This is a genomic window from Streptomyces sp. NRRL F-525 (assembly GCF_000716605.1).
Lineage (GTDB): Bacteria > Actinomycetota > Actinomycetes > Streptomycetales > Streptomycetaceae > Streptomyces.
This window is the reverse complement of sequence record NZ_JNXE01000017.1, coordinates 55580-111474: the sequence shown is the minus strand read 5'-3', so window position 1 is coordinate 111474 and position 55895 is coordinate 55580. Positions and strand designations below refer to the sequence as shown.

The following is a 55895-nucleotide window of genomic DNA, read 5'->3' as shown; positions in this document are numbered from 1 at the left end:
GCTGGCGGTCCGTGGGAAGTCCTCGACGATGTGCAGTTCCTCCGGCCACTTCTGACGGGCCAGACCCGCCCCGGCGAAGTGGGCGCGCAGGTCGTCGAGGGTGGGTTCGGGGTGGCCGGGCCGCAGTCGCAGGACGGCTGCCGCGCGCTCGCCGAGGCGGGCGTCCGGGGCGGCCACGACCGCGGCCTCGGCGACGGCCGGCAGGGCGAGGAGAACCTCCTCCACCTCCAGCGCGCCGATGTTCTCGCCGCCGCGGATGATGATGTCCGCCTTGCGGTCGGTGATGGTCAGGTAGCCGTCCTCGTCGAACTCACCGATGTCGCCGGTGCGGTACCAGCCGTCCGCGTCGAAGGCCCGCTCGGTCAGGGCCTCGTCGGTGTAGCCGAGGCACAGGTCCGGGCCGCGGCTGAGGATCTCGCCGTCCTCGGCGAGCCGGATCTCCACCCCGTCGAGCGCGTCCCCGTCGGTGTAGAGCCGCTTGTCCTCGGGCGCGGTGTGGGCGGAGGCCGTGATCGAGGGGTGCTCGGTGCTGCCGTAGGCGCGGAAGACCGTGATGCCGAGGTCGGCGAGGCGTCTGGTCACCGCGTTCGGTACAGCCGCGCCGCCGAGGCCCGCGTACTTCATGCTCGTGAGGTGGCCGGGCGTGAAGTCGGGGTGGTCGAGGAGGCTCGTCATGTAGTAGGCGGCGCCGCCTCCGACGGTGAGTCCGTCGCGGGCCATCAACTCCAGAGCCAGGCCCGGGTCCCAGGTGTCGGCGAGGTTCACCGGGCTGCCGTCGAGGACCGGGATCAGGAAAGCGTTGACCATGCCGATGAAGTGGCCGACGGGCGCGGAGGTGAGCTGGTCGCCGCGGTCGGGCGGGTAACGGCCGGCCAGTTGGCGGGTCTCGAAGCCCAGGGTGCGGTGGCTGTGCACAACTCCCTTGGGGTCTCGGGTCGTTCCGGAGGTGAAGGCGATCAGCGCGGGTCCGGACGGGTCCGTCGGCAGGACGCCGGGCAGCGGTTCGGCGGCGAGCAGGTCGTCGAAGTCCCGTCCTACGACGCCGACCACGGGGATCTTCACGCTCAGCTCCGGGTCGTAGCGCAGATGCCCGAACCGTTCGGCGGTGACGAAGACCTTGGGCTGGACGGTGTCCAGGATGTAGCCGACTTCCTTGCGGCCGTAGAAGTGGACGATCGGCACCACGACCGCGCCGAGGAAGGCCGACGCCCAGAAGACCGCTGCCGCCTCCATCCAGTTGGGCAGCTGGAGGGCCACGACGTCACCGGGGCCGATGCCCCGCTCGCGCAGTCCCGCGGCCAGTCGGCGCGCGGTCGACTCGACCTCGCCGAAGGTCCCTTCCCAGGGCCGGACCGCAGAGTGGACCCGGAACACGGTCTCCGGGGCGGACGCCAGTCCCCGCGTCAGCAGGTCACCGATCGTCTCACTGGTCCACCAGCCCTCCGCCTCATAGCGGTTGACGAGTTCAGCGGGGATCGTTCGCACGACAGGAACTTCCTCTCGTCATTGAGAATTGCACTCTCTCAGAGCGAGAAGGTAAATTCCATACATGGGACGAGACCACGGGTTCCACCCGGTGCGGATCACACGGATCATCCAGGAGACGCCCGACACACGGACGTACGTACTCGACGCGCCCTTCCCGTACCGGGCGGGCCAGTTCGTGACGATCAAGGCCTGTGGCACGCTGCGCAGTTACTCCATGTCCAGTTCGCCGGAGACGGACACCGAGCTGATGACGACGGTGAAGCGGGTTCCGGGCGGTCTGGTGTCCAACTGGATGCACGACCATCTCGCCCCCGGCGACGTCGTCGAAACCACGCTGCCCGCAGGGGTGTTCTGTCTGCGGGAGGACCAAGAGGCGGGCGGAGCAACGGAGTTCGCCGCTCCGGTGGTGGCGTTCTGCGGGGGCAGCGGGATCACGCCGATCCTGTCGCTCGCCAAGTCCGCGCTGGCCGGCACCGGGCGCCCGGTGCGGGTGCTGGCCGCCGACCGGGACGCCGGTTCCGTCATCTTCGCCAACGCGCTGGGCGAGTTGGCCGAGCGGTACCCGGACCGGTTCGAGGTCCGGCACCATCTCGACGACCGGCAGGGGTTCGTCACGGCGGACCAGGTACGGGAGTTCGCGGGCGACACTCCGGACGCGGACTTCTACCTCTGCGGGCCCGCGCCCTTCATGGAGCTGGTGGAGAACGCGCTTCTCGCCCACGGAGTCGCCCCCGAGCGGATCTTCGTCGAGCGGTTCGCGCAGACCGCCGCCGACCGTCCGCTCCAGGAGAGCGCAGAGCGGGAACCCGAGGAACCCGCCGCACAGGACGGCACCCTCACGCTCGTGCTCTCCGGCAAGCGGCACACGCTCGCGCAGCGCTCCGGCGAGACGTTTCTGGAGAGCGCGCGTCGGGCGGGTCTGGCCCCGCCGTTCTCCTGCGAGGCGGGCAACTGCGCCACCTGTATCGCCCAAGTCACCGAGGGCGAGGCCAAGATGCGCGTCAACAACGCGCTCGACGACGACGAGATCGCCGACGGCTGGGTCCTGACCTGCCAGGGCGAGCCGACCACACCGCACGTCACTGTCGAATACGAGGACTGAGGCCATGGACGTAGATCTCGAACTCGACGAGGGCCTGGCGGTCGTCACCATCGACCGGCCGCACGCCCGCAACGCCATCGCCCCGACCACGATGGACGAACTCGACAAGGCGCTCGACGCGGCCGCGGGCGCCAAGGCCCTGGTCATCACGGGGGCCGGCGACCGGGCGTTCGTCTCCGGCGGGGACCTGAAACAGCTGAGTGCGATCCGGACCGAGGAGGACGCGATGGCCATGGCCCTGCGGATGAGGGGGATCTGCGACCGCATCGCGGCCTTCCCCGGACCGGTGATCGCCGCGTTGAACGGGCACGCGTTCGGCGGCGGCGCCGAGGTCGCGGTGGCCGCCGACATCCGGGTCGCCGCCGACGACATCCGGATCGGCTTCAACCAGGTGGCCCTGGCCATCATGCCCGCGTGGGGCGGCGCCGAGCGGCTGGCCCAACTCGTGGGCAAGGGAAGGGCGTTGATGCTAGCCGGTGCCGGGACGGTCCTCGACGCGGCCGAGGCCCAGCGCGTCGGACTGCTCGAACTGGCGCTGCCGCGCGCCGAGTTCACCGAGGGCTGGCGCACCCTGGCCAGATCCCTCGCGACCAATCCGGCGCGGGAGATCAAGCGCGTGATGAGCGGAGCCGTCCCGGAGGAGGAGGCGGCCCGCGCCTTCGCCCGCCTCTGGGTGTCCGACGAGCACTGGCAGGCAGCGGAGAGGGTGATGTCCCGTGGGTGACACACGAGTTGGGACGAACGGAGCGGGCGCCGACCTGACGGACGTACGGGCGGACACGGACCGTGCGGCGGCCGGCGACGGGCGGGTGCGGGTCGAGTCGAGCCCGGTGGGGCCGATCGTACGGCCGCCGGACGCGAGCGAACTGGTCATCCTTTACCTGCACGGGGACCGGCAGTTGTCGGCTTCGCCGGAGTCGGCGGTGGACCTGGCCGAGCGACTCGCCCTGCGGACGGGGGCAGTTGTGGTGTGCCCGCGCTATCGGGCGTCGTTCCCGGGGGCGTTGGACGACGTGCACGCCGTATACAGCTCGTGCCAGGCGCGTGGTCCGGTGGCGCTGGCCGGTGAGCGGTTGGGGGCCGGGCTCGCGGCCTCGCTGCTGGTGCGGCTGCGGGACATGGGGGCGCCGGAGCCGGACTGCGCGGTGCTGATGTCGGCGCTGCTCGATCTGACGCTGGACGCGCCGAGTCTGCTGTTCAACGCGGCCGCCGATCCGGGCTTCGACATCGACGAACTCCGGTTGCACGCGGCCCGGTTCGCGGGCGGCGCCGACCGGACCAACCCGCTGCTGAGCCCGCTGCACGCCAACCTGCACGGGCTGCCGCCGATCCAGCTCCTGGTCGCCGGGACCGATCCACTGCTGGACGACTCCCTGTCGTTCGCGGCCCGCGCGGCGCACTCCGGTGTCACGGTGGATCTCCGGGTACGGCCGGACGCGGTGAGTCTGCATCCGGAGAGCGTGACGGCGATGGCCGATTTCATACAGGCGTGGGCCCGAGCAGCACGCCCATGACATCGCGGATGATCTCGGGGTAGTCGGTCTGCTCCTCGTCGAGCATCCACTGCTGCTGGACCCCTTCGAGCATCGCCACCACGGCGGTGGCGGCGGCTCGGGGGGTCAGGCCGCTGGGGACCCGGTCGCCGTAGAGCGCGGTGAGGTGCTCGACGGTCTGGTCCTGGATCGACCGGTAGTAGTCGTGGCAGAACCGCTGTGCCTCGTCGCTGCCGGTGACGCCCTCGGCCACGAGAACGCTGTGTATCTGTGCGAGACCGGGATTCTTGTGGTCGTAGGTGATGACCTCGGCGAGCAGTCCGGGCAGATCCTTGCCGGTGTCGGTGTGCAGGGCGGCCAGATGTTCGCGGGCTAGGTCCTCGCGGAGCTGGACGAGGGCGAGGAGAAGCCGCTTCTTGCTCGGGAAGTAGTGCAGTACGCCCTGCCGGGTCAGGCCTGCGCGCTCGGCCACGGCATCGATGGATGCCTTCTTGTAGCCCCGCTCGGCGAACACCCCCAGCGCGGCGACAAGTATCTCCTCGTGTCGGGCCGTCGTCATTGAGCACCCCTTCCACCCCGGCAACACCCATGTGACATTACGGTTGCCGTGGCGATCGGGCGACCCTTCCGGCCATAGCGGAACCATTGACCGTACGGCGGCGCCGGGCCGGGGCAGTGCGATCCGGCAGATGTCGGGAGGGCCGGCGTACGCGGACCAGGGCCCCGGCCGGTGGCCGGGGCCCTGTCGTGGCCCACAGGACAGGTGTCTCTCACGCACCCCGGGACGGCGGCTCGAAGCCTGCGAGGATCACGACGTTCGTGTCGGCCGCGGCCTGCCGCAGGGGCTTCGCCCGCCCGTACGCCTCCGACTCGTACCAGGCCCTCGCGGCTTCGACGCTCTCAAATTCGAGAACGACGGTCCGGTCGCCGTGCCACTCGCCTTCGAGGAGCTGCGGCCCGTCGTCGACCGCCAGGACGGAGGCGCCGCCCTCGGCCATCGACGCACCGGCCGCCCGGCTGTAGGCGTCCATCCCGGCCGGGTCCTTGATGGACTCGGTCAGGATGACGTACCCCTTGGGCATCCCGTTCTCCTCAGCTCACTGTGATCGCGCGCTCGGGGCAGCTGCCGATGGCAGTGCGGACCTGGTCCTCGAACTCGGCGGGGACCTCGGGGGTCAGCACCTCGGCGTACCCGTCGTCGGTCAGGTCGAACACCTCGGGGCAGATCGACCAGCAGATGCCGTGCCCCCGGCAACGGTCGGTGTCGACGACGGCTTTCATCGGGCGGGCTCCTCGGACTTCTCGGACTCCTCGACGAGCGTGAACTCCAGGTTGAGATGGGTGAGTCCGCGCAGGATGTACGTCGGCAGGTAACGGAAGTTCCGCGCGTCGGCAGGGCCGTGCACGCTCTCCGAGATCCTGATGTCCGTCGTACGGTCGAGCATGCGCTCGATGCCCACCCGGGCCTCGGCGCGGGCGAGCGGGGCGCCGGGGCAGGTGTGGGGGCCGCGGCCGAACGCGAGGTGGTGGCGGGCGTTGGCGCGGGCCGGGTCGAAGGTCTCCGGGTCCTCGAAGTGGCGCGGGTCGCGGTTCGCGGCGCCGTTGAGGACCATGAGGGTGGTGCCGGCGGGGATGTCGACGCCGCCGACCGTGGACGGGACGCGGGAGAGCCGGAAGTCGCCCTTGATGGGGCTCTCGGTGCGCAGCGTCTCCTCGATGAAGTTCGGGATGCGGTCGCGCTCGGTGCGCAACAGCCGCTGCAGATCGGGGTCTTCGGCGATCAGCTTGAGCGCGTTGCTCAGCAGCCGGACGGTGGTCTCCTGGCCGGCCGCGAAGAGGTTGGTGGCCACGCGGGCCACGTCGGCGACGTCGGGGGTCGAGCCGTCGGCGAACTTCGCGGTGGCGAGACCCGTGATCACGTCCTCGCGGGGTTCGCGGCGGCGCTCCTCGACATAGGCCGAGAACTGCCCGTACAGGTACTCCAGCGGCGAGTGCGCCACCTCGCCGTCCGTGCTCCCGATGCCGCCCCGCGGCTGGTGCTCGAGGCCCTCGACGAACGTGTTGCGGTCCTCGTCGGGCACACCGAGCAGATCGGCGATGACCCTCAGGGTGAACGGACCGGCGAACCCGCTGATGAAGTCGCCCTCGCCGGCGGCGAGATACGCGTCCAGCTGGGCGTCGGCGAGGTGCCACATCGACGCCTCGTTCTCCTTGAGGCGGCGCGGGGTGATCAGCCGCATGAGCAGTCCGCGGTGGTCCGTGTGCATGGGCGGGTCCAGCGTCGGCAACTGGTCGCTCATCGGGAGCTGGTCGCGGTACTGCTCGATCAGCGCGCTCACGTCGTCCCCCACGAGCGGGACCGGGAACCCGGGGAAGGGGCCGGTCACCGAGAGACAGGACGAGTAGGTGTCGGAGTCGTTGAGGACCTGGATCGCCTCGTCGTACCCGGTCACCATCGTCACGTCGTGGTGGCTCTCGCGTTGCACCGGGCACTTCCCGCGCAGGGCCGCCAAGTAGGGATAGGGGTCCGCGACGACTTCGTCGTCCTGGAAGAAGTCGATCGCCTCGAAGTCCTTCACGGTGTGCACGGTTCCCTTCCGTCACCAGTCTGACGACGAGCGACGATATCAATGTTCTCCGGTGGCGAGAAGGTCGTTTTCGCTTTCATGGAGCGGGAGTTGTGGGTGCCGTCAGACGTCCCTGTCCCATACGGTCGAGGGCCGCGTCGGCCGCCGTCAGGACCGTGCCCGTCGCGGCGCCCGCCGTGTCGGCGAGGTCGGCCAGCAGCCTCACGTCCTTACGGAGCAGCGGTCCGGCGCGTTCAGCGAGACGGTCGAGCGTGCCGCCCGCGGCCTTCACGCGTTCGAGCGCGAAGCTCGATGCGCTGCCGTGGAGGACGACTTCGGCGAGGGCGCCTCGGTCGATGCCGAACTCCGGTGCCAGGGACAGTGTGTCCGCCGCGGTCGCCAAGTTGGCGGTGAACAACAGGTTGTTGAGGAGTTTGGCGATCTGTCCCGAGCCGAGCGGGCCCATGTGGACGACCGGATCGCCGAACGTCTCGAACACCTTGCGGCAGTAGGCGACCGTGCCGGACTCGCCGCCCGTCATCACCAGCAGGCGCCCCTCGGCGGCCGCGCTTCCGCCGCCGCTGACGGGTGCGTCGACGACGGAGACACCGTGCACCTCGGCGCGCTCGGCGAGCCGTCGGCAGGTGTCGGGATGGACGGTGCTGTGTACGGCGATCACCCCGCCCCGGCGCAGCCCTCGCAGCACGCCCTGCTCGCCCGTGACGACCTGTTCGACATCGGCGTCGTCGACGACACAGACGCACACCAGGTCGCTGGCGGCGGCCAGTTCGACAGGGGACGTGGCCCGCTGAGCCGCCGTGTCCGCGAACGGGGAGAGCGTGGCCGGGCGGCGCGCCCAGAGCGTGGTGGCGAAGCCCGCCTCGACGATCCGGCGCGCCATGGGAGCGCCCTGGCTGCCAAGCCCGATGAATCCGACGCGCATCAGCGGGCCTCCTGATCGACCGACTCGGGGGTGTGCTCGGGTGCCGGATCCGCGACGGCGCTCTGAGGCTCGGCGCCCGCTTTGGACCCGGCGTCGGCTTCGGGATCCGCGTCGGCTTCGGGCCCTGCTCCAGCCTTCGGCTCCGGTCGCCAGAACGTGCCCAGCAGTCCCCCGGTCGCCACCACGGCCACGCCCAGCGCGATGCCGCCGCCGGTCCAGCCGGTCAGGTCGATACCGGCCGCGTGGTCGAGGGACCAGCGGCCCGGGCCCAGCACCGCGAGGGCCAGGGCGACGACGGCGAGCGTGAGGACGTACTCGTAGCCGTCCTTGAAGACGAAGAACCCGTTGGGCCGGTGGGCGAGCAGACCCGCGACCAGCATCACGGAGATCACGGCGGCGCAGGCCAGCGGGGTGAGCAGGCCCAGGACAAGGAGAACGCCCGCGCCGACCTCGGTGAGCACGCTCGCCCAGGCCTGCAACACGCCCTGTCTCAGGCCGAGTCCGGTGAACCAGCGGGCGGTGCCCTCGATCCGGCCGCCGCCGCGCCAGTGGTTGAGCCCGTGCATGATCATGACCAGTCCTACGACCACGCGTACGAGCAGCAGTACCGCGACGTCGGCGTCACTCATCCGGCCCTCCTCGGGAGACGGTCGATCCCGTCGTTGTCGTATCCGCCGTTCTCGGACGCGAGAACGCACTCCTCGACGAACGAGAGGATCTTCAGGTGGTATCCGGTCGCGGTGTGCCCGATGCTCAAGTTGTGGCCGCTGTCGGCCTGTTCGTCGGTGACGACCCGCGGGGAGCCGGTGAACAGGCTCGCGATGTCGGCCATGGCCTCGGGCCCGGAGCTCCACACGCGTTCGTGGTCGCCGAGCGTGTAGTGGACGGGAATCCGTACACGGGCGGCGACTTCGGCGAACTCCCGTGGCCAGCGGCGGGCGACGGTCGACTCGTACGGCGGCCCGGGTGACTGGATACGAGGGGCGCCGACGACCTCGTCCGGGTACAGGCGCGACGGTTCCCACAGCAGGTCGCGCAGGCCGGGTCCGGACCGTCGCGGCACGGCCGGGTCACGCCGCCGGAAGTCGAGGATCTCGACGGCGCCGGGAGCGTGGTGGCGTCCGGTACCGGCGATCTCCAGGCCGAGAAGGTCGTTCCGGCGTTCGTCGCCGGCCATGTGCACGCCCAGGGCGCAGCCGATCGAGTGGGCCCAGAGGAACAGTCCCGCCCCGCGCGGACGCGAGGCCAGCAGTCGGTCCACCGCCGCGTAGGCGAGGTCGACGCGCCGCGCGGGGGACGCCATGGTCTCGCTGTGCGGGGCCGAACTGCCGTATCCGGGACGGTCGATGGCGACGACCGTGAAGTCCAGTGCCGCCGCGGTGCGCAGGAGGGACAGCCGGGGCTGGTCCGGGTAGTCGAAGTAGCCCGACGTCACCGCTCCCCCGTGCAGGGCGACGACGACCGCGCGCGGGTCGCGGACCTCGCACAGCAGCCCGGACATGGGGATGCCGTCGACGTCGACGACGCGCGAAACGACCTCCGTGGTACGGGAGTTCATCCGTCCGCCCGGAAGAGGATGACGCCGCTCGGGGTGAGTCCGCCACTGCTCGCCACCGCGACCCGCGCTCCGGCGACCTGCCGTGCCCCGGCCGTGCCGCGCAGTTGGGTGATCGCCTCGTGGACCAGTCCCATGCCGTGGGTGCGGCCGTGGGAGAGCTGTCCGCCATGGGTGTTCAGGGGCAGTACGCCGTCCCGTGCGATGTTCTTGCCTCCGTCCAGGAAGTCCTTGGCCTCGCCGATGCCGCAGAACCCCAACCCCTCCAGCCAGGAGAGGCAGTTGAAGGTGAAGCCGTCGTACAGCTCGGCCACGTCGACATCTTGGGGGCGCAGCGCGGTGCGGGACCACAAGTGGGCGGACTGGCCGAGGACTTGGGGTTCGTGGGTGAGTGTGCTCTGGTCCCATTCGAGCCGTTCCAGGATCTGGGTCCCAACTGCCTCGACGTAGACGGGTGGTTGGGCGAGGTCCCGGGCCGCGTCCACCGCCGACACGATCACGGCGACCGCCCCGTCACAGGGAACGTCACAGTCGTAGAGGCCGAACGGGGTGGTGATGGGGCGGGCGTTGAGGTAGTCGTCCATCGTCATCGGGTCGCGGTAGACCGCCGTGGGGTTGAGCGCCGCGTTGGCCCGTTGGTTGAGGGCGATCCAGCCGAGGGTCTCGCGGGTGGTGCCGTAGCGGTGGAAGTGGCGTTGGGCGTTCTGCGCGAGGGTGTGGGCGGCCGAGATCGCTCCGAACGGCTTCATCCAGCCGTCCAGTTGGCGCTGTGGGTCCTGCGCGATCCGGCCGCGGCGCACGAGGTCGCCGTACGACGCCTCCCAGACCGTACGGAAGCACAGCACATGGCGGGCCAGGCCGCCCGCGACAGCGAGCATGGCCGAGATGAGGGAGCCGCAGGGGCCGAAGGTCTCGCTGCCGCCGTTGTACCAGGTGGGTTCCAGGCCGAGGGCGGACTCCAGGGCGGTGACGCCTCCTTCGCCGAAGCCGCCGTAGGCCGCTCCGGCGCCCGGGTAGGTGGCGAGGCCGTCGATGTCGGCGACGGTGAGGCCGGCGTCGGCGATGGCGCGTTCGCAGGCCTGGACGGTCAGGGACACCGGGGGGACCAGGAGGCGGCGGCCGATCTCGGACATGCCGATGCCGGTGATCGCGACCTTGTCCTCGAACTTCTCCGTGGTCACCATCGGCCGTACGCGGCGGGCGAGTTGGTGGGTCTCGACCTCTGCGAGCGGCAGCGGGTCGGTGGCCGGACGGTCGCGGGCGGGGCGGAACAGGGGCAGCCAGGCGTCCTCGACCTGTTCGAAGACGACCTCCATCCGCATGCCCAACTCCAGCTCGTCCGGGGCGCATTGGACGGCGTTGGTGGTGAGCCGGACCCGGGGGTCCTCCTCGATGGCGACCTGGGCCACGACATAGGGCGCGGGCAGGCCGGGCAGGGCGAAGCGGTGGTTGACGGTGAAGCCGATCAGCGTCGCGCGGCCGGAGACGGCCCGGACGCCGATGTCGTGCCCGTGGCAGTACCGGCAGACCGGCTGCGGCGGGTGGATGAGGGCCACGCACGACCCGCACTCCGCCAGCCGCAGCCGGCCGTCCGCGCCGGAGGCCCAGAAGAACGCGTTCTCCTCCGTGACCAACGGCCCCGGGCGGGTTGGGGAGTTCATGTGCCGATCCGTGCCTTCGCCGTGCGGACGGTGACCGGTTCGGCGAGGCGCTGTTCGTCGCAGGCCTTCTGGAGTTCGGCGAGGGTCTCGTCGAGTCCGGCGCCGAGCCGCTTGCCCGGGGTGAAGGTCGCGGGGAGGTGGCGCATGCCCTGGATGACACCGATGGTCTCGTAGTGCACGGCACCTTCGGGGTCGCACGCGTAGTCCGGCATCCGGTCGAGGACGGCCGTCACCATCCGCTTGAACACCGTGCGGGCCACGTTGGAGCCGATGCAGCGGTGGATGCCGAGGCCGAAGCTGCTATGCCGGTTGCCCTTGCGTTCCATGTCGATCGTGTCGGGGTCGGGGAAGACCGACGGGTCGCGGTTGGCCATCGCCCAGGAGAGCCAGAGGCGTTCGCCCTCCTTGAACTCGGTGCCGGCGATCTCGCAGTCGGCGGAGAAGGTGCGTCCGTCGCCGGGGGCCGGGGTGTAGAAGCGCAGGAACTCCTCGGTGGCGGAGTCCAGCAGGGTCTTCCGGTCGCGGCTGAGCCGGGCGCGTTCCTCCGGGTTCTGCGAGAGCCATTCGAGGGCGTGGGCGGTGAGCGCGGTGGTGGTGTCGAAGCCGCCGCCGATCAACAGGGCCAGTACGCCGAGGAGTTCGCCGTCGTCCGGGTTGCGGCCGTTGAGGTCGGCGCGGACCAGCGCGTCCACCAGACCCGGGCGGGGTGCCTTGCGGATCTCCATGAGCTGGCCCATGAGGTCCATGCCCATCTTGCGGCTCAGCTCCAACACCCTTTCCCGGTCAGGGGAGTTGGGGGGTGTGTAGACGGAGGCGTGGGCCGGTTCGTTGTAGATGGTCCAGCGCTCGACCGGGATGCCCATCATCGCCAGCGTGAGCACGGCCGGGACGATGTTGGCGAGGTCGTCGACGAAGTCGATGCGCCCGGACTCGATCTTCTCGTCGATGCTGGCGCGCACGATCTCGTCGACGAACGGGATCCAGCGCTGGATGGCCGCGGGCGACAGATACGGGTTGAGGGTCTGCCGGTAGTAGCGCTGGTCCGGCGGATCCATCTCCAGGAAGCCGCCCTGGGCCTCCCGGGCGCGGGGCGGCGGGGGGATGGAGATGCCCTTGTAGCCGCGCCGTTCCCCTTTCACGTCATGGTCGTTGGAGAGGAACTCGGCGGACCTGGCGAGTTCGAAGACCTCGCGGTTGCCGCTGGCGACCCAGTGGCCGCCGTGGGTCTCCGTCCAGGCGATCGGGCACTGCCCGTGCAGCTCGTGGGTGATGTCCTCGAACCGGTCGCGGTAGTCGGGTGTGTGCCGGTCGAAGTGCACCTGGGGGTGCTTGCGGCCGGCGTCGTCGTCGACGGCCGCGTCTTCCGTGGTCATGCGGAGTCCTCTCCTGCTCGGTGGATGAGGTGGGGGTTCAGGAGATGAGGGAGATCGCCCGTTCCGGACAGGACAGGACCGCCTCGCGGACGGCCGACTCCTGGTCGGCGGGGACTTCTTCCTGGACGACCGAGGAGTGTCCGTCGATCTCGCTGAGTTCGAAGGTGTCCGGAGCGCGCATCGCGCAGAGCGTGTGGCCCTGGCAGCGCTCCGGGTCGACTCGTACCTTCACGGTCCTTCCTTCCTGCCGTGGTGAACGCCGTGCTGAACTCCGTGGTGAACGGGTGGCGTGGCGTGGCTACTTGAGGTCGGCGAGCGACTTGCCGACATCGGCGAGCGTCGGCGGCTTGCCGTAGTTGCCCTTGTACTTGTAGACGGGCGCGTCGCAGCGGTAGGCGCCGTCGGTCGGCTTGAAGTCGGCGGGGACCCAGCCGCTGGTGGTGGCCTTCTCGACGTTGAAGCACTTCACGGGCTCGTCGGGCTTGGTCAGGTTCACCGGGGCCTGGAGCCCTCCCCCGGTCCACTCGGTCTGCTTCTTGGCGTTCGCCAGGACACAACTCCGGGTCAGTTCCGCGCAGTCACGGGCCGAGGTGGCGAACAGCAGCCAGGTGGAGAAGGCGTGCACGGCGGGCAGGGTGATCTGCGCGTCGGGCGCGTACTTCTTGAACAGGGCGACCATCTCCTTGGTCGCCGGGTTGTCGTCCGCCTTCTCCAGCGGGTAAGTCCCGTCGATGCTCGCGAAGTTGGTCTGCGAACTCAGCGCGGTGTCGGCCAGCTTGAGGAACGCGGGGCCGTAGGCGTTGTTGTTGGCGTCGACCCAGTCGAGCTTGTAGTCGATGTTCGTGAGCGCCTGCTCCAGCTTCGCCAGCTGGGTGAAGTCCCCCAGGAACACAAGGCCCTTGACCTTCTTCGTCTTGATGGACTGGGCGTACGGCGTCCAGTCGGAGACGCCCTGCGCGGGGTAGAGGTCGGAGTAGGTGACCTTGCCGCCCATCGCCGTGAGGACTTCCTTGTCCTGGGCGGCGATGACCTTGGTGACGGGCACGTCCCCGGTGATGATGCCGACGCCGCTCGCCGACGAGGGGTAAGCCTCCTTCAACAGCCAGGAGTAGTAACCGGCGTAGGGCGCGTACCCGGACGAGGCCCCCTGGGTCATGACCTGGAGATCGGCGCCGACCTCGGAGGTGACCTGAGCCGGGAACTCGGGGAGCAGGCACTTCAGCCGGGTCTTGACGCCGAGGCCGTCGAGGGCCGCGCCGCCGCCGACCTCGAAGAAGTCGGTGCGGCAGGCCGAGATCATCTGCTGGTTGACCTGCATGAGCTGGGCGTCGTGCGTCTCGGGCGTGATCTTGCGTCCGTTGATGCCGCCGGCGGCGTTGCACCAGGAGGTGAAGACCTTCGCCGCGTTCTCGAACTCCGGGTTCTTGGTGAACCCGACGTCGGAGAAGACCCCGACCTTGATGTCGGAGGCGGTGACGCCCTGACTGGTGACGGTCTTGGCCGTCCCCTTCCCGCACACGGACTTCAGCGTGCCGAAGTCCGCGGTGGCGGTGTCGGCGGCTCCGGTGGTGGAAGGGCTGCTGGTGTCCGCGGACTTGGTGCGGCCGGAGCATCCGGCCGCGGCCGCGAGGGCCAGGACGAGCGCGGGGATGAGCAAGCGTCTCATCGGTTCTCCTCGTTGAGAATGAGTCCCGCTGTCGGGTGATCAGGTGACCGCGCCCGCCGCCTTGAGCGCGATGATGCGGTCCCAGTCCAGGCCCAGTTCGAGGAGGATCTCCTCGGTCTGGGCGGCGAACTCGGGTGCGGGCCCGAGTTGTGGGGCGTGCACGTCGAACTGCACGGGGCTGGCGACCAGTTCGAGCTCTCCGGCCTGCAGGAGGTACTCGTTCGCTCTGATCTGCGGGTCGTCGCCCACTTGCAGGGAGTCCTGTACCGGGGCCCACGGCCCGGCCAGGGTGGTGAAGCGCCTGCTCCACTCCGCGAGGGTGCGGGTGGCGATGACCTCGCGCAGGATCTTGACGGCCTCGGCGGTGTTGGAAATGAGGTTCTCGGCCGTGTCGAAGCGGGGGTCGTCGGCGAGTTCGGGGCGGTCGATGTGCCGGCACACATCGGCCCAGAACTTGCCGGGCTGCATCATGACGAACGCCAGATGGTGGCCGTCGGAGGTCTCGTACAGCCCGGACAGAGGGTTGGTGACGGAGCCGTGGGTGCCGACGGGCGGCGGGATCCAGGGCTTGCCGAGGTGCAGGGAGAGCGCGGTGGCGTGGCCCATCGCCCACAGTCCGCTGCCGAGCAGGGAGACGTCCACGACCGAGGGTTCGCCGGTGCGCTCACGTTTCAGGAGCGCGGCCGCGATACCGCCGGCGAGGTTGGTGCCGGAGATCGTGTCGCCGTAGGCCGGTGCGGGCGGGTTGATGATGCCGTCGGTGCCTTCGGGGGTGATGCTCGCGGCGGTGCCGGCGCGGGCCCAGAACGCCGTCATGTCGTAGCCACCCTTCCCCGCCTCCGCTCCCCGCGGGCCGAAGGCGCTGCCCCGGGCGTAGATGATGCGGGGATTGACGCTACGGATGTCGTCGACGTCGATGCCGAACCGCTCCCGGTGACCGGGAAGGAAGCTGGTCAGGAACACGTCCGCGCGCCGGGCGAGGTCGTAGAGAACGTCCTTTCCCTCGGGGCGGGAGATGTCGAGGCCGAGGCTGCGCTTGCCTCGGTTGGCGTGCTCGACGTTGGGGTTGGGGTCGCCCTCGACGCGCATCGTGCCGGTCTGCCGGAGACCGCGTTGCGGGTCGCCGGTAACGGCGTGCTCGACCTTGATGACGTCCGCTCCCCAGTCGGAGAGGACGGCTCCCGCCGAGGGCACGAAGCCGTACATGGCGACCTCGAGGACGCGGATGCCTTCGAGCGGCATCATGACCGGACCACGACCGCGAACGCCTTGTACTCCAGGAACTCCTCCAGACCGGCCACCCCGCTCTCGCGCCCGATGCCCGACTGCTTGTAGCCGCCGAAGGGCACGTCCGCGGCGAAGTAGTTGCCGCCGTTGATGCTGAAGGTGCCGGTGCGGATCCGGCGGGCCAGCGCGATGGCCCGTTCGTCGTCGGCGCTCTGGATGCCGCCGGAGAGGCCGAAGATGGAGTTGTTGGCGATCTTGACGGCGTCGTCATCGTCGTCGTACGGAATCACCACGAGGACGGGGCCGAAAACCTCGTCCTGGGCGATCTCGCTGTCCGGGTCGACGTTGCTGAGGAGGGTCGGCTTGTAGAAGAAGCCGGGATCGATCTTCTCGCCTCCGGTAACGAGGTTCGCGCCTGCCGCCACGGCCCTCTCGACCATGCCGTCGACCTTCTCGCGCTGGCGCTCGCTGATGAGCGGGCCCGCGAAGGTCTTGGGGTCGGCGGGGTCGCCGAGCGGGATGCGGCCGAGGCCCGCCGCGACCATGGCGACGATCTCGTCGTGGTGCTCCCTGGGCACGAGCAGCCGTGAGGTGAGCGCGCAACCCTGCCCGGAGTGGGAGCAGATGGTGCCGGCCGCGAACATGGCGGCGGTGGCGAAGTCGGCGTCGTCGAGGACGATCATGGCGGACTTGCCGCCGAGTTCCAGGAAGACCTTCTTCACCGTACGGCTCGCGGCCTCCATGATGCGGCGGCCGGTCGCGGTGGACCCGGTGAAGGTGATCATGTCGACGTCGGGGTGCGTGGTGAGCGTCTCGCCGACGTCGGCGCCGGAGGAGGTCAGGACGTTGACCACGCCGGGCGGTATGTCCGTGTGTTCCGCGATGAGTTGACCGAGGAACAGGGTCGTCAGCGGGGTGTCCGGGGCGCCCTTGAGGACGACCGTGCAGCCGGCCGCGAGCGCGGGGGCGAGCTTGGCCAGGGCGAGTTGGTTCGGGTAGTTGTAGGCGATGATCGCCGCTACGACCCCGGCGGCCTCCTTCTCCACCCAGCGCCGGTGCCGCTGGCCGCGGCTCTCGGACTCGCCGAGCTCCTCGGTCAGCGGGTACTTGCGCAGCAGGTCCGCGTAGAAGCGCACCAGCTTGACGGGGTCATCGAGTTGGGGGCCGTAGGTGAGCATGCGGGGCGCGCCGACCTCGGCGATGGTCAGCTCGCGCAGCTCCTCGACGTGGTCGGTGAGCGCTTGGTGCAGCTGGTCGAGACAGCGGATGCGCAGCTGCACGTCCGTCGACCAGGCGGTGGTGTCGAAGGCGGTGCGGGCGGCGGCTACGGCTGCCTCGGCCTGGGCGGTGGTGGCGTCGGGCGCGTGGCCGTAGACCTCGCCGGTCGCGGGGTTGAGGGAGGGGAACGTCCGCTCCCCGTCGACGAGTTGGCCGTCGATGAGCAGGCGGGTCACAGCCGCACCACCTGTCCGCCGTCCACGCTGATGGTCTGGCCGGTGAGCCACCCGGCGTCGTCGGAGAGCAGGAACAGCACGGTGGGGGTCAAGTCGCCTGGTGTACCCATCCGTTTGATGGCCAGGGCCTGGGTCATCCGCTGCTGGAACTCGACCGGCACGACGGTGGCGGTGGCCTCGGTGTCGGTGGGGCCGGGGGCGATGCCGTTGACGCGGATGCCCCGGCCGCCGAGTTCGGCGGCGAGCGAGGCGGTGAGGTGGTTGATACCGATCTTGGCCAGGCCGTAGTAGCCGCTGGCCATGTAGGCGGCGGCGGAGGACTGGTTGACGATCGCGGCGCCCTCGGTCAGGTGCGGGACGACGGCCCGGGTGACGTAGAGGGCGCCCATCAGGTTCACCTGGATGAAGCGGTTGAGGTAGTCGAGGTCGACGGTGGTCAGGCCCTCGCGCCGCATGCTGTGGTAGATCGCAGCGTTGTTGATCAGGTAGTCGATGCGGCCGAACTCGGCGACGGTGGCGGCGGCCAGCGCGTCGGCCGAGGCGGGGTCTCCGACGTCGACCTTGACGAAGAGCGCGGAGTCCAGTTCCTTGGCGACCCGCTGTCCCTGCTCCTCGTTGATGTCGGCGACCACGACCCGTGCTCCCTCGGCGGCCAGCGCCCGGGCGTAGTCCTCGCCGATTCCCTGTCCCGCTCCGGTGACGATCGCCACCTTGTCCTGGAACCGCATCCTGTTCTCCTCGCATGGATGGGCGGCTTGCTCCAATGAAGCGGAAACTACATTCTCCTTATACGCGAATCAACCATCCGGCAGCGAGAATGTCATCCTGACGACTTGCTGACAGACCCACGGAGCGCGGCGAACAGCCCCCGCCTGCGCGGGACTTCCGGAAGCACCGGAGACGAGAATACGCTTCTCAGATCTGGAAGGGAGATTTTCATGATCGAGACGAAGGGGGTTCCGGCATGAGGACAGCCCTCGTCACAGGCGGCGGCTCCGGCATCGGACAAGCCATCGCACAGCGCCTGGAGGCCGACGGTCTCCAGGTCGCCACCCTCGACCTCAACCCGTCCGACAGGGGCTTCTCCCGGAAGGCCGACGTCTCCGACCGGGCCCAGGTGGACGAGGCGCTGACCGAGATCCGCGAGCAGCTCGGCCCGGTCACGGTCCTGGTCAACGCGGCCGGAATGGAGGGCTACAAGCGCTTCGCCAACCTCACCTTCGAGGCCTGGCAGCGGGTCATCGACGTCAATCTGCACGGCGTCTTCCACTGCGTACAGGCCGTCCTGCCGGACATGGTGGAGGCCGGCTGGGGCCGGATCGTCAACATCTCCTCGTCCAGCGCGCAGTCCGGCCAGCCCTTCATGACGCACTACGTGGCCGCGAAGTCGGCGGTCAACGGGCTGACCAAGGCGCTGGCCCTGGAGCTGGGTCCGCAGGGCATCACCGTCAACGCGGTGCCGCCGGGCTTCATCGACACGCCCATGCTGCGCCGCTCGGAGGAGCGCCAACTGCTCGGCGGGACGGTCGAGGAGCACATCCAGCGCACTCCGGTACGGCGGGTCGGGCGCCCGGAGGACATCGCCGCGGCCTGCGCCTTCCTCGCCTCCGAGGAGGCCGGCTACATCACCGGCCAGATCCTGGGCGTCAACGGCGGGCGGAACACGTGAGCGAGCGGAGCGAACACGACGGACCCGACGAGACGGCCACCGAGCGCGGTGAGCACAGCAGGCACGGTGAGCATGGTCCGCACCACGACACCGCCGCCGAGAACGGCGTTCGCATCGCCCCGGTGCCGTACGACGACTGGGACCACGACCTGTTCTCCGTCATCAACCATCCGCGGAAGCTGCCGCAGGCCAACATTCTCGGGATCTTCCAGCGGCATCCGGCCCTGGCCCGGGCGTTCCTGACGTTCAACATGCACCTCAACACCACGACCCTTCCGGTGCGCGTCCGCGAGCTGGCCGTCCTGCGGGTGGCCTGGCGGCGGGGCAGCAGGTACGAGTGGGCGAGCCATGTCCTGATCGCCCGGAAGGGTGGGGTGACCGAGGCCGAGATCGACGAAGTCCGCACGGGCGCCGACACGTTGCTCAACCGGGCCGTGGACGAACTGGACACCGACTCGGGCCTGTCGGACGCGACCTACGCCGCGCTCGCCGCCGACCTGGACGAACACCAGCTGATGGACCTGGTGTTCACGATCGGCGCCTACACGATGCTCACGATGGCCCTCAACACCTTCGGCGTGGAACTCGACCCCGTGATCTCGGAAGAGAACTTCAGTTTCCCGAAACGAGAATGGTATTCTCACAAACGAGAGGGGTGATCCCATGCCGCACTTCACCAAGCCCGAGGCCGGGAGCTGGACCGAGAACTACCCCGAGCTGGGCACCAGCCCGGTGAACTACGAGGACTCCATCGACCCCGCGTACTACGAGGCCGAGAAGGAAGCGATCTTCAAGAAGACCTGGCTGAACGTCGGCCGGGTCGAGCAAGTCCCCAAGGTCGGCAGCTACTTCACGAAGGAGCTGGCCGTCGCCGACACCTCACTGGTGATCGTGCGGGGCAAGGACAAGGAGATCCGCGCCTTCCACAACGTCTGCCGCCACCGCGGCAACAAGCTCGTGTGGAACGACTACCCGGGCGAGGAGGTCAAGGGCACCTGCCGCCAGTTCACCTGCAAGTACCACGCCTGGCGCTACAGCCTCGACGGCGATCTGACCTTCGTCCAGCAGGAGAAGGAGTTCTTCGACCTGGACAAGGCCGACTACGGCCTCAAGCTGGTCCGCTGCGAGGTCTGGGAGGGGTTCATCTTCGTCAACCTCGACCCCGAAGCCCAGCCGCTCAAGGAGTACTTGGGCGAGTTCGCCAAGGGCCTGGAGGGCTACCCCTTCCACGAGATGACCGAGGTCTTCACCTACAAGGCGGAGATCGGCAGCAACTGGAAGCTGTTCATCGACGCGTTCGCGGAGTTCTACCACGCGCCCGTCCTGCACATGAAGCAGGCCGTCAAGGACGAGGCCGACAAGCTCTTCAACGTCGGGTACGAGGCGCTGCACTACGAGATCCACTCCCCGCACTCGATGATCTCCTCCTGGGGAGGCATGTCCCCGCCCAAGGACCTGACGATCGTCAAGCCGATCGAACGGGTCCTGCGCAGCGGCCTGTTCGGGCCGTGGGAGGCACCCGACATCGAGGGCCTGGACAATCTGCCGACGGGCCTCAACCCGGGCCGGCACCGCGCGTGGGGCAACGACTCCTTCGAGTTCTTCCCGAACATGACCCTGCTGATCTGGAAGCCGGGCTGGTATCTGACGTACCACTACTGGCCGACGGCGGTGGACAAGCACCTCTTCGAGGCCAACCTGTACTTCGTGCCCGCCAAAACGGCGCGCGAGCGGCTGAAGCAGGAGCTGGCGGCGGTGACGTTCAAGGAGTACGCGCTCCAGGACGGCAACACCCTCGAAGCCACCCAGACGATGCTCAAGAGCCGGGTCGTCACCGAATTCCCGCTCTGCGACCAGGAGTTGCTGCTCCGCCATCTGCACAAGACGGTCGCCGACTACGTCAAGGAGCACACCGATGCTGCCCAGTGAGTTCGCGGCACTCGAGCCGTTCAGCGAGTGGGTCCTGGAGTCCGAGCGCGACCGCTACAGCAAGCGCCTGGCCAGCTCCATGGAGGAAATGCAGGCCTTCTACGACGCCGCGTTCCCGCTGCTGGAACAGGCCTCCGACCACCTCGACAAGTTCCCGCTCTCCGAACTCCCGGAGCAGGAGCGCAACTTGCTCCTCCTGATGTTCTCCCTGGTGAACGTGTCGTTCCCGGTCGAGGTCTGGAAGCAGGCCCGGGTGCCGGACAGTGGGGCCGCCTACATGGACCTCGTCGTCGAGCCGAAGGTCTGACCGGTCGTGCTCACGCTCAGAGCGGCGCGTGTACTGCACGTGGAGACGGGCGAGTTCGAGTCCCCGGGGCTGATCACGGTCGAGGGCGACCGCATCACGCACACCGGCGGCAGCGCAGGCGAGAGTGACGGGGAGAACGAGGTTCTCGACCTCGGCGACGTGACTCTCCTGCCCGGGCTCATGGACATGGAGGTCAACCTCCTGATGGGCGGCCGGGGCGAGACGCTCGCGTTCTCCCCCGTCCAGGACGATCCCCCGCTGCGGATGCTCCGCGCGGTCGGCAACGCCCGGCGGACCCTGCGAGCGGGGTTCACCACGGTCCGCAACCTCGGCCTGTTCGTGAAGACGGGCGGCTATCTGCTGGACGTCGCGCTGGCCAAGGCCATCGACGCCGGCTGGATCGACGGCCCGCGCATCGTGCCCGCCGGACACGCCATCACCCCCACCGGCGGGCATCTCGACCCCACGATGTTCGCCGCGTACGCCCCCGGAATCATGCCTCTCTCCCTGGAAGAGGGCATTGCCAACGGCGTCGACGAGGTGCGCAAGGCCGTCCGCTACCAGATCAAGCACGGCGCTCGGCTCATCAAGGTCTGCGCGTCCGGGGGCGTCATGTCCCACACCGGCACCCCCGGCGCGCAGCACTACTCCGACGAGGAACTGCGCGCCATCGTCGACGAGGCGCACCGGCGCGGACTGAAGGTGGCGGCCCACACCCATGGGGCCGATGCCGTCCGGCACGCGGTGGAGGCGGGCATCGACTGCATCGAGCACGGCTTCCTGCTGGACGACGACACCATCGCGCTGATGGCGGAGCGCGGCACTTTCCTGGTGCCGACCACCGCTCTCATCGACGGGATGGACATGTCCCATGCCGCGCCCGAGCTGAAGGAGAAGGCCGCCGAGATCTTCCCCCGGGCGAAGACGGTGGTGGCCAGGGCCGGCAAGGCGGGTGTCCGGATGGCGCTGGGCACGGACGCGCCGGCGATCCCGCACGGCCGCGGCGCCCAGGAGCTGATCGCCCTGGTCGACCGCGGGATGACCCCGCTGGAGGCACTCCAGGCGGCGACCGTCAACGCGGCGGAGCTGATCGACGCCGACGACCGGGGCCGTATCGCGGAAGGACTGCTCGCCGACCTGATCGCGGTGCCGGGCAATCCGCTGGAGGACGTCTCCGTGATGGCGGACGTCCGGTTCGTGATGAAGGGCGGGAAGGTGTTCCGCGACGAACGCCGCTGACGCCAACGCCCGGGCAGTCAGCGGGAGTTGGTCACTCCGGGCCGTCGAGGGGCCGTAGCATCCGCAGGATCATGTCGACCGTGCGCTCGACCGGGCGGTTGCGGGCCGTGACCGTGGACAGGAGGGTGCGGGTCAGGACGGCGCCGAGGAGCATGTCGAAGACGTCGTCCGGGTCCACGGCGGGGTCGACGGTCCCGGTCGGCGCGGCGCGCAGGATGTCCTGGAACTGCGGTCGCGCCGACACGCGCAGCAGCATCTCCGGCGGCCGGGGCGTGGTCGACGTCTGGGAGTGCGCGAACAGACCGGCCGCGGCGGCGCGGGCCGCGGGCGCGCCGAAGGCCGCCAAGTAGGCGCGCACGAACCGGCGTAGATCACGACGGAGGTCCCCCGTCGGGCGGACGCTCAGCGGGCTGAGCCCGGGGAACGTGGCCTCCTCGATCAGCTCGATCCGGGACGGCCAACGGCGGTAGATCGCAGAGGCGTGCACGCCGGAGTGCTCCGCCACCGCCTGGATCGTCGTCGCGTCGAAGCCGCGCTGGACGAGGAGTTCGCGCGTCGCCGCGAGGGCCCGTTCGTTGATGCTCGTGTCCCGTGGACGGCCCGGGGCGCGGCGCGGTTCTGCCATGCCGTGATTGTAGTGACCGGGCGGTGCTCCGCGTTCTTCTAATTATAGGAGACCGTCTTCTGTAATTGCCTCTGTGTGGCTACAGTCCGAAGGGGACGGACTTCGGAGTGCGGAGGAGAGTCTGATGCGTGCTGCTGTGCTGCGGGGCGGGAGCGTCGAGGCGCGGACCGTCGACGATCCGGTCCCCGGACCGGGCCAACTCCTCGTCCGATCCCTGGCATGCGGGATCTGCGCGTCGGATCTGCACTTCATGGACCATCCGGAGGCGGGCGCCGACGACGACAGCGGCATGTCGACGTACGACCAGGACGTCGACATCGTGATGGGTCACGAGTACTGCGCCGAGGTCGTGGACTACGGCCCCGGCACCGAGCGCCGGATCCCGGTCGGGACGCGGGTGAGTTCGCTGCCCGTGCTGGCCACCCCGGCGGGCCGCAGGATCATCGGCCAGAGCCCTGAAGCCCCCGGCGGCTTCGGGGAGTTGTTCCTGCTGACCGAGGCCATCACCCGGGTCGTGGTGTCGGACCTGCCGAGCGAGATCGTGTGTGTCGCCGACGCGATCTCGGTGGGCTGGTCGACCGCGTCCCGCGCCCAACTGTCCGCGAGCGAGGCGCCGTTGGTCATCGGCTGCGGCGCCATCGCCCTGTCGGCGATCGGCCGGCTCAAGAACCTCGGCGTCGGTCCGATCGTGGCGGCCGATCTCGTGGCCTCGCGTCGCGCGACCGCGCTGGCCATGGGCGCCGACGTGGTCGTCGACCCCGCAGAGGTCTCGCCTTACGAGGTGTGGCGCAACGCGGTTGGCAGCCGGTCGAGTTGTGTCGTCTTCGAGTGCGTCGGCGTCCCGGGTGTTCTCGACTCGATCATCAAGGGCTGCGAGCGCGGGACCCGGATCTTCTCCGTCGGGGGTCCGCCGGAGGGCGACCATCTGCACACCCTGACCGCGAAGCGGAAAGGCATCAACATCCAGTTCGGGGGCGGCCCGTCGATGGACCACTGGGACGAGGCGTTCCGGGCGGTCTGCTCCGGGAGCCTCGATGTCGGGCCGATGCTCGGCCACACCGTCGGGCTCGACGGGGTGCCGGCCGCGCTCGACGCCGCACGGGACGCCGACGGGCCGGCCCGCATCATCGTCGTACCAGGGAGCTGAACACCCATGAGCGAGACGGACGAACTTGCCCAACTGCGCGCCACCGTCGAGTCGTTGGCGGCGAAGGTGCGCGCCTTGGAGGACCAGGTGGAGATCACCCAGCTCGTCGCCCAGTACGGGCCCGCGGTCGACAGCGGTTCGGGAGAGGCCGCTGCCGCCCTCTGGACCGAGGACGGCGTCTTCGACGCGATCCCCCACCTGCGGATGGACGGCCGGGACGGCATCGTCGGCATGGTCCACGGCGCCGGGCACCAGAGTGTGATCCACAACGGCTGCGGTCACGTGCTGACCGCGCCGCACGTGGTCGTCGACGGCGACCACGCGACCGGCCGCAGTCATGCGCTTCATCTGCGCTGGGACGCGGACGCGGGCCGGTTCTGGGTGTTCCAGGTCTCCGCCAACACCTGGCGCTGGGTGCGGACTTCAGACGGCTGGCGCATCGCCGAGCGGGTCAACGCCAACCTCGACGGCACCGAGGGCCCCCGCGCGATGCTGGCACCGGCCGCCAACTCCACTGCCTTGGAGGAGCGTTGAGGATCGGTGTGATCGGGTCGGGCCGGATGGGGCGGCCGATCGTCGACCGCCTGATGACCGCCGGTCACGACGTCACCATGCACACTCGCCGCCCCGAGACTCGCGCCATCGCCCGGAAGGCCGGGGCGAGTTGGGCCGACACGATCGAGGAGACCGTGCGCGGTGCCGACGCCGTGTTCGTCGTCGTGCTGACGGACGAGCAGGTGCGGTCGGTGTGTCTCGGCCCGGACGGTGCCCTCGCGGCCATGTCGGCGGGGGCGACGCTCGTCCAGCACACCACGTCCGATCCCGAGACCGCCCGGCTGCTCTTCGAGGCGGGGGCGGAGCGTGGTGTCGGGGTGCTGGACGCCGCGCTCTCGGGCGGGCCGCACGACATCGCCGCGGGTCGCCTCACCCTGTGGGTCGGCGGGGACGAGGCTCAACTGGAGGAGACACGCCCGCTGTTGGAGGCGTACGCCTCGCCCATTCTGTTCGTGGGACCGGCCGGCAACGGTCAGCGGGTCAAGCTCGTCAACAACGCCCTGTTCGTGGCGCAGGTCGGCCTCGCGGTCGACGCGGTGCGGGTGGCGGGGTCGCTGGGCATCGACGAGAACGTGATTCTCGCGGCGCTGCAGCATGGCAGCGGGGCCAGTCGGGCGCTCGGTGTCGTCGCCCGTGGAGGGTCGGTCGACTCGGTGGCGGTACGGCTGGCGGATCTGATGAGCAAGGACGTCGCCGTGGTGCGCGAGGTGGCGCGGAGCACCGGTGCGGACCTTGGGATCATCGGGACGGTGCTGTCGTCGGATGCGGTCGAGAAGAAGGTTCTCCAACGGCCGCCGTCATGACGCGGGGCTGTGAACTCAGCGCCCATATAGCTCTGTTGACGTCTTTGTCGCGATTACCTGCATTCTAAATGAGGAGTACGAAGTGGCTGAATCTCTCACGAGCAAGTACGGGCCGTGGGGTGTCATCGCCGGCGGGTCGGACGGGGTGGGTGCCGCGTTCGCCCACCGGCTGGCCGCCCAGGGGATGAACGTCGTACTGGTGGCCCGGCGCCTGCCCGTGCTGGAGGCGTCGGCCGACGAGATCCGGGCCCGGTACGACGTCGAGGTCCGTACAGTCGCGCTCGACCTCAGCTCCTCAACCGCCCTGGCAGAGTTGGAGGATGCGACCGCCGGGCTAGAGGTCGGGCTGTTCGTGTACAACGCCGGCAGCGACGACCGCAGCGTGCCGTTCCTCGACAAGGATCTCGACACCCACCTCGGACTGGTGCGGCGCAACTGCACGGCCGTACTCGAAGCCGCCTACCGGTTCGGTGGCCCGATGGTGGCGCGCAAGCGCGGGGCCGTGGTCCTGGTGACCTCGGGCGCCGCGTGGGCGGGTGGCGCCACGCTCGCCGCCTACGGCGCGTCGAAGGCCTTCGACCTCATCCTCGCCGAGAGCCTCTGGGCGGAGTGGAAGGACAGCGGCGTGGACGTCCTGGGCCTGGTGCTCGGCAGGACCAACACCCCGTCCCTGCGCCGGACCGAAGGCGTCCAAGGGAGTTCCTACGGCGGCGACTTGGCCGACCCCGACGACGTGGCCGCCGAGGCGCTCGCCCATCTCTCCGACGGTCCGACCTGGATCTGCGGCAGCCCGACCCCGTCCGGCGGTTCCCCGTTCGGGGCTCTGAGCCGCCGCGACGCGGTCCTGGCGATGAGCCGGGGCGCGACCGCGCACAAGGAGCAGTGACGGTCCCGGTCCGGCCCATCGGTCCGGCGGACTACTGGCCCTTGATGCGTTCCTTCATGGCGTCGAGCTGTGTGAGAATGGGATATCCGCTCACGCTCAGCGCGTTTCCGTGTCCCGTCTCGTGGATGTCGAACACGGACTGGATGGCGGCGTAGAAGCCCTGGACGTCGAGGCTCTGGTTGACGGCCCGCTTCGCCTGGCGCAGTCCGAAGGACGGCATGGTGGCGATCTGGTGAGCCAACTCCAGGGCTTCGGTGCCCAGTTGGTCCAGTGGCACGACCTTGTTCACCATGCCGACCTTCTCCGCCTCCTCGGCGGTGACGGCCCGTCCGGTGAAGAGGATCTCCTTCGCCTTGCGCGGGCCCAACTCCCAGGTGTGGCCGTGGTATTCGACTCCCCCGATGCCCATGTGCACGACGGGGTCGGAGAATTCGGCGTTCTCGGCGGCCACGATCAGGTCGCAGGGCCAGCAGAGCATCAGTCCGCCCGCGATGCACTTGCCCTGCACGGCGGCGATCGTCGGCTTGGGCACGTTGCGCCAGCGCAGGGTGTACTCCAGGTACCGGCGGGTCTCGGCGCTGTAGATCCACTCCAGGGTGATCTCCTTCGGCGCCGGCCAGCGGTCCTTCAGGTCGTGTCCCGCCGAGAAGTGCTTGCCGTTGGCCTTCAGGAGAATGACCTTCACGTTCTCGTCGGCCGCGGCCCGGCTCCAGGCCGCGTCCAGGGCGTCGAGGAGCGCGCTGTTCTGCGCGTTGGCGACCTCGGGCCGGTTGAGGGTGATGATCCCCACCCGGCCGTCGACCTCGTACAGGATCTCGTCCATGCGTCTCGTCCTCTGTCGGCTCTGGGATGTCGGCCCTCTGGGCTGACCGGCTCTATCGGGGCAGGCCGAGGATGCGCTCGGCGATGATGTTGCGCTGGATCTCGGAGGTACCGCCGGCGATCGTCCCGCCGAAGCTGCGCGCGTACCGCTCGAACCAACTTGCGTTGAACGTCTGCAAGTTCATATGGGTGTACGGCCCCGTCTGCACCGGATGTAGCAGCGCCTCGGTCCCGTGCTGTTCGAGGGCGTGCAGCTCGGCGCTCTGCGCGGCCTCGGAGCCGAGCAGTTTGAGCACCGAGATCTCCACCGGGTTGCGGTCGGGCCCGAGCAGCCGATAGCCGAGCAACCGCAGTGCCTGGACGTCCATTTGGAGGGTCGCGTACCACTCCTCGTCGCAGGCCGCGTCCTGGATCAGGGCGTCCATCCGCTCGGCGTAGTGCACCCACAGCAGGGTCCGTTCGTGCCCGAGCGAGCCGTTGGCCACGCGCCAGCCCTCGTTGAGGGGGCCGACGAGGTTCTCCTTCGGGACATGGACGTCGGTGAAGAACACCTCGTTGAAGTCGAGGTCGTCCGGCGCGGCGATCGAACCGAACGGCCGCCGGACCAGGCCCTCGGAGTCGGTGGGGATGAGAAGGACGCTGATCCCCTTGTGCTTGGGGGCGTCGGGGTCGGTGCGGACGAAGGTGAGCAGGACGTCGGCGTCGTGCGCGCCCGAGGTCCACACCTTCTGCCCGTTCACGACGAAGTGGTCGCCTTCGAGGGCCGCGCGGGTGCGCAGCCCGGCCAGGTCGGAGCCGGCGCCGGGCTCGCTCATGCCGAGCGACGCGGTGATCTCGGCGCGCAGCAGGGGTACGGCCCAGTCGCGTTTCTGTTCCTCGGTGCCGAAGGTCAGCAGTGAGGCCGCGATGATGTTGAGGCCTTGCGGGTTGAAGCTGTGGTAGATCCGGCGCCGGGACAACTCCTCGAGGTGGGCGACCACTTGGGGCAGGGTGGCGTTGCGGCCGCCGTACTCGGGCGGCTGGGCGGGCAGCAGCCAGCCCGCGTCGAAGAGCTTGCGCTGCCAGCGCCGGGCCCAATCCGGTATGTCCGCGCTGGACTTGGACTGGACCGTGGCCTCTTCGGGGGTGGGCAGATGGGCGTCGATGAAGTCGCTGAAATCGGCGCGGAACTTCTCGACCTCGGGGTCGGGTGCGAGCCTCATACCAGCAGCGCCTTCCTGTGCTCGGACGCCGTACCGAGGAGCAGGTCCCCCGCCTTGGCCCGCTTGAGATGGATCTGCAGCTCGTTCTCCCACGTGTAGCCCATGGCACCGAAGAGCTGGAACCCGTTGCGGAAACACACCCGTTGGCAGTCGCCCGCCGCGGCCTTCGCCATCGCGGCCGCACGGCCTCGGCCGGGGTCGTTCTCGGCGATGGTGAGCGCGGAGAAGTAGGCGAGCACCTTCGCTCGTTCGATGGCGACGTACATGTCGGCGGCCTTGTGCTTGACGGCCTGGAACGAGCCGATGGGGACGCCGAATTGGTGCCGTTGCTTCACATGGGCGACGACCAGGTCGAGGATCCGCCGGCAACTGCCGACCGTGCTGACCGCCAGGCCCATCAGAGCCAGGTCCGGTACGCCGGCGACGAGGTCCGGCACGTCCACCCGGGCGATGTGCAGGGTCGGGTCGAACACGGACAGCCGCTCTGCGGCGAGCTCCTTTCCGTCCCGTACGACCACGCCCTCGGAGGTGAGAACGGCGATCTCGTCCGCGCGGTCGGCGTCGAGGACGAACTTCCCCTCCCCGTCGAAGACACCGGTACCCGAGCCGCGCGGCAGCCGTCCGGCCAGCGGTGCGAACCAGGTGGCCGTGGCGAGGAAGGGCGTGGGATCGGCGGCGTACCCCAACTCCTCCAGGACGATGGCCAGTTCCACCGGTGGGGCCTCCAGCCAGCCCAGCTCCAGGTAGGTGTCCCAGAGTTGTTTCTCGGGCAGGGACCGTGACTTGGTGACCGTTTCGCGGACCACCCGCTGGAGCAGCCGCTGTTCGTCGTCGAACTCAAACTCCATGCGCGACCTCCAGAAGGACCTTGCCGATGGCGCGGCGCCCCAGGCCGAGAGCCTCGGCGACGTCGGCGAGCGGATACACGGCGTGGACGCGGGGCCGGATCCTCCCGGCGGCGAACAGTCCGTGGAGTTCGGTGCGGGCGGCGACCAGGTCGTCCCGCCGGTGCCGCGCCCAGCCGCCGAGGTCGAAGCCGTGCAGGCTGACGCCTTTGAGCATGGGGAGGTTGAGCGGGATACGCGGGATCTCCCCGCTCGCGAACCCCACGCTCACGAACCGCCCGCCCCAGCGCATCGCCCGCAACGCCTCCTCCGCGTACGGCCCGCCGACCGGGTCGATCACGACATCGGCCCCGCCCGTGTCCCCTAGGGTCCGTTTCAACTCGTCGTACGGCAGGGTTACTTGTGCGCCCTGCTCGGCGCACACCGCCCGTTTCTCCTCCGTCGAGGCGACGGCGACGACCTCCGCGCCGAGCAGCGCGGCGAGTTCGACGGTGGCGAGGCCGACCCCGCCGGCCGCGCCGAGGACGGCGACGCGTTCACCCGGCTGTACGTCGGCGACCAGGCGGAGGGCGTCAAAAGCGGTGGCGTGGCTGACTCCGAAGGCCGCCGCGCGCTCGGTGGAGATTCCCTCGGGGATACGGCTCAGGCCTGCGGGCCGGGCGGTGACGCGTTCGGCGAAGGCGCCGACGAACATCGAACCGAAGACCCGCTCGCCCTTCTCGAATCCGTTCGCGGAGGCGGCGACCACGCCGGCGAACTCGCTGCCGGGGGTGAAGGGCGGTTCCGCCTTCACCTGGTAGGCGCCGTCGATGACGAGGAGGTCGGCGAAGTTGACGGCGGCGTAGTGCACGTCGACCGGGATGCCACCTTCATTCCCGGCCAACTCCCCTTCAGGCACAACCGGTTCGGGGATGTCCTCCACGACCACCGGGCCGCCGACGGCGTTGCAGCGGGCGGCTCTCATAGTCGGGTCGTCGCGGCGAGCTCGGCGGCCTGGGCGGCCATCTGCAGGACGACATCGCCGTAGTGGGCCATCTTCGGGTTGCCGCCCTCACCCTTCACGTGCCGGGCGTAGCCGCCTTCGAGGACGACGGCCATCTTGAAGCGCGCGAGGATCACGTAGTAGTCGATCTCGCTGACGTCTCGGCCGCTGACCTTGGCGTAGTGCTCCAGCAGGTCGGCACGGTCGGGCATGCCGGTGTAGTCGACGTACCCCTTCTGCGTGCGGTCCTCGTCGGCGTCCGGCCAGCCCATGATCACCCAGCCGAGGTCGAGCAACGGGTCGCCGACCGTGGCCATTTCGAAGTCGACCAGGGCGGCGAGCTGTGCGGGTGCGCCGTGCTGGAACATGACGTTGGCGAACTGGTAGTCGCCGTGGATGATGCCGGGTTCCCAGTGGGCGGGACGGTGTTCCCGCAGCCAGGCAGCGGCGTTCTCCAGGCCGGGTATCTCGCGGAACTTGAACTTGGCGAGGTGTGCGAGCCAGCGGTCGACCTGCCGGTCATGGAAGCCGTCAGGGCGACCGAAGCCCTCCAGGCCCTGGGCGCGCCAGTCCACGTTGCCCAACTTGGCGATGCCCTCGACGAGTTGATAGGCGAGGCCGGGGCGCAGCGACAGGTCGCTGAGGAACGGCTCGGGCCAGCCGTCCGTGTTCATCGGCGACCAACCGTCGACGTGTGCCATGAGGTAGAAGCAGGAGCCGAGCACGCTCGTGTCGTCGCACACGGCGATCGCCTCGGGGTGCGGGACGTCCGTGCCGTTGAGCGCGTTGAGAACGCGGTATTCGCGGAGCATGGTCTCGTTGCGCCCCGGTGGAACCTTCTCCGGCGGCTTGCGCAGCACCATGCTCACCTCGCCGCGCCGGATGCCGTAGATGTCGTTGGAGGTGCCGCCGGAGATGTACGACGTCTCGACGGGTTCACCGGGGGCGATGCCCTGGTCGTCCAGCCAGCGGGCGAGTGATTCCGTGTTCGCGAGCGTCACAGCAGGTCCTCCAACTGCTTCCGGGCCCATTCGCGGCGGGTGGGCAGGTGCTGGGTGGGCCACAGGCCTGGGGCCGCTTCGTAGCCGCGCAGGACGTCACGGGCGACCGTGATCTTGTGGACCTCGGTGGGGCCGTCGACGACCGCCATGACGGCAGCGCCGTTCCACATGTCCGAGAACGGCATTTCGTTCGACACACCGAGCGCGCCGTGCAGATGCATCGAGCGGTACACGACGTCGTGCAGCACCTTCGGGGTGAGGAACTTGATGGCGGCGATGTCCTTTCGGACCCGTTTGTAGTCCTGGTACTTGTCGATCTGCCAGGCGGTGTAGAGCACGAACAGCCGGAACTGGGCGAGTTGGGCGTAGGAGTCGGCGAGGTCGGCGCGCACGAGCTGCTTGTCCGCGAGCCGCTCGCCCTGGGTCTCGCGGGACAGGGCCCGCTCGGCCATCATGTCGAGCGCCTTCTGGCTCTGGCCCACGACGCGCATCGCGTGGTGGACGCGGCCGCCGCCGAGCCGGGTCTGGGCGATCGCGAAGGCCTGGCCCTCTCCGCCGAGCAGCGCGTCGGCGGGGACGCGGACGCCGTCGTAGGCGATGAGGGCGTGCATGCCCTCGTCGGTGGCCTCGCCCATGATGCCGAGGTGGCGCTCGATGCGGACGCCGGGGGTGTCGCTGGGTACGAGGAACATCGACATGCCCTTGTAGGGGCTGACGTCGGGGTTCGTCACGGCCATCACGATGACGAACTTCGAGGTGCGGGCGTTGGAGGAGAAGAACTTGCGGCCGGTGATGACCCAGTCGTCGCCGTCGCGCTCGGCGCGGGTGGTGAACATCGTGGGGTCGGCGCCGGCCTGCGGCTCGGTCATGGAGAAGCAGGAGAAGCACTCGCCTTCAAGCAGCGGCTGGAGGTAGCGCTCCTTCTGTTCGTCGGTGCCGTAGCGGGCGATGATCTCGGCGTTGCCGGTGTCGGGTGCGGCCGTACCGAAGATGACGGGGGCCCAACTCGACTGGCCCAGGATCTCGTTGATGAGCGCCAGCTTGACCTGGCCGAAGCCGCGGCCGCCGAGTTCGGGGCCGAGGTGCGGTGCCCACAGGCCCTCGTCGCGGACCTGTTGCTTCAACGCCCGGACGACCGGGCCGAGTTCGTCGTCGAGCGGGTGGTAGGCCCGGTCCGGATACAGCAGGTCCAGTGGCTCCACGCGCTCGGAGCGGAACCGCCGGATCCACTCCAGTTTCTCCTCGAACTCCGGCTCGGTGGAAAAGTCCCATGCCATGTCAGACGAACCTCCTGCCAACCCGGACGGATGGCGGTGAGAATATCATTCTCATCTCACGCAAGTAAGGGTCTCGAAACTTGCAGTGCGTCCTTCGGTAGGGGAAGCCGGGGTGTTACCGCTGAAGTGGAGTATCGTTCTTCAAGTGACAGCTGTCCCCGAAGAACAACCAGCCTGGCGCCAGCGCGCCGTTGAGCGTTCCACCCGTGCCGCCAAGCTCCGCGCCGAACAACGTGTGCAGCGCTTCCTCGACGCGGCGCAGGAACTCATCGCGGAGAAGCGGACGACGGACTTCACGGTCCAGGAGGTCGTGGACCGCTCCAAACAGTCACTGCGCAGCTTCTACCAGCACTTCGACGGCAAACACGAGCTGCTGCTCGCGCTGTTCGAGGACGCGCTGTCCAAGTCGGCGGCGGAGATCCGCGAATCGGCCGGCTCCCTGTCGGATCCACTCGAAGCTCTGCGGCTCGGGGTGACGATGCTCTTCGAGCAGTCGCTGTCCAACCCCGGTGTGGAGCGCCCCCTGTTCAGCGACTTCGCCCTCCAACTCCTTGTGAAGCATCCCGCGCAGGTGGCGACCGCTCATCTCCCCCTGCACCAGGTGTTCACGGAGTTGGTGGAGCAGGCCGAGGACGCCGGCGTCATCCCCGCTGGGAAGCCCCGCCGCCAGGCCTCGATCCTGATGCAGACGGTCATGTTCGTCGCACAGGGCAACGGAGTTCCGGCCGGCAGCCACGCGGCGCCGGTCACAGCCGAGGAGGTCTGGCAGTTCTGCCTCGGCGGCCTCTCGGGCGTCCCCGTGCACAACTGACGGGGCGACCGACGGACGTACGACGGCGTAATTGACGCTCTCCACAGCGGAGAGTACGGTTCTCGCCCACCGGGACGAGGGGTGGGCGATGACCGAGCCGCTACGGCATGGAGTACAGCGCTACCGGGTCGTGCAGTGGGCCACCGGGAACATCGGCGCCCGCACGATGCGTGCCGTACTGGAGCATCCGAACCTGACCTTGGCCGGGGTGTATGTCCACACCCCGGCCAAAGCAGGCCTGGACGCAGGCGAGTTGAGCGGGGGCGAACTCGGCACCACCGGGGTCGTCGCCACGCATGACATCGACGAGATCCTCGCGCTCGGCGCCGACTGCGTCCTCTACACCCCGCGCACCTGTGATTTCGACGAGGTGTGTGCGCTGCTCTCGTCAGGCGTGAACGTCGTGTCGACGCGCGGCGAGTTCCATCACGCGCCCAGCCTGGACCCGGTCACACGGAAGCGGATCGAGGACGCGTGCAAGCGGGGCGGCACCTCGGTGCACAGCACGGGCAGCAGCCCCGGATTCATCACGGAGGCGCTGCCCCTGGCGCTCACCTCGATCCAGCGGCGGCTCGACGCGCTGACGATCGACGAGTTCGCGGATCTCTCTCAACGGGACTCCCCCGGGCTGCTGTTCGAGGTGATGGGCTTCGGGCGGCCCCCTGCCGAGTTCGGCGAACAGCGCCTGGCCGGACTGCGCGACAGCTTCGGCCCGTCGTTGCGGCTGCTCGCCGAGGCGCTCTCGGCACCGCTCGACTCGGTGGAGGCGATCGGCGAGGTGGCAACTGCCCGGCGTACCACACGAATTGCCGCGGGCACGCTGCCCGCAGGCACGGTGGCCGCGCAGCGCATCACCGTGTCCGGCCTGCGGAAGGGCCGACCGCTGCTGCGGTTCCGCGCCAACTGGTACTGCACCACCGACCTCGACCCCGCCTGGGATCTCCGCGCGACCGGCTGGCATGTCGCGGTCGAGGGGGACGCGCCGCTGGACATCGATCTGCGGTTCCCCGTGCCCCTCGACCGGATGGCCGCGATGTCCCCGTCGTACACCGCGAACCGTGCGGTGAACGCCGTGCCGTTCGTCTGCGCGGCGGCTCCCGGAATCCGCTCCACGGCCGACCTCCCGCAGATCGTCGCCGACCTCGGGTGATGTCGGCGACACCTGCTGCCGGAGAACTCAGACCGTGCCGGCCGGCGCCACGACCTCCGGCTCGCCGTCCTCGTCGATCGAGTACTTCAGGAAGTCGTCGACCATGCGGTGGAACAGCGTCGCCAGTTGCTGCAGTTCGTCCGTCGACCACTCCGAGAGGGCCATTTGCATGCCGCGCGCACCGGCGTCCCGGACGTTGCTGACGGCCTTCCGGCCGGCCTCGGTCAGTTCGATCCGCTGGGCGCGGCGGTCGTCGGGGTCGGGCACGCGGGTGACGTAGCCGGACTTCTGGAGCTGCTGCACCGTCCGCGTCACATGCGAGGCCTCGACTCCCAGGCGCTGGGCCAGCTCCCCGGGGCGCAGCGGGTCGGAGTCGGCGACCTGCCGCAGCAACGCCACCGCCGCGCGGTCCAGAGGCACACCGGCGAGGGCCATCAGCCGGTCGTGCTGGCGGGCGCGCGTGCTCAGGTAGGTGATCCGAGTGAGGGCTCGCTCGATCTCGGTCACCTCCGGGGAGGCGGGGGCTTCGGGGATCGGTGGTGTGGACATGCGACCCACTTTACCATATTGTTGCGTAACTCAAGTAAATTACTGCGGTCGTTTACCACGACTACTGCCGAGAGCCTACTTTCTCCCGGTCTCCGGCCGTTCACAGGCGTGCACCGCGACGCTCCCGCCGCAGCAGCCAGGCCAGATACAGGCCGCCGGCCACGCCCGTCACCACACCGACCGGCAACAGCGCGGAGCCGGTGACGCGCTGGGTGGCCAGGTCGGCGGTGGAGACGAGGAGTGCGCCCGTCCAGGCGGCCGGCAGGACGTTCGGGCCGGCGGCGCGGGTTGCGCGGCGCGCAAGTTGGGGTGCGGCCAAGGCCACGAACGGGATGGGGCCGGCCGCGGCGACGGCCATCGCGGTCAGGCCCGTGCCCGCGCACAGCAGGACGAGACGGCTGCGCTCGGGCGGTACGCCGAGGGCGGCGGCCGTGTCGTCGCCGAGTTCCAGCAGGGTGAGCCGCCGCCCGTACCCGATCACGACGGGGACGAGGACGGCCAGGCCGATCCCGACGGTCCGGACGTCGCTCCAGCCACGGGAGTTGAGCGACCCGATCAGCCAGCTCGCGGCCTGCGCCGCCTTGCCGATGTCGGCACGGACGTAGAGGAAGCTGGTCGCCGAGCCGAGCACCGCGGACGCGCCGATGCCGACGAGGATCAGCCGGTAGCCGTGCACGCCCTGTTTCCAGGCCAGCAGGTAGACCGCGACGGCCGTGGCAAAACCGCCGCACACCGCGCCGAGCGCCGTCTGGGGTGCGCCCGCGTCGAAGAGGATGATCGCCACGAGCGCGCCCGCCGAGGCCCCGTTGCCGAATCCGGTGATGTCGGGGCTGCCGAGCGGATTGCGGATGAGCGACTGGAACACCCCGCCCGCCATGCCCATCGCGAAGCCCACCAGTACGGCCGTCAGGGCGCGCGGCAGCCGTAGGTCGAGAACGACGAACTCGGCGCCGGGAGGACCGTTCCCGGCCAGGGTGCGGACGACCTCCGGCGGTGAGAGTTCGTAGGTGCCGGTGCCGATCGCGAGCACCGTCGTACACACGGCCAGCGCGCCGAGGCCGAGGCAGACCAGCAACGCCCGGGTGTCGTAACGGAGTGACCAGCGGGCGGTGCGCAACAGGCCCCGGGACACGGCGACTTGGACCGGCGACGTGCGCGTCGGGATCACAGGTGGGCCACCTTCCGTTGCCGCACGAGATGGATGAAGAGGAGGCCGCCGAGGAACGCGGTCACCGTGCCCACGTCGATCTCTGACGGCGGTACGACGACCCGTCCGATCACGTCCGAGACGAGCAGCAGAACCGGTGCGTACAGCGCGCAGTAAGGGAACAGCCAGCGCGGGTCCGGGCCGCAGAACGCGCGGGCCGCGTGCGGGATCATCAGGCCGATGAAGCCGATCGGCCCGCACAGGGCGGTCGCTGAGCCGCACAGCAGCGTGACGGAGACGATGGACAGCAGCCGGGTCCGCCCGACCCGGGTGCCCAGGGCCCGGGCTTGATCCTCGCCCAGTGCGAGCGCGCCGAGCGGTCGGGCCAGCACGAAGGCGAGCAGGGCACCGGTCGCGAGCAACGGCAGTACGTCGAGCAGCAGATGGGCGTCGCGGCCCGCGAGGGTGCCGACGGACCAGTACCGCAGGGAGTCCAGGGTGTCCAGGTCCCACTGCTGGAGCCCGTTGACGTAGCCGAACAGGGCCGCGTTGACGGCGGTTCCGGCGAGGGCGAGGCGGACGGGAGTGGCGAGGCGCCCCCCGCCCAGGGCGTTCACGGCGGTGGCCGCGAGGGCCGCGCCGGCGAGCGCGAACCACAGGTATCCGCCGAACGAGGTGATGCCGAGGACACTGATCGCGGTGACGACGGCGGCGGACGCGCCCGCGTTCACTCCGAGGAGTCCGGGGTCGGCCAGCGGGTTGCGGGTCAGGGTCTGCATGACTCCGCCCGCGAGGCCGAGCGCCGCACCGACGGCGACCCCGACGAGGGTGCGGGGCAGCCGGAGGTCGCGCACGATCGCGTCGTTCTCGGTGCCCGAGGGCGCGAACAGGCCGTGCCACACCTGGTCGAGGGGGATCTGTTTCGTGCCCACGGCCAGCGAGACGGTGACCACGACGGCCAGCAGGGCGAGGCCCAGCAGCAGGCCCGCCGCCCGCAAAGACACGCCGGTGCGGTGTCCGGCGTCGCCGTTCGCCTTGTCGGACGGGGTCAAGGTGCCGGTGCTCATACCGCCCCCTCGGCCAACGACCGTGCACACAACGGGTGTTGACCAGGAGAAGCACGTACAGAAAGGGCGCTGGGCGAGCACCGGAACACGAAGGAGAGCCGTCGCTCTCCACTCGGCCCGGAGCATGATCGGGTGGACATGTAATTAGCTTAGGCTAACCTTACCTACGTTGTTGACGATTTCGTTGACGACCTCCCCCGCTGTGCCCAACCGCCGCTGCCCCCTGCCCGGTTGCGCCTGCCCGCCCACGAATGCCCGCCCCCAACGGAGACTTTCGATGACCGCCACGACCCCGCCGTGCGCCGACGACGAGGCCCTGCCGGAGACCCGCTCCGACGCTCGTCCGAGCCGCGTCACCGGCCCACGCGTCAGCCGCCTCGTCGACCGCCTCGACACCGCCGACGACGCCCAACGCACCGCCCTCACCGACGAGTTCTGGAGAGAGGTGGAACGCGTGGGCACCCCGCTCGTCGAGGAACTGGCGGACGAACCCGGCCATCGGGCCGTCACCTTCCTGTGGCGGGGCCACCGCGCCACCCGGCAGGTGCTGTTGTTCGCCAACCGTCTCGTCGACCGGGACGACCTCGCCGCCTCCCTCCTGGAGCGGATACCCGGCACCGACGTCTGGCACCTGGGCCTGCGGCTGCGCGCCGACCACCGCGGTTCGTACCGGATGGCCGCCGACATCTCCCCGAAGCAGCCGCCCACGGACCCGGCCCGGCTTCAGCTACGACTGCGGTCTCTGCTCGCCCACGCGGCGCCGGATCCTCTCAACCCCCGCTCCCTGCCCACCCGTTGGCTTCCGGCCGCCAGCTCGGTCTACGCCCTTCCGCACGCACCCGCGCAGTCCTGGGCACAGCGGCGGGGCCGGGTGCCGGCCGGCCGGGTGGAACGGCACCCGGTGACCACCCAGGCGCTCGGCGGTACGCGGGACACCTGGGTGTATCTGCCGCCCGGGCACGAGCGGCGCGGCCCGTCACCGTTGCCCGTGGTCGCGCTGTGCGACGGCGACATGTGGTTCGGCCGGCTCCGGTTCGGCGAGACGCTCGACGTGCTGATCGCCGACGGAGTGCTGCCGCCGCTCGCCGTGCTGTCCCCGGATGCCGTGGACCGGCGCACCCGCGAACGTGAACTCGGCGGGCACGACGCGTTCGTGGACTTCCTCGCGGACGAACTGCTGCCCTGGGCGGCCGGCCGCTGGCCCCTGACCACCGACCCGCGCCGTACCGTCGTGGCCGGGCAGAGCCTCGGCGCCGTGACGGCACTGCACGCCGCCCGGCTGCTGCCCGGACGGTTCGGCAGGGTCCTGGCCCAGTCGCCGTCCCTGTGGTGGCGCCCCGGGCTGCCGCCGGGGGCACCCAGGCCGCAGGTCCAGGACGTTCCCTGGCTCGTCCGGCGCTGTGCGGCGGCGGGCTCCCGACCCCTGACGGTGCATCTCGATGTCGGGCTGCACGAGGGCGCGTTGGTCGATCAGACCCGCGTTCTGTACGACGCGTTGCGCTCCGCGGGCCACACGGTGACCCGCGAAGAGTTCAACGGCGGCCACGACTACGCCTGTTGGCACGACGCCCTGGCCGACGGCCTGGTGCGGCTGCTCGGCACCGAACCCCACTGACCATCCGCGGGCCCCACCCCGCACTCGTCAACTCCGCCTCTCTGCAAGGAGCTTCACGCGCATGCCCTCCACACGATCAGCCCGCAGGGCGGTCCTCACCGCCGTCACCGTCGTCACGGGAACCCTGCTCCTGAGCGGCTGCGGCGACGGGAAGGACAGCGGCGACACGACGGCGGGAGCGTCGTCCGCCACCCGCCGGATCACCGACGCGACGGGCCGCTCGGTGCGGGTGCCCAGCACGCCCGAGAAGGTCGTCGCGCTCAGCGAGCCCACGCTCGACGCCGCGCTCGCCCTCGGCATCGCGCCCGTCGGGACCACCGCCGGGCGCGGTCAGACCGGCGTGTCCACGTATCTCGCCGCCAAGGCGTCCAAGGCGCAGGTCGTGGCCACCGTAGCTGCGGCCGATCTGGAGAAGCTGGCCGCGCTCCAGCCCGACCTGATCCTGCTCGACGAGACGACCGCGGCCAAGAGTCAGGTGACCAAGTTGCAGGCCATTGCCCCGACCGTGGTCACCGCCAAGCTCAACGAGGACTGGCAGAAGGCCTTCACCGCCACGGCCGACGCCCTCAACCAGAAGGCGCAGGCGGCGAAAATACTCGACGGCTTCGACGCCGACGTGACCGCCACGAAGAAGAAGCTGGGCGCCGACGCCGGGGCGGTCGTCAGTGTCGTCCGCTGGCAGAACGGCGCCCCCTCCGTGGTCGGCAAGGGCGTGGGCCACGTGGGCTCCACCCTCTCCGCACTGGGCCTGGACCGGCCCGCGGACCAGCAGGGCGCGAGCGCCGGGCACAGCGAACCGGTCAGCCTGGAGAAGCTCGCCACCATCGATGGGGACTGGCTGTTCTTCGGCACCCTCGGCGACCGGGCCGACGGCGAGAAGGCCTACGCCACGGCCAAGAAGGTGCCCAACTTCAGCAAGTTGAAGGCCGAGAAGGAAGGCCACGTGGTCGTCGTCCAGGGCTCGGCGTGGAACAGCGCCGGCGGACCGCTGGCGGCCCACATCGTCCTGGACGACATCACGAAGGCGCTGACCTCATGAGCGCCGAACTCACCGGCCGCCTCGCCCTGGTGACCGGGGCGGCCCGGGGCATCGGCGAGGCCGTCGTCGCCGCGCTCGTCGAGCAGGGCGCCCGGGTCGTGGCCACCGACCTCGACGCCGAAGCCGTACGGGAACTGTCCGCGAAGTACGGCGACCAGGTGACCGGCCGCCCGCTCGACGTCACCGACCCGGCCGCCGTAGAGGCACTCGTCGAGGAGTCCGAGCGCACCCTCGGTCCGCTCGACATCGCCGTCAACGTCGCCGGAATCCTGCGGAGTTCGCATGTCGTCGACCTCACCGACGAGGACTGGGCGGCGACGTTCGCCGTCAACGCGGACGGCGTGTTCCACGTCTCGCGTTCCGCCGCCCGCCGGATGGCCGGGCGCGGCCGGGGCAGCATCGTCACCGTCGCCTCCAATGCGGCCGGCATCCCCCGCACCGGCATGGCCGCCTACGCCGCCTCGAAGGCCGCGGCCGTGATGTTCACCAAGTGCCTCGGCCTGGAGGTGGCCGCCCGGGGCGTGCGCTGCAACACGGTCTCCCCCGGCTCCACTTGCACCGACATGCAGCGCGCTCTGTGGACGTCCGGCGACGAGGCCGAAGCCGCCCGGCGTGTCGTCGAGGGGGACCTTCCGTCGTACCGCACGGGCATCCCCCTCGGCCGGATCGCCGAGCCCTCCGACATCGCGGACGCGGTCGTCTTCCTGGTCTCCGACCGCGCCCGGCACATCACCCTGCACGACCTGTACGTCGACGGCGGCGCCACCCTGCGCGCCTGAAGCGTCCACGGCTCGTACCGTCCCCCCACTGGAGACAACCATGACGACTTCGCTGAGCGAACCCTCCGCCCCCACCACCGCCTCCCCCGGTGCGGCGACCGCCCTGCTGGACACCTACCGCCCCACCGGTGACCGACTCCTCGCCACGCCCCGCCACACCCTGCTGGGCCGCGGCACCGTCGCCGAAATACCGTACGACACAAGCCCGTTGACCCGGCGCGTCCGCGAGGCCCTGCACGCGCGGCGGCGCGCGGGCGACCCGGCGCCGGTCGTCATGGGCTCGCTGCCCTTCGCGCCGGACGCCCCGCCCGCCCTGGCGATCCCGCGGAGCGTGCGGTGGGCGCCGCCGCTGCGCGAGGACCCGCTCATCGCGCTGCCCGTCCCCCATCCCGACGACCGGCCCGACTGGCGGGTGCGGGAGGTCCCGGCCGCGGAGCACTACGGCGCGGCGGTCGCCTCGGCCGTCGCGCGGATGCGGGCCGGGGAGTTCGACAAGGTCGTCCTCGCCCGCACCCTGGAGCTGACCGCCTCCCGGGAGCCGGATCTGCCGGCCATGCTGCGCCGGCTGGCCCGCCGCGACCCGGGCGGGTACACCTTCGCCGTGCCCAGCGGCCCGGGCCGTACCCTCGTCGGCGCCAGCCCCGAACTCCTCGTCGCCCGCACCGGGGGACGGCTGACCGCCAACCCGCTGGCCGGGTCCGCGCCCCGTAGCGCCGATCTCGCCGAGGACGTGCGCCGGGCGGCCGCGCTCCTGGAGTCCCCGAAGGACCTGCACGAACACGCCGTCGTCGTGGCCGCCGTACGCGACGCGCTCGCTCCGTTCTGTACGCGGCTGGACGTGCCCGAGCGGCCCACGCTGCTGCGCACCGCGGCCATGTGGCACCTGTCGACCACGGTCAACGGCGAACTCGCCGACCCCGACGTGTGCGCGCTGCGCCTGGCGTCCGCGCTGCATCCGACACCAGCCGTGTGCGGCACCCCAACAGACGTGGCCCGCAAGGTGATTGCCGAGTCGGAGCCCTTCGACCGGGGACCGTACACCGGGATGGTCGGCTGGCAGGACGCGGACGGCGACGGCGAGTGGGTCGTGACGATCCGCTGCGCGGAGGCCGAGGGGCGTTCGCTGCGGCTGTTCGCGGGTGCCGGTGTGGTGGCCGCGTCGTCGCCGGAGGCCGAGACCGCGGAGACCGCCGCCAAGTTCCGTACGTTCCTGCACGCCGTGGGGGCGACGCTGTGACCGCCGACCTCTCCCCCACCACCCCGGGTGTCGACGCGCCCACCTGGCCCGCCGAGTTCGCCGCGCGCTACCGTGCGGCCGGTCACTGGCGGGGCGAGACCTTCGACGGCTTCCTGCGCGAGCGCGCGGCCGCCCACCCCGACCGGATCGCCCTCGTCGACCCGGCACCCGGGCGGCGCACCTGGACGTACCGCCAACTGACCGAACGCGCCGACCAGTTGGCCGCCGGGTTCGCGGCACGCGGTATCCGCAAGGGCGACCGTGTCGTCCTCCAGCTGCCCAACGTCGGCGAGTTCGTCGAGGTGGTCTTCGCGCTGTTCCGGATCGGTGCGCTGCCGGTGTACGCGCTGCCCGCGCACCGGGAGTCGGAGATCGGCCACTTCTGCTCCTTCGCGGAGGCGGTCGCGTACGTCGTCCCGGACGTGCACGCGGGGTTCGACCACCGGGTGCTCGCCTCGCGGATGAAGGAGCAAGTCCCGAGTCTGCGGCACGTGTTCGTCGTCGGCGACCCGGGGGAACACACCGCGCTGTCCGACGTACCGTGCGACCCGGCGGGGTTGCCGGAGGGACCCGCGCCGCACGAAGTGGCGTTCCTCCAGTTGTCCGGGGGCACGACCGGCGTGCCCAAGCTGATCCCGCGCACCCACGACGACTACATCTACTCCCTGCGGGGCTCGAACGAGATCTGCGGGGTGGACGGAGACACCCGCTTCCTCGTGGTGCTGCCGGCGGCGCACAACTTCCCGATGAGTTCGCCCGGTTGGCTGGGCGCCCTGTACGCCGGAGGTACGGCCGTGCTGTGCCCGCGGCCCGACCCGGCGACGGCGTTCCCGCTCGTCGAGGGCGAGCGGATCACCATGACGGGGCTGGTGCCGCCGCTGGCGCTGGTGTGGACGGAGGCCGGGCCGCAGGCCGAACAGGACCTGTCCAGCCTGGAGTTGGTGCTCGTCGGCGGTGCCAAGTACAGCGTCGAGGCCGCGCGCCGGCTGGAGCCCGCGCTGGGTTGCCGACTGATGCAGGTCTTCGGCATGGCCGAGGGGCTGGTCAACTACACACGCCTGGACGACGATCACGAGACCGTGGTCACCACGCAGGGCCGGCCGATCTCGGCGGACGACGAGATCCGCGTCGTCGACGGGGCTGAACTCGACGTCGCCGAGGGCGAGTTCGGGCAGCTGCTCACCCGCGGCCCCTACACGATCCGCGGCTACTGGCGGGCCCCCGCGCACAACGCCACCGCCTTCACCGAGGACGGCTTCTACCGCACCGGCGACATCGTGCGCCGCACCGCGAGCGGTCATCTCGTCGTCGAGGGACGGGCCAAGGACCAGATCAACCGGGGCGGGGAGAAAGTCGCGCCCGAGGAGGTCGAGAACATCATTCTCGCCCACCCCGCCGTGCACGACGTGTCCGTCGTCGCAGTAGCCGACGACTACCTCGGGGAACGCTCTCTCGCCTACGTCGTCCTGCGCGAGGGTGCCGGGCCGCTGAAGCCGGCCGCCGTCAGACGGTTCGTGCGCGAGCGCGGTGTCGCCGCCTACAAGGTCCCCGATCTCGTCGAGTTCGTCGGCGCCCTCCCGCAGACCGGCATCGGAAAGGTCAGCAAGAAGCAGCTGCGGTCCACCGCACAGCAGCACTGAGCTTCACCGCAGCAGCACTGAAAGGTCCCCTCCCCCATGGCACTTCCCGCCATCGCCGCCTATCCGCTCCCGTCCGCCGGGGAGTTGCCCGCGAACCGGGTCTCCTGGACCGTGGATCCGGCACGCGCCGTCCTGCTCGTCCACGATCTGCAACACCACTTCCTGTCCGCGTTCCCGGCCGGTGAGCAGCCCCTGACCGGGCTGCTCGCCAACACGGCCCGTCTGCTGGCGGAGTTCCGCAGGCTCCAGGTGCCGGTCGTCTACTCCGCGCAGCGCGGCGGCCAGACACCCGAGGAACGCGGACTCCAACTCGACTTCTGGGGACCGGGCGTCGCGGACGACCCCGAGGCCCTCGCCGTGCCCAAGAGCGTGGCTCCCGAGAACGGAGACATCGTTCTCACCAAGTGGAAGTACAGCGCGTTCGCGCGCACCGACCTGGAGGCGCTGCTCCGCGGACTGGGCCGCGACCAGTTGGTGGTCGTCGGCGTGTACGCGCACATCGGCGTGCTGATGAGCGCCTGCGACGCGTGGTCGCGGGACATCCAGGCGTTCGTCGTCGCGGACGCGGTCGCCGACTTCTCCCGCGAGGACCACGACATGGCCCTGCGCTGGGCCGCCGGCCGCTGTGCGGTCGTGACCACCACCGACACGCTTCTGAAGGAGGTCTGAGCCGCATGCCGCTCACCCTGGAGCAGATCCGCAGCGATGTCGCCGAGTGCCTCGGCGAGGACCCGGCGGACATCCCCCTCGACGAGAACCTCGTGGACTACGGCCTCGACTCCGTCCGCGTCATGGCGCTGCTGGAACGCTGGCGCCACGAGCACGCCGTCCAGGCGGACTTTGCCGACCTCGCCGAGCGGCCGGCCATCGAGGCCTGGGCACCGCTGCTGGGGGTCGCGTGACCACCACGCTCGCAACCGAGACCCAACTTCCGCTGACGGCCGCCCAGTCGGGCATGTGGTACGCCCAGGCCCTCGACCCGACGAGCCCCGCGCAGAACACCGCGGAGTGCCTGGAGATCGACGGCCCACTCGACCCCGACGTCTTCGCGGCGGCCCTGCGCCGGGTGACGGACGAGGCGGACGCGCTGCGGGTACGGATCGAGGACACCCCGGACGGACCGCGCCAACACCTGTGCGCCGCCATCGAGTTGCCCCTGACGTTCCTGGACCTGCGCGACACGCACGACCCCGAAGAGCGGGCCGAGGCGTGGATGCGCGCAGATCTCGCCGAGCCCTTCGACCTGGCGTCGGGACCGCTGTTCCGGCACGCCCTGTTCCGGGTGGGCGAGGAACGCTGGCTGTGGTACCAGCGCATCCACCACCTCGTGATGGACGGCTACGGCTACTCGCTGCTCGTCCGCCGCACCGCCGAGCTCTACACGGCGCTCGCCAAGAGCGAGGAGGCGGGCCCGCGCACGTTCGGCACCCTCGCCGACCTCGTCGCCGACGACGCCGCCTACCGCTCCTCGGACGTCTTCGCGGCCGACCGCGCCCACTGGACGCAGGCGTTCGCCGACCGCCCGGAGGCACCCCGCCTCGCCGGCCGCGGCGCGCTGCCCTCGCGCACGTTCGCCCGCCGTACGGCGTATCTGCCGCCGGAGACCACCCAGGGCCTGCGCGAGCTCGCCGCCCGGCTCCGGGCGACCTGGCCGGACGTACTGATCGCCGCGCAGGCCCTCTACACCTCCCGCGCGACAGCCCGCCCGGACGTCGTGCTCAGCCTGCCGATGATGGGCCGCATGGGCTCGGTGGCCCTGCGCGTCCCCGGCATGGTCATGAACGTGCTGCCGCTCCGGCTGGCCGTCTCCCCCGACGCGACCTTCGCCGACCTGGTGCGCCAGGTGGTCCTCGGCATCCGGGAGGTCCGCCGCCACCAGCGCTACCGCTACGAGGACATCCGCCGCGACCTGGGCCTGCTGGGCGAGAACCGCGGCCTGGTGGGCCCGCTCGTCAACGTCATGCCCTTCGACTACGGCGTCGACTTCGCCGGCGCGCCCGCCCGCGCCCGGAACCTGTCCGCGGGCCCGGTCGACGACCTGACCGTCAACATCTACGACCGCGCCGACGGCCGGGGCCTGCGCATCGACCACGACGGCAACCCCACCCTCTACGACGAGTCCGAACTCGCCGCCCACCAGGCACGGTTCCTGCACCTCGTCGACCAACTCACCGCCGCCGACCCGCATCTGCCGCTCGCCACCCACTCCATCGCCACACCGCCCGAACAGGCCCTGGTTCTCGACGAGTTCAACCGCACGGACCGCACGCTGCCGCCGACCACCCTCGTCGGACCGATCGAGGCACGCGCCGCCCACACCCCGGACGCGACGGCGCTCGTGTTCGGTGCCGTCTCCCTCACCTACGCGGAGCTGAACTCCCGCGCCAACCGCCTGGCCCGGCACCTGCGGTCCCTCGGCGCCCGGCCGGGCGCGGTGGTGGCGGTCTCGGTGCCTCGTTCGGTGGAGCTGATCGTGGCGCTGCTCGCCGTACTGAAGGCGGGGGCGGCCTATCTGCCACTGGATCCCGACTATCCGACGGAGCGCCTCGCCTACATGCTCGGGGACGCGGCACCGGTGTGTGCCGTCACCGACCGGACGGGCCGCCTCCCCGACGACACGGGGACGCCGTTCGTCGTCCTGGACGGGGTCGACCTGTCCGCGTATCCGCCGGTGAACCCGGCGCGGGCGCTCACCCCGTCCCATCCGGCGTACGTCATCTACACCTCCGGTTCCACCGGCCGCCCCAAGGGTGTCGTCGTCCCGCACGGCGCGATCGACAACCGGCTGCGCTGGATGCAGCACGCGTACGGGCTCGGTCCCGGGGACCGGGTGCTGCAGAAGACTCCGTCGTCGTTCGACGTGTCGGTGTGGGAGTTCTTCTGGCCGCTGCGGCAGGGCGCGACGCTGGTCGTCGCCGAGCCCGGCGGGCACAAGGACCCGGTGTACCTCGCCCGGCTGATCCGCGAACAGGCCGTCACCACCTGCCACTTCGTGCCGTCGATGCTCCAGGTCTTCCTCGCCGGACCGGACGCGGCCGGGTGCGGCGGACTGCGCCGCGTCTTCTGCAGCGGCGAGGCCCTGCCCCGCGAGACCGCGCACACCTTCGCCCACACACTGCCGGGCGTGGAGCTGCACAACCTCTACGGCCCGACCGAGGCCGCCGTCGACGTGACGTACCACGCCTGCGTCCCGGAGGACTCGGGGCCGGTGCCGATCGGGCGGCCGGTGTGGAACACCCGCCTGTACGTGCTCGACGCGGCGCTGCGACCCTGCCCGCCGGGAGTGCCGGGCGAACTGTTCCTGGCCGGGCGGCAGTTGGCGGACGGCTATCTGGGCCGCGCGGAGCTGACGGCGTCCCGCTTCGTCGCCGATCCGTTCGGGCCGCCGGGCGAGCGCATGTACCGTACGGGCGACCTGGCGCGCTGGACCGGACAGGGCGAGGTCGAGTACCTCGGCCGCACCGACCACCAGGTGAAGTTGCGCGGGCAGCGCATCGAACTCGGCGAGATCGAGGCCGCGTTGACGGCCCAGGACGGCGTGGAGGGTGCCTGTGCGCTGGTCCGGGAGGACCGGCTCGTCGGCTATGTGACCGGCGGGGCCGAACCGGCCGCCGTGCGGGCCGCGTTGGCGCGGGTGCTGCCCGAGCACATGGTCCCGGCGGCGGTCGTCGCCCTCGACGCGTTCCCGCTGAGCCCCAGCGGCAAGCTGGAGCGGCGTGAACTGCCCGACCCGGTCTTCGCCGGCGGCGAGAGCGCCCGGCGCCCGGCGAGTCCGCGCGAGGAGGCGCTCACCCGGCTCTTCGCACAGGTCCTCGGCGTCGAACGGGTCGGTCCCGACGACGCGTTCTTCGACCTGGGCGGAACCTCGCTGTTGGCGGTACGGCTGGTGGCGCGCGTCCGGGAGGTGTTCGGCGCCGAGTTGACGATCGGCTCCCTTTTCGAGGCGCCGACGCCCGCTGCGCTCGCCGCGCGCCTCGATGCCTCGGCACCGGCGGCCGAGGACGCCCTGGACGTCGTACTGCCCCTGCGGGCCGAGGGCGACCGGCCCCCTCTGTTCGCCATCCATCCAGCGGGCGGCATCGCCTGGTGCTACGCGGGACTGTCCGCCCGACTGGGCCCGGGGCAGCCGGTGTTCGGCATCCAGGCGCGCGGGCTGGTCCACGACGAGCCGTTGCCGCGCACACTCCAGGAAGAGGCCGCCGACTACACCGCGCGCATCCTGGAGGTCCAACCGCGCGGCCCGTACCGCCTGTTGGGCTGGTCGGTCGGCGGGGTGCTCGCGCACACCGTGGCGGTCCTGCTCCAGGACGCGGACCACGAGGTCGAACTGCTGGCTCTCCTCGACGCGTTCCCGGCCGAGCAGTGGCGCGACCGGCCCGCGCCCGAGGAGGGGGACGCCCTCACCGCCGTCCTGCGCATGGCGGGCTTCGACCGCACCGGCGAACGCACCCGGGACGACGTACTGGCCACCCTCCGCCGCGCGGGCAGCCCCCTCGCCGGACTGACCGACCACACCCTCACCCAGATCGTCGACATCGTCCCCAACCACGCCCGCATGATGCGTGAGCACCAACACCGGCTCTACGACGGCGAGTTGCTGTTCTTCACGGCCGCCGCCCCACGCGCCGAGGACTGGCTGACCCGCGAGGCGTGGCGCCCGCACGTGAGCGGCGCGATCATCAACCACGATCTCGACTGCACGCACCCGCAGTTGATGCGGGACGGACATCTCGACGACATCGCCACGGTACTGGCCGCCCGCTTGAAGAAGCTCGACGCCCGGCGAGGGGAGGCGACGCGCGGGTGACCATGGCGCCCGCGCACCAGCTGCGGCCGGGGCAACTCGCGCGGGGCCCACAGCTGTTGGTTGTACGGACCCCACCGACCGACACCCCGCTCGACATGTCGGTACTCGACGACGGGGAACGGTAGCGCGCGATGGCACTACGGAGGCCGGGCGAGCGGGCGTCGACGTCGAGCAGGTCCCCGCGCCGGCGTTGGTTCGGGACGCGGCACGATCCCTGCACCCGGCCGAGCGGGCCGAGTTGGCGCGGACCGTTCCGGAATCCCGGTCCGTCGCCTTCGCCCGCTGCTGGACCCGTAAGGAGGCGTTTCTGAAGGCGACCGGCGAGGGCCTTTCGGGCGCTGCTTGCAGGGTGTGCATGTGGGGACCGGCCGCTGTCCGTGCGAGCCACCGCGTTGGCGGGTGACCGACGTCGATGTCCCGGCGGGATGGACAGCGGCCTGTGCGGTGGCAGCCGACTGACCTCTCAGTCCCCGAGCAACTCCACCAGACCGTCGGCCAGTTCGGTCCGCCAGCAGAGGTAGTCGTGGCCGCCGTTGAACTCCCGGTAGGAGGCGTCGTGGTAACCGGCGGCGGCCAGGGTCTCGCGCAGTCGGCGGGCCGCGGGGAGGGCCACCCATTCCTGTTCGCCGAAGGAGAGCCGGAAACGGACAGGCAGCCGTGGGGTGTTGGCGAGCTGCCGGGTGAGCCACTCCGTGTCCGGGCCGACGGGCCACCAGAACGACCCCGACTGGGCCAGGACGTTCCCGAACCGGTGCGGGGCCGCGACCGCCGCGTAGGCGGCGGTGAGACCGCCGAGGCTCTGTCCGGCGATCACCGTGCGTACGGGATCGGTCGTGACGGGCAGCCGTTGCGCCGCCCATGGCAGCAACTCATCCTTGAGGAAGCCGACGAACTCGGGACGGCACGTCAGTTCCGCCCACCGGGTGCCGGCGTCCACGGAGTCGGGCAGCACGGCGGCGAGCGGCGGGACCCTGCCGTCCGCGATGAGGTTGTCGAGCAGGTGCGCGAGGCCGAGTCGTGGCCCCCAGTGCTCTCCGTCGAGGAGGACGAGGACAGGGAGTTCCGACAACTCCACTGCGGCGACCGGCGGTTCGTAGAGCCAGACCCGCCGATCGTCGCCGAAACGCGCGCTCGCCACCTTGTGTTCGGTGAGGGTGCCGTGCGTGATGTGCTGCCTGGGCACCCAGTCCAACGCGCGCGGGGCGGCAGGGAGTTCGGCGTAGGAGACACCTCCACCGTCCCAACGGCGGGGCAGCGTGCGGGGGTTGAAGGGGTCGATCCGGCTCCGGGTGCGCAGCCTGCGCCAGTAGTCGGGTGTGCCCGGGGCCGGTCCGTCGCCCTCGTCGACGTGGAGGTCGTAGGTGCCGCGCCAGTCTTGGCGCAGGCGGAGCGTCCAGTGCCAGATGTCCGTGCCGGGCAGGTGTTCCATCAGGTTGCCCTCGGGGGCGCGCGGGTCGCCGAGTTTGTTGGGCAGGACCTGGACGGCGCGGGTGGCCGGGCCGCCGCGCCACAGGAACGTCACGGCCAGGTGGTCGGTGCTGCCCAGCGGGTCCGGCGACACGAGCGGGGTGCCGCGTCGCCGGACGTCCGCCCAGAACTCCGCCACGCCGTCCGGAGCGGGTAGCGCGATCCCCGGTTCCATGAGGCGTGGTACCGCGTCGGGCCGGGCCAAGCGTGGCGGGTGGTGCGGGGCGCCCTCGGGCGGCGGGGGCACGGAGGCGGTCATGCGGGCGGACTCCGTCCGACGAGGCAGCGCTTTCAATTAGGCAAGCCTAACTTCATGTGCCCGCATCCCCCGCCCCGCCCCCTTTGCCCGCGTGTCCCGCCTCGCCTCCCTGGAGTTGCGTCACCAGCGCTTCTGACTCGCGAAGAACCGCTCGAAGAAGTCCACCTTCGCCGCGTCCGCGAGGGCGAGCCTGCCGAAGCGGTCGCCGAGTTCCATCGTGGTCGCGAAGCGGTGGTTCGCCGCGGGCCAGCGGGTGAGGCCGTGGCCGTTGGGGTCGCCGTGGGTCGCGAAGTTCACCACGTAGTCGGAGAGGGTGTCGGCGACCGTGCGGTCCGCGTCGGTCCAGGGCAGGTTCGTGGCGTAGAGGTTGTCGAAGACGTAGTTGATCTCCGAACCGTGGTACGCGCCACGAGAGTTGGCTCCGGTCGCGGTCGGCGGGACGTGCTCCCAGTAGTACGTGAAGACCGGGCTCTTCGCCGTCTTCGCCCACTCCGCCGCCCACAGGTTCGCGGAGACGCGCGAGCCCTCGCGGGCGGAGGCGTTGCGGGCCTGGCCCGCCTCCGTGTCGGTGGTGGCGGGGTAGAGCTTCAGGAACTCGTCGGCGAGGGTGCCGTACTCCTTCTCCGCGGTGCTCAGATAATCCGCGAGCTTCACGGTCGGGGCCGGGGAGGCGCCGTTCTCGTCCTTGTTGCCGCCGGCCAGCACGGGCACGTCGTTCAAGTGGCCGCCCGCCAGGGCCTGTTCGTACGTCCACGGCTTGACCCAGCCGTCGAGGACCGGGCGGAACTCCGGCGGGTTGCCGTTCACCGGTCCGCTGACCGTGGTGTCGTTGGCGTTCTGACCCGCCATCAACTTGGCGCTGTCCAGGGCCCGGAGGGCGGTCAGTGAGGTGGCGCCGAGCGCATTGGCGTACGCGGCGCCCTGGCTCTCGGCCGTCTCCAGCGTGCGGTACGACGCTGCCAGCGCGGCGATCTCGGGGTCGCCGGTGGCGCGGGCGCCGGCGCTCTCGGAGATCGCGCCCTGGAACAGGCCCTTGGCGAGCGGGGAGTAGATGAGGTGCATCACCGAGGCGCCGCCCGCGGACTGGCCTGCAATGGTCACGCGGTTCGGGTCGCCGCCGAACGCGGAGATGTTGCGGCGCACCCAGCGCAGGGCCGAAATCTGGTCCAGGAGCCCGTAGTTGCCGGATGCCCCATGGCCGGACTCGGCGCTGAGTTCGGGGGTGGAGAGGAAACCGAACGCGCCGGTGCGGTAGTTGAGGGTCACGACGACCAGGCCCTTGGCGGCGAGGCCCGCGCCGTCGAAGCCCGGGTCGGAGGCGTAACCGCCGGTGAACCGGCCGCCGTAGATCCAGACCAGGACCGGGCGCTTCTCGTGTGAACTCGCCGCGCCTGTCCAGACGTTGAGGTTGAGGCAGTCCTCGCTCATCGTGACCGAGGCCGAACCCATCATCTGCTGGGGGCAGATGTCTCCGAAGGTGTCCGCGACGCGCACGCCCGTCCAAGAGGTCGCAGGCTGCGGGGGACGCCAACGGTTGGCGCCCGCCGTGGTCGCCGCGTACGGCAGGCCCTTGAACACGGTGACGCCGGAGACGAGGGAGGCCACGCCGGACACGCGGCCGGTGTCGATGCGGAGGGGGCCGGTGAGCGGGGTTGCGGAGGTCGTGCGGTCCGCCGCGCCGGCGCTCGTTCCTGTACCGACGAGTGCGGCCGTCGCGGCGACGGCCAGCGACCCGTTGACGAAGGTCCGGCGGTTCATGGCGTTCGAAAGCATGGGGGGCTCCCTGGTCTAGGTACTTGCGAACGTAAATTCCGCCGACCGGGAGCGCCAACAATATTGTCAACTTCAGAGCGGATCCACAGCATGCTCCCGCAGCGGGCCCACGGACAGGCCGCGCACCGCGCAGGTGTCGAGGATGCGGGGCACGGCACCGAGGGTGGCACGCCAACTGCCGGGTGCCGACGTGCAGTCGGAGTCGTGCAGCAGGACGGTGCCACCGCCGCGCAGGTCCGCGGCGACCGTCCGGTGGACCGACTCGGGTGTGGCGCGCGCCCTCCAGTCCTCGCCCCACGCCGTCCACAGCACCGGCGCGAGGTCCAGGCGGCGGGCCGCGAGGTGGGCGGCGGTCGACATCACGCCGTAGGGCGGCCGGAAGAGCCGTGGCACGCGGCCGGTGAGGTCGCCGACCGTGTCGCGGGCGCGGGCCAGGTCGTCGTGGGTGGCGCGGGGGCCGCGCAGCAGCAGCGGGCGGTGCAGCCACCCGTGAACGGCGATCTCATGTCCGGCAGCGGCGATCTCGCGGACCAGACCGGGGGCGCGTACCGCTTGGTTGCCGAGGAGAAAGAAGGTGGCGTGCACCCGGCGCTCGTCGAGCAGCCGTAGGAACAGCGGGGTGGAGAGGGGATCCGGCCCGTCGTCGAAGGTCAGCGCTACGTGGTCCGGCCGGCCGCGGCCGGCGAGGCGGGGCATGACGCGGTTGCGCAGCGGGCCGTAGGTGGAGAGGACGGGCGCGGCGTACGCGGCGGCGAGGATCGGGAGCGCGGGGAGCGCGACGCGGGCGGTCGTACGGAGGAGGCGGGTGGCTGTCATGCGTGGTGCCCCTTCGCGTGGCCCTGGACGGGCACTCGCCCCGTGTGGTGCGCGTGGCCCAGGTCGTCGAGGTCGAGGCTCTGGCCTATCGCGTGCATCAGGCCCGGGCCGCTCTCGGTCGTGGCGACCGCCGTGCCGACCGCGCCCGCCCAGACCGCGCAGGCCAGGGCGGTGGTGGTCGCGAGCCGCAGGGCGGCCGGACGGGCGACGCGCCGAGCGGCGGGTGGGGTGACTCGCGGGGCGATGGGGGCGGCGGAGGGGTGAGCGGCGGATACGAGGATGTGCTCGACGCCCGCCCTGCAGATCCTGGCCGTCTCCGTGGCCGGGCCCCGGTCCGGGCCGTGGGGGTCGGCCGCGAACAGGGCTAGGCCTGCCTCCCGTTGCAGGAGTCCTCGTGGGCCGTCGATCAACTCGCCTAGTACGTGCTTGAGTTGGGCCGGTTCGCGGATCCACGCGGCGACGCCCGCCTCGTCCAGGGCGGCCGCGTTGGTGAGGCCGTGGCCGGGTATGCAGCCGTAGCTGGCGACGGGCAGGCCGGCGGCGAAGGCCTCCAGGGAGGTCAGGCCGCCGGCGTTCTGGACCAGGACGTCGGCCGCGTGCATCAGGCCGGGCATGTCGTCGACCCAGCCGTGGACGTGTTCGATGCCGTCCGCGCGGAGCTGGTCGGCCAGGGTCTCGTTGCGGCCGCAGACCACGAGCGGTACGGCCGCGCCGCAGTCGCGCAGGTCCCGGGCGACCTCACGGACCGGGCCCACGCCCCAGGAACCGGCAACGAGCAGCGCCAGCGGGGCAGTTGGAGGCAGGCCGAAGCGGGCGCGGGCCGCGGCGCGTCCCGTCGCGTCCACGGGGTGGAAGCGCGGATCGGCGACCGGGCCGCACACGCGGACGTCACGCGCGCCGGCGGCCCGGGCCTGCGCGGCGGGCACGGCGTGCAGCGCGAGGTGGACGTCGACGCCGTCGGCCACCCACAGCGGGTGCACCGAGAAGTCGGTGAGGTAGGTGAGGACGGGGACGGTCAGCCGGCCGTCGAGACGGAGGTTGCCCAGGACCCGGCTCGCGCCCGGGTAGGTCGACACGACGGCGCCGGTGCCGTCGGGCAGGGCACGCAGCAGCCGTTCCTCGGCGGAACGCAGCAGCGCCTTCGCGACGGGACCGCCGCCGCCCGCGCGCTCGGTACTGCTGTAGATCCGCTGGTAGGCCCACGGCGCCCGGACGAGCAGGCGGTGGTAGCCGTCCCGGACGAGCCGGCCGAGCCGGGCGGGCAGCACGTCGAGCAGGTCGAACCGGTCGACCGTGAGACCGGCCGCCACCAGCCGCCGCTCCAGTTCGGCGGCGGCGCCGTCGTGACCGGCTCCGACACTTGCCGAGACGATCACGACACGCTCGGCCGACGACGGGCGGCGCACCGGATTTCCGAGGTGGGGCATGGGCTGTTTCCTCCGCGGGTGGAGTGGAGCGGCGAAACTCTACAACATGTAGTAGGTAAGCTCGTACGACATGTAGTAGATCGCGTCCGCAAAGCCCTTGATCGACGCCCTGGTCGATCTCCCCGACCCCTCGGTCCATCCCTTCGAGCCCTTGGCGCACTTCCTACAGGCCGTAGTAGGCGCGCGGGTAGGCTGGGACGTCGAGCGGTGAAAGGCGGTGGGGTGAACAGTGCACGACCGGAAGAACGAGGAGCCCGGCGCGACGTCCGGCAGGCGGGCGCGCGGTGAGCTGGAGAGCGGGGTTCTCGCCGCCCTCTACGGGGCCGACGAGCCTCAGACCGCGCGCCAGGTCAAGGACCGGCTGCCCGGGGACCTCGCGTACACGACCGTGCTGACGATCCTGTCGCGCCTGTACGACAAGGGGATGCTCGTCCGCCGGCGCGCGGGCCGCGGGTACGCGTACGCGCCGGCCCGGGACGAGGCGACCCACACCGCGGAGCGGATGCGCTCACTGCTGGAGCACGGCACCGACCGCGAGGCCGTACTCACCCGCTTCGTCTCCGAACTCTCCGCGCAGGACGAGCAGTTGCTGCAGCGACTGCTTTCCGGGAACGACGCACCGCCCTCCACCGGCCTCGTCGACGAAGGACCGTGAGCCGGTGTTCATCAGTGTGTACGTCCCCCTTCTGATCACCATGATCCTCGCGGTCTTCGCACCCCGCGCCGCCCGCCGGCTGGCCCCGCGCCCGGCCGCCTGGTCACTGGCCTCCGCCGCGCTGGTGGCGTCGCTCGGCTGGCTGGGTTCACTGGCGCTGCTGGCGTTCGCCGGGCTGGTGCAGATCCCGGAGGTCGCCGAGGAGGGCCGGTGGTCGGTCGCCGCCGTGCGCGAATCCGACCCGGTCTACCTCACCGTCGCCGGGCTCGCCGCCCTCGCACTCCTCACGTCCGCCGCCGGGCTCACCGTCGCCGCCGCACGTCAGCTACGGCATCTGCGCTGGGCCCGCCGCGAATGCCGACTCCTGCCCGGCGACACCGAGTTGGCCGTCCTGGACATCGAGTCGCCGGAGGCGTTCGCACTGCCGGGGGCGCCCGGGCGAATCGTGGTGTCGAGCGCGATGCTGCGCTGCCTCGGCGACCGCGAACGCGAGGCACTGCTCGCCCACGAGCGGGCGCACCTGCGCGGCCGCCACCATCTCTTCCAGACCCTCTGGCGCCTCTCCGCCGCCGTGAATCCGCTGCTACGACCGCTGTCCGAGGCGGGCGGCTTCGTCCTGGAGCGCTGGGCCGACGAGGAGGCCGCGGTGCGCGTCGGCGATCGTACGGTCGTCGCGCATGCCGTGGGCCGGGCCGCGCTCGCCACCTCGGCGAACCGTTCGCGCCCGGCGCTGGCCGCGACCGGCGGAGCGGTACCGCAGCGGGTCCGCGCGCTGCTCGCGCCTCCTCCCCCACGCAGGGCCCTGCCGTTCGTCGCGGGCGCCGCCCTGCTCGCCGTGTGCTGCCTGAGCCTGGCCGACGCCGCGACCGACAGCGAGGAGATGATCGAGACGGCGCAGCACGTGGCGTGCGTGACGACGGAGGCGCGGGCGGTCCCGGCGCCGTCGGGCCCGCAGCACGAGGTGTGCTGTGAACACGGACAGCCGGACGGGCCTGTCCATCACCGCTGAACCGCCGGACGACTCTCCCGCCCGCGGAGGGGGGGTCCCGTGGAAGTGTGACACTGACACGAGTAAGTGACACACTTCCACAGCCACCCCTACCCCCGAGGCCCTCCGCCCCTGAACAGCGCCGATCGCACCATCCACCCGAAATACACCCGTGTTATCGTCGCCCTGTCCATCGCCAGGAATCCTGTTGATCGGCACCCCGGCGACCGGACTCGGATCCCCCGTCGCGCTCACTCCACGAATGGAGCGGCATGTCTGTTCTGGCCCGGCCGGCGGTGGCCGCCTTCGCCGCCAAGTCCCTGCAGCGTCTTTCCGTCATGGCGGACCGGCGCCCGAGCGGGCGCGGTTCCGCCGCCTCCTCGCATCAGCGGCTGCCTGACTTTCCGCGCCGGACACGGGAGTTGACGATCCCGACCAGCATCGCCCCGGCCCGCGCCACGGTGTACCTGCCGGCCGGTGAAGGGCCGCCTCCGCCGGTGCACGTGAACTTCCACGGCGGCGGCTACGTCGTCCCCCTGACCGAACTCGACGACCCGCTGTGCCGTTTCCTCGCGGCGGAGGCAGGCGTCGTCGTGGTCAACGTCGACTACGTCGTCGCGCCGCAGCACCCGTTCCCCGCGCCGCCCCGGCAGGCCTTCGAGGTGGTCCGGTGGATCGCTGAGCACGGAGCCGAGCAGGGCTGGGACGGGGACCGGCTCACCGTGGGCGGGCAGAGTGCCGGGGGCGGACTCGCGGCGGCGGTGGCCCGGCAGTCACTGGAGGAGGGCGGCCCCTCGATCGCGCTCCAGGTGCTGCACTATCCGCCGCTGGACCTGGCGACCAGCGCCAAG

54 protein-coding genes and 1 pseudogene (2 of these 55 running past the window's edge) are annotated in these 55895 nt (G+C 70.7%); 26 read left to right on the top strand and 29 right to left on the bottom strand.

Features of this window, described 5'->3' with window-relative positions; all coding sequences use genetic code 11:
• Positions 1–1485, bottom strand: the 5' portion of a protein-coding gene (locus tag OO69_RS24780) for an AMP-binding protein (RefSeq protein ID WP_033282958.1). It extends 54 nt beyond the left edge of the window; the window shows 1485 of its 1539 coding nt (coding positions 1–1485); its start codon is at positions 1483–1485; its stop codon lies off the left edge, out of view.
• A 64-nt stretch (positions 1486–1549) separates the two neighbouring features.
• Between OO69_RS24780 and OO69_RS24775 the strand changes: the two genes are divergently transcribed.
• Genes OO69_RS24775 through OO69_RS24765 form a run of 3 tightly spaced genes read left to right on the top strand, consistent with a single transcriptional unit; the run spans position 1550 to position 4104 of the window.
• Positions 1550–2590, top strand: a complete 1041-nt coding sequence (locus tag OO69_RS24775; RefSeq protein ID WP_033282957.1) for a ferredoxin--NADP reductase — start codon at positions 1550–1552, stop codon at positions 2588–2590.
• Between the two features lie 4 nt (positions 2591–2594).
• Positions 2595–3314, top strand: a complete 720-nt coding sequence (locus OO69_RS24770; protein ID WP_033282956.1) for an enoyl-CoA hydratase/isomerase family protein — start codon at positions 2595–2597, stop codon at positions 3312–3314.
• Entirely contained in the window at positions 3307–4104 is a 798-nt protein-coding gene (locus tag OO69_RS24765) for an alpha/beta hydrolase fold domain-containing protein (protein ID WP_234444519.1), read from the top strand. Before OO69_RS24770 ends, OO69_RS24765 begins: the two co-directional genes overlap by 8 nt.
• Here the strand turns inward: OO69_RS24765 and OO69_RS24760 are convergent.
• The 14 genes from OO69_RS24760 to OO69_RS24695 all read right to left on the bottom strand — a co-directional run bounded on the left by OO69_RS24760 (position 4070) and on the right by OO69_RS24695 (position 17257).
• A complete protein-coding gene (locus OO69_RS24760) occupies positions 4070–4642 on the bottom strand; it encodes a TetR/AcrR family transcriptional regulator (protein WP_033282955.1) in 573 nt (190 codons plus the stop codon). The two genes, OO69_RS24765 and OO69_RS24760, sit on opposite strands and share 35 nt — an antisense overlap.
• Positions 4643–4853: 211 nt before the next feature.
• Complete coding sequence (locus OO69_RS24755; protein ID WP_033282954.1) at positions 4854–5165, bottom strand: DUF1330 domain-containing protein; 312 nt, start codon at positions 5163–5165, stop codon at positions 4854–4856.
• Between the two features lie 10 nt (positions 5166–5175).
• Positions 5176–5364, bottom strand: coding sequence for a ferredoxin (locus tag OO69_RS24750; RefSeq protein ID WP_033282953.1), 189 nt, complete (start codon positions 5362–5364; stop codon positions 5176–5178).
• Positions 5361–6671 (bottom strand): cytochrome P450, encoded by a 1311-nt coding sequence (locus OO69_RS24745; protein WP_078652556.1) that lies wholly within the window; start codon positions 6669–6671, stop codon positions 5361–5363. The genes OO69_RS24750 and OO69_RS24745 overlap by 4 nt, the downstream gene beginning before the upstream one ends.
• Before the next feature lie 76 nt (positions 6672–6747).
• Positions 6748–7593 carry an NAD(P)-dependent oxidoreductase gene (locus tag OO69_RS24740; RefSeq protein WP_033282952.1) on the bottom strand — a complete coding sequence of 282 codons (846 nt, stop codon included), beginning with the start codon at positions 7591–7593 and terminating at the stop codon, positions 6748–6750.
• On the bottom strand, positions 7593–8222 hold the full coding sequence (locus tag OO69_RS24735; RefSeq protein WP_078652555.1) for a DoxX family protein: 630 nt from the start codon (positions 8220–8222) through the stop codon (positions 7593–7595). The genes OO69_RS24740 and OO69_RS24735 overlap by 1 nt, the downstream gene beginning before the upstream one ends.
• Complete coding sequence (locus OO69_RS24730; protein ID WP_033282951.1) at positions 8219–9151, bottom strand: alpha/beta hydrolase; 933 nt, start codon at positions 9149–9151, stop codon at positions 8219–8221. The genes OO69_RS24735 and OO69_RS24730 overlap by 4 nt, the downstream gene beginning before the upstream one ends.
• A complete protein-coding gene (locus tag OO69_RS24725) occupies positions 9148–10809 on the bottom strand; it encodes a thiolase C-terminal domain-containing protein (protein ID WP_033282950.1) in 1662 nt (553 codons plus the stop codon). Before OO69_RS24725 ends, OO69_RS24730 begins: the two co-directional genes overlap by 4 nt.
• Complete coding sequence (locus OO69_RS24720; protein WP_033282949.1) at positions 10806–12182, bottom strand: cytochrome P450; 1377 nt, start codon at positions 12180–12182, stop codon at positions 10806–10808. The genes OO69_RS24725 and OO69_RS24720 overlap by 4 nt, the downstream gene beginning before the upstream one ends.
• Before the next feature lie 37 nt (positions 12183–12219).
• On the bottom strand, positions 12220–12414 hold the full coding sequence (locus OO69_RS24715; protein WP_033282948.1) for a ferredoxin: 195 nt from the start codon (positions 12412–12414) through the stop codon (positions 12220–12222).
• A 66-nt stretch (positions 12415–12480) separates the two neighbouring features.
• Positions 12481–13848, bottom strand: a complete 1368-nt coding sequence (locus OO69_RS24710) for an ABC transporter substrate-binding protein (RefSeq protein ID WP_033282947.1) — start codon at positions 13846–13848, stop codon at positions 12481–12483.
• Between the two features lie 39 nt (positions 13849–13887).
• Positions 13888–15093: a CaiB/BaiF CoA transferase family protein gene (locus OO69_RS24705; protein ID WP_033282946.1), complete on the bottom strand. Its 1206-nt coding sequence runs from the start codon at positions 15091–15093 to the stop codon at positions 13888–13890.
• Positions 15090–16529, bottom strand: a complete 1440-nt coding sequence (locus OO69_RS24700; protein WP_033282945.1) for an aldehyde dehydrogenase family protein — start codon at positions 16527–16529, stop codon at positions 15090–15092. Before OO69_RS24700 ends, OO69_RS24705 begins: the two co-directional genes overlap by 4 nt.
• Positions 16526–17257, bottom strand: coding sequence for an SDR family oxidoreductase (locus OO69_RS24695; protein WP_033282944.1), 732 nt, complete (start codon positions 17255–17257; stop codon positions 16526–16528). The genes OO69_RS24700 and OO69_RS24695 overlap by 4 nt, the downstream gene beginning before the upstream one ends.
• Before the next feature lie 236 nt (positions 17258–17493).
• On the opposite strand from OO69_RS24695, the gene OO69_RS24690 reads away from it, so the two are divergent.
• From OO69_RS24690 to OO69_RS24670, 5 genes are read left to right on the top strand one after another with little or no spacing between them, the layout of a single operon-like run.
• A complete protein-coding gene (locus OO69_RS24690) occupies positions 17494–18198 on the top strand; it encodes an SDR family NAD(P)-dependent oxidoreductase (protein ID WP_033282943.1) in 705 nt (234 codons plus the stop codon).
• Positions 18195–18857 carry a carboxymuconolactone decarboxylase family protein gene (locus tag OO69_RS24685; protein ID WP_234444518.1) on the top strand — a complete coding sequence of 221 codons (663 nt, stop codon included), beginning with the start codon at positions 18195–18197 and terminating at the stop codon, positions 18855–18857. Before OO69_RS24690 ends, OO69_RS24685 begins: the two co-directional genes overlap by 4 nt.
• Positions 18858–18861: 4 nt before the next feature.
• A complete protein-coding gene (locus tag OO69_RS24680) occupies positions 18862–20127 on the top strand; it encodes an aromatic ring-hydroxylating oxygenase subunit alpha (RefSeq protein ID WP_033282942.1) in 1266 nt (421 codons plus the stop codon).
• Positions 20114–20434: a hypothetical protein gene (locus OO69_RS24675; protein WP_033282941.1), complete on the top strand. Its 321-nt coding sequence runs from the start codon at positions 20114–20116 to the stop codon at positions 20432–20434. The genes OO69_RS24680 and OO69_RS24675 overlap by 14 nt, the downstream gene beginning before the upstream one ends.
• 6 nt (positions 20435–20440) lie before the next feature.
• Entirely contained in the window at positions 20441–21673 is a 1233-nt protein-coding gene (locus OO69_RS24670; RefSeq protein WP_033282940.1) for a metal-dependent hydrolase family protein, read from the top strand.
• 31 nt (positions 21674–21704) lie between these two features.
• Here the strand turns inward: OO69_RS24670 and OO69_RS24665 are convergent, their stop codons facing one another.
• A complete protein-coding gene (locus OO69_RS24665) occupies positions 21705–22298 on the bottom strand; it encodes a TetR/AcrR family transcriptional regulator (protein ID WP_033282939.1) in 594 nt (197 codons plus the stop codon).
• A 124-nt stretch (positions 22299–22422) separates the two neighbouring features.
• Between OO69_RS24665 and OO69_RS24660 the strand changes: the two genes are divergently transcribed.
• The 4 genes from OO69_RS24660 (at position 22423) to OO69_RS24645 (ending at position 25689) form a co-directional block, all read left to right on the top strand.
• On the top strand, positions 22423–23445 hold the full coding sequence (locus tag OO69_RS24660) for a zinc-binding dehydrogenase (protein WP_033282938.1): 1023 nt from the start codon (positions 22423–22425) through the stop codon (positions 23443–23445).
• A gap of 6 nt (positions 23446–23451) precedes the next feature.
• Entirely contained in the window at positions 23452–23979 is a 528-nt protein-coding gene (locus OO69_RS24655) for a nuclear transport factor 2 family protein (protein WP_033282937.1), read from the top strand.
• Positions 23976–24803, top strand: coding sequence for an NAD(P)-dependent oxidoreductase (locus tag OO69_RS24650; RefSeq protein WP_078652554.1), 828 nt, complete (start codon positions 23976–23978; stop codon positions 24801–24803). Before OO69_RS24655 ends, OO69_RS24650 begins: the two co-directional genes overlap by 4 nt.
• An 82-nt stretch (positions 24804–24885) precedes the next feature.
• Positions 24886–25689: an SDR family NAD(P)-dependent oxidoreductase gene (locus OO69_RS24645; protein ID WP_033282935.1), complete on the top strand. Its 804-nt coding sequence runs from the start codon at positions 24886–24888 to the stop codon at positions 25687–25689.
• Positions 25690–25720: 31 nt separating this feature from the next.
• Here OO69_RS24645 and OO69_RS24640 read toward each other — a convergent pair whose 3' ends face one another.
• Genes OO69_RS24640 through OO69_RS24615 form a run of 6 tightly spaced genes read right to left on the bottom strand, consistent with a single transcriptional unit; the run spans position 25721 to position 31818 of the window.
• Complete coding sequence (locus tag OO69_RS24640; RefSeq protein ID WP_033282934.1) at positions 25721–26512, bottom strand: enoyl-CoA hydratase; 792 nt, start codon at positions 26510–26512, stop codon at positions 25721–25723.
• A gap of 52 nt (positions 26513–26564) precedes the next feature.
• Entirely contained in the window at positions 26565–27713 is a 1149-nt protein-coding gene (locus OO69_RS24635; protein ID WP_033282933.1) for an acyl-CoA dehydrogenase family protein, read from the bottom strand.
• On the bottom strand, positions 27710–28561 hold the full coding sequence (locus tag OO69_RS24630) for an acyl-CoA dehydrogenase family protein (RefSeq protein WP_033282932.1): 852 nt from the start codon (positions 28559–28561) through the stop codon (positions 27710–27712). The genes OO69_RS24635 and OO69_RS24630 overlap by 4 nt, the downstream gene beginning before the upstream one ends.
• Complete coding sequence (locus tag OO69_RS24625) at positions 28551–29522, bottom strand: NADPH:quinone oxidoreductase family protein (RefSeq protein WP_033282931.1); 972 nt, start codon at positions 29520–29522, stop codon at positions 28551–28553. Before OO69_RS24625 ends, OO69_RS24630 begins: the two co-directional genes overlap by 11 nt.
• Positions 29519–30541, bottom strand: a complete 1023-nt coding sequence (locus OO69_RS24620) for a phosphotransferase family protein (RefSeq protein ID WP_033282930.1) — start codon at positions 30539–30541, stop codon at positions 29519–29521. The genes OO69_RS24625 and OO69_RS24620 overlap by 4 nt, the downstream gene beginning before the upstream one ends.
• The gene (locus OO69_RS24615; RefSeq protein ID WP_033282929.1) at positions 30538–31818 is read right to left on the bottom strand and encodes an acyl-CoA dehydrogenase family protein; all 1281 of its coding nucleotides are present in this window, start codon (positions 31816–31818) and stop codon (positions 30538–30540) included. Before OO69_RS24615 ends, OO69_RS24620 begins: the two co-directional genes overlap by 4 nt.
• Positions 31819–31963: 145 nt before the next feature.
• Between OO69_RS24615 and OO69_RS24610 the strand changes: the two genes are divergently transcribed.
• Both OO69_RS24610 and OO69_RS24605 read left to right on the top strand, forming a co-directional pair.
• Complete coding sequence (locus tag OO69_RS24610; RefSeq protein WP_033282928.1) at positions 31964–32629, top strand: TetR/AcrR family transcriptional regulator; 666 nt, start codon at positions 31964–31966, stop codon at positions 32627–32629.
• Between the two features lie 88 nt (positions 32630–32717).
• Positions 32718–33779, top strand: a complete 1062-nt coding sequence (locus OO69_RS24605) for a dihydrodipicolinate reductase (protein ID WP_033282927.1) — start codon at positions 32718–32720, stop codon at positions 33777–33779.
• A 27-nt stretch (positions 33780–33806) separates the two neighbouring features.
• Here OO69_RS24605 and OO69_RS24600 read toward each other — a convergent pair whose 3' ends face one another.
• The 3 genes from OO69_RS24600 to OO69_RS24590 form a co-directional block, all read right to left on the bottom strand.
• Positions 33807–34328: a MarR family winged helix-turn-helix transcriptional regulator gene (locus OO69_RS24600; protein WP_033282926.1), complete on the bottom strand. Its 522-nt coding sequence runs from the start codon at positions 34326–34328 to the stop codon at positions 33807–33809.
• A gap of 100 nt (positions 34329–34428) precedes the next feature.
• A complete protein-coding gene (locus OO69_RS24595; RefSeq protein ID WP_106971105.1) occupies positions 34429–35496 on the bottom strand; it encodes a FecCD family ABC transporter permease in 1068 nt (355 codons plus the stop codon).
• Positions 35493–36542, bottom strand: coding sequence for a FecCD family ABC transporter permease (locus OO69_RS24590; RefSeq protein ID WP_051801183.1), 1050 nt, complete (start codon positions 36540–36542; stop codon positions 35493–35495). The genes OO69_RS24595 and OO69_RS24590 overlap by 4 nt, the downstream gene beginning before the upstream one ends.
• 277 nt (positions 36543–36819) lie before the next feature.
• Here OO69_RS24590 and fes (OO69_RS24585) point away from each other — a divergent pair, with 277 nt between their 5' ends.
• From fes (OO69_RS24585) to OO69_RS50325, 9 genes and pseudogenes are all read left to right on the top strand, one after another.
• Positions 36820–38157 (top strand): enterochelin esterase, encoded by a 1338-nt coding sequence (gene fes / locus OO69_RS24585; RefSeq protein ID WP_051801182.1) that lies wholly within the window; start codon positions 36820–36822, stop codon positions 38155–38157.
• A gap of 61 nt (positions 38158–38218) precedes the next feature.
• Complete coding sequence (locus OO69_RS24580) at positions 38219–39196, top strand: ABC transporter substrate-binding protein (protein ID WP_033282925.1); 978 nt, start codon at positions 38219–38221, stop codon at positions 39194–39196.
• Positions 39193–39975, top strand: coding sequence for a 2,3-dihydro-2,3-dihydroxybenzoate dehydrogenase (locus tag OO69_RS24575; protein WP_033282924.1), 783 nt, complete (start codon positions 39193–39195; stop codon positions 39973–39975). Before OO69_RS24580 ends, OO69_RS24575 begins: the two co-directional genes overlap by 4 nt.
• A 40-nt stretch (positions 39976–40015) precedes the next feature.
• Positions 40016–41212 carry an isochorismate synthase gene (locus tag OO69_RS24570; protein WP_033282923.1) on the top strand — a complete coding sequence of 399 codons (1197 nt, stop codon included), beginning with the start codon at positions 40016–40018 and terminating at the stop codon, positions 41210–41212.
• Positions 41209–42852, top strand: a complete 1644-nt coding sequence (locus OO69_RS24565) for a (2,3-dihydroxybenzoyl)adenylate synthase (RefSeq protein WP_033282922.1) — start codon at positions 41209–41211, stop codon at positions 42850–42852. Before OO69_RS24570 ends, OO69_RS24565 begins: the two co-directional genes overlap by 4 nt.
• A 36-nt stretch (positions 42853–42888) precedes the next feature.
• Positions 42889–43521, top strand: coding sequence for an isochorismatase family protein (locus tag OO69_RS24560; protein WP_033282921.1), 633 nt, complete (start codon positions 42889–42891; stop codon positions 43519–43521).
• A gap of 5 nt (positions 43522–43526) precedes the next feature.
• The gene (locus tag OO69_RS24555) at positions 43527–43754 is read left to right on the top strand and encodes a phosphopantetheine-binding protein (RefSeq protein ID WP_033282920.1); all 228 of its coding nucleotides are present in this window, start codon (positions 43527–43529) and stop codon (positions 43752–43754) included.
• On the top strand, positions 43751–47659 hold the full coding sequence (locus OO69_RS24550) for an amino acid adenylation domain-containing protein (protein ID WP_267885208.1): 3909 nt from the start codon (positions 43751–43753) through the stop codon (positions 47657–47659). The genes OO69_RS24555 and OO69_RS24550 overlap by 4 nt, the downstream gene beginning before the upstream one ends.
• A 169-nt stretch (positions 47660–47828) precedes the next feature.
• Positions 47829–48062 (top strand): annotated as a pseudogene (locus OO69_RS50325) (4'-phosphopantetheinyl transferase family protein); the annotation flags it as partial.
• Positions 48063–48122: 60 nt separating this feature from the next.
• Here OO69_RS50325 and fes (OO69_RS24545) read toward each other — a convergent pair.
• From fes (OO69_RS24545) to OO69_RS24530, 4 genes are all read right to left on the bottom strand, one after another.
• Positions 48123–49385, bottom strand: a complete 1263-nt coding sequence (gene fes / locus OO69_RS24545; protein WP_033282919.1) for an enterochelin esterase — start codon at positions 49383–49385, stop codon at positions 48123–48125.
• Positions 49386–49505: 120 nt separating this feature from the next.
• Positions 49506–51158: a carboxylesterase/lipase family protein gene (locus tag OO69_RS24540; protein WP_033282918.1), complete on the bottom strand. Its 1653-nt coding sequence runs from the start codon at positions 51156–51158 to the stop codon at positions 49506–49508.
• Positions 51159–51230: 72 nt separating this feature from the next.
• Positions 51231–51974 (bottom strand): polysaccharide deacetylase family protein, encoded by a 744-nt coding sequence (locus OO69_RS24535; RefSeq protein ID WP_033282917.1) that lies wholly within the window; start codon positions 51972–51974, stop codon positions 51231–51233.
• Complete coding sequence (locus OO69_RS24530) at positions 51971–53401, bottom strand: glycosyltransferase (RefSeq protein ID WP_033282916.1); 1431 nt, start codon at positions 53399–53401, stop codon at positions 51971–51973. The genes OO69_RS24535 and OO69_RS24530 overlap by 4 nt, the downstream gene beginning before the upstream one ends.
• 229 nt (positions 53402–53630) lie before the next feature.
• Here OO69_RS24530 and OO69_RS24525 point away from each other — a divergent pair, with 229 nt between their 5' ends.
• The 3 genes from OO69_RS24525 to OO69_RS24515 form a co-directional block, all read left to right on the top strand.
• Positions 53631–54056 carry a BlaI/MecI/CopY family transcriptional regulator gene (locus tag OO69_RS24525; RefSeq protein WP_033282915.1) on the top strand — a complete coding sequence of 142 codons (426 nt, stop codon included), beginning with the start codon at positions 53631–53633 and terminating at the stop codon, positions 54054–54056.
• A gap of 4 nt (positions 54057–54060) precedes the next feature.
• Positions 54061–55065: a M56 family metallopeptidase gene (locus OO69_RS24520; RefSeq protein WP_033282914.1), complete on the top strand. Its 1005-nt coding sequence runs from the start codon at positions 54061–54063 to the stop codon at positions 55063–55065.
• 251 nt (positions 55066–55316) lie between these two features.
• On the top strand, positions 55317–55895 hold the 5' portion of the coding sequence (locus OO69_RS24515) for an alpha/beta hydrolase fold domain-containing protein (protein WP_033282913.1). Its footprint extends 357 nt past the window's final position; the window shows 579 of its 936 coding nt (coding positions 1–579); its start codon is at positions 55317–55319; its stop codon lies off the right edge, out of view.

Bases quoted from the DNA above. Each gene is read 5' to 3' on its own strand.
- OO69_RS24570 (WP_033282923.1), top strand. From the start codon at position 40,016: ATGACGACTTCGCTGAGCGAACCCTCCGCCCCCACCACCGCCTCCCCC.
- OO69_RS24580 (WP_033282925.1), top strand. From the start codon at position 38,219: ATGCCCTCCACACGATCAGCCCGCAGGGCGGTCCTCACCGCCGTCACC.
- OO69_RS24710 (WP_033282947.1), bottom strand. From the start codon at position 13,848: ATGAGACGCTTGCTCATCCCCGCGCTCGTCCTGGCCCTCGCGGCCGCG.
- OO69_RS24740 (WP_033282952.1), bottom strand. From the start codon at position 7,593: ATGCGCGTCGGATTCATCGGGCTTGGCAGCCAGGGCGCTCCCATGGCG.
- OO69_RS24755 (WP_033282954.1), bottom strand. From the start codon at position 5,165: ATGCCCAAGGGGTACGTCATCCTGACCGAGTCCATCAAGGACCCGGCC.
- OO69_RS24665 (WP_033282939.1), bottom strand. From the start codon at position 22,298: ATGGCAGAACCGCGCCGCGCCCCGGGCCGTCCACGGGACACGAGCATC.
- OO69_RS24640 (WP_033282934.1), bottom strand. From the start codon at position 26,512: ATGGACGAGATCCTGTACGAGGTCGACGGCCGGGTGGGGATCATCACC.
- OO69_RS24735 (WP_078652555.1), bottom strand. From the start codon at position 8,222: ATGAGTGACGCCGACGTCGCGGTACTGCTGCTCGTACGCGTGGTCGTA.
- OO69_RS24600 (WP_033282926.1), bottom strand. From the start codon at position 34,328: ATGTCCACACCACCGATCCCCGAAGCCCCCGCCTCCCCGGAGGTGACC.
- OO69_RS24770 (WP_033282956.1), top strand. From the start codon at position 2,595: ATGGACGTAGATCTCGAACTCGACGAGGGCCTGGCGGTCGTCACCATC.
- OO69_RS24760 (WP_033282955.1), bottom strand. From the start codon at position 4,642: ATGACGACGGCCCGACACGAGGAGATACTTGTCGCCGCGCTGGGGGTG.
- OO69_RS24705 (WP_033282946.1), bottom strand. From the start codon at position 15,093: ATGATGCCGCTCGAAGGCATCCGCGTCCTCGAGGTCGCCATGTACGGC.
- OO69_RS24725 (WP_033282950.1), bottom strand. From the start codon at position 10,809: ATGAACTCCCCAACCCGCCCGGGGCCGTTGGTCACGGAGGAGAACGCG.
- OO69_RS24730 (WP_033282951.1), bottom strand. From the start codon at position 9,151: ATGAACTCCCGTACCACGGAGGTCGTTTCGCGCGTCGTCGACGTCGAC.
- OO69_RS24555 (WP_033282920.1), top strand. From the start codon at position 43,527: ATGCCGCTCACCCTGGAGCAGATCCGCAGCGATGTCGCCGAGTGCCTC.
- OO69_RS24605 (WP_033282927.1), top strand. From the start codon at position 32,718: ATGACCGAGCCGCTACGGCATGGAGTACAGCGCTACCGGGTCGTGCAG.
- OO69_RS24615 (WP_033282929.1), bottom strand. From the start codon at position 31,818: ATGGCATGGGACTTTTCCACCGAGCCGGAGTTCGAGGAGAAACTGGAG.
- OO69_RS24695 (WP_033282944.1), bottom strand. From the start codon at position 17,257: ATGCGGTTCCAGGACAAGGTGGCGATCGTCACCGGAGCGGGACAGGGA.
- OO69_RS24635 (WP_033282933.1), bottom strand. From the start codon at position 27,713: ATGAGGCTCGCACCCGACCCCGAGGTCGAGAAGTTCCGCGCCGATTTC.
- OO69_RS24690 (WP_033282943.1), top strand. From the start codon at position 17,494: ATGAGGACAGCCCTCGTCACAGGCGGCGGCTCCGGCATCGGACAAGCC.
- fes (WP_033282919.1), bottom strand. From the start codon at position 49,385: ATGACCGCCTCCGTGCCCCCGCCGCCCGAGGGCGCCCCGCACCACCCG.
- OO69_RS24720 (WP_033282949.1), bottom strand. From the start codon at position 12,182: ATGACCACGGAAGACGCGGCCGTCGACGACGACGCCGGCCGCAAGCAC.
- OO69_RS24560 (WP_033282921.1), top strand. From the start codon at position 42,889: ATGGCACTTCCCGCCATCGCCGCCTATCCGCTCCCGTCCGCCGGGGAG.
- OO69_RS24540 (WP_033282918.1), bottom strand. From the start codon at position 51,158: ATGCTTTCGAACGCCATGAACCGCCGGACCTTCGTCAACGGGTCGCTG.
- OO69_RS24535 (WP_033282917.1), bottom strand. From the start codon at position 51,974: ATGACAGCCACCCGCCTCCTCCGTACGACCGCCCGCGTCGCGCTCCCC.
- OO69_RS24575 (WP_033282924.1), top strand. From the start codon at position 39,193: ATGAGCGCCGAACTCACCGGCCGCCTCGCCCTGGTGACCGGGGCGGCC.
- OO69_RS24590 (WP_051801183.1), bottom strand. From the start codon at position 36,542: ATGAGCACCGGCACCTTGACCCCGTCCGACAAGGCGAACGGCGACGCC.
- OO69_RS24750 (WP_033282953.1), bottom strand. From the start codon at position 5,364: ATGAAAGCCGTCGTCGACACCGACCGTTGCCGGGGGCACGGCATCTGC.
- OO69_RS24630 (WP_033282932.1), bottom strand. From the start codon at position 28,561: ATGGAGTTTGAGTTCGACGACGAACAGCGGCTGCTCCAGCGGGTGGTC.
- OO69_RS24655 (WP_033282937.1), top strand. From the start codon at position 23,452: ATGAGCGAGACGGACGAACTTGCCCAACTGCGCGCCACCGTCGAGTCG.
- OO69_RS24680 (WP_033282942.1), top strand. From the start codon at position 18,862: ATGCCGCACTTCACCAAGCCCGAGGCCGGGAGCTGGACCGAGAACTAC.
- OO69_RS24660 (WP_033282938.1), top strand. From the start codon at position 22,423: ATGCGTGCTGCTGTGCTGCGGGGCGGGAGCGTCGAGGCGCGGACCGTC.
- OO69_RS24775 (WP_033282957.1), top strand. From the start codon at position 1,550: ATGGGACGAGACCACGGGTTCCACCCGGTGCGGATCACACGGATCATC.
- fes (WP_051801182.1), top strand. From the start codon at position 36,820: ATGACCGCCACGACCCCGCCGTGCGCCGACGACGAGGCCCTGCCGGAG.
- OO69_RS24625 (WP_033282931.1), bottom strand. From the start codon at position 29,522: ATGAGAGCCGCCCGCTGCAACGCCGTCGGCGGCCCGGTGGTCGTGGAG.
- OO69_RS24530 (WP_033282916.1), bottom strand. From the start codon at position 53,401: ATGCCCCACCTCGGAAATCCGGTGCGCCGCCCGTCGTCGGCCGAGCGT.
- OO69_RS24675 (WP_033282941.1), top strand. From the start codon at position 20,114: ATGCTGCCCAGTGAGTTCGCGGCACTCGAGCCGTTCAGCGAGTGGGTC.